We start from the raw sequence: 55,291 nt of genomic DNA on the forward strand, positions 1-55,291 counted from the left end.
CAAGTTGTGGCAAGGAAAGAAAGTGGCATCCGTTGATGCCGACGACTATTACGACTTCCAGTTCACCCGGCCGACGGTGCGACGCACCGCAGCCGGAACCCGCAAGGTGAAATGGCCTTCCACGCGCCTGTACAAGGCCAGCGTCCCGGACAGCAACGTCGATGTCGTGTTCGTACTCGGCACCGAACCTTCCTACCGCTGGAGGGCCTATACGGCCGAGCTTCTGGTCCACGCCGAAACGCTCAAGGTCGACTACGTTGTGCTGATCGGCGCCCTTCTGGCCGATGTCCCGCACAGCCGCCCGATCCCCGTCAGCACCACCTCGGACGACAGCGGATTGCGGCAGCGCTTGAACCTGGAGGCTTCGCAGTACGAGGGTCCGGTGGGCATTGTGGGCGTGCTGGCGGAATTCGCCCTGCTCGCGGGCTTGCCCACGGTGTCGCTGTGGGCGGCCGTGCCGCACTATGTCGCGCAGCCCCCCTCCCCCAAGGCACAACTGGCCATTTTGAACAGGATCGAGGATCTGCTCCAAGTGCCGCTGGACACCCATGCCCTCAACGAGGAATCGGAGGCGTGGGAGCGCGGTGTGGACGAACTGGCCACTGAAGACCCCGAAATCGCCGCCTACGTGCGGCAGCTCGAAGAGGCCAAGGACACAGCTGACCTGCCGGAGGCCAGTGGCGAATCCATCGCGCGCGAATTCGAGCGCTACCTCAAGCGCAGGGGCAAGGACAAGCCCTGACGGGCTGTCTCCGGGGGGTGCGGTGCGCATCTAAGCCAACGCGGGGTCACTTACGGCCCGTCCAAGGGGACATCATGGGCCGTAAGTGACCCCGCGTTGTTTAGATATTAGAGCTCGACGCCGAGCAATCCGTTGATCGCGTCGCTCACCAGCGCCGAATCCAGGGCGCCGGGCTCGGCGTCGGAAGCGTTGCTGAGGGCTGCAGCGGCCCAGGCGTCGACGGCGGCGACCGCGCCGGGAGCGTTGAGGTCGTTGGCGAGCTCGGCACGCATCCGCGTCAGTAGTTCCGCCGCTGTTCCCTCGGGAGCAATGTCCCGGGCGGCCCGCCACGTGTTGAGCCGTTCCTTGGCCTGGCCGAATCCTTCGTCGGTCCAGGACCAATCCGAACGGTAGTGGTTGGCCAGGATCGCCAGGCGGATGGCGGCAGGCTCTTCGCCCGCGGCACGGAGCTTGGACACAAGGACCAGGTTGCCCTTGGACTTGCTCATCTTTTCGCCATCCAGGCCCACCATTCCGGCGTGGGCATAGTGGCGGGCCAAGGGAACGCCGCTGAGCGAATACGCGTGTCCGGCACCCATTTCGTGGTGCGGGAAGGCGAGGTCCGATCCGCCGCCCTGCACAGTGAACGGAGCCGGAAGGTACTTCTGGGCGATGACGGTACATTCAATATGCCAGCCGGGACGTCCGTCACCCAGGCTTGCACCGGGCCAGCTCGGCTCGCCGTCGCGGGCAACGCGCCATAGCAATGGATCAAGGGGATTCCGTTTGCCGGACCGCCCGGGATCGCCGCCGCGTTCTGCGAAAAGCTCCAGCATTTCCACTTCGCCGAGCCCCGAGATGTCACCGAGGGTCCATGCGTCCGGGCTATCGGAGGCCTTGCCGGCTGCCTCGACGTCGTAATAGACGTCGCCGTCAGGTTCGCCGCCAGTGCCGTGCACGCGGTAGGCGAGCTCGTCCGCGATCAACTTCTCGATAGCCGGGACAATCATCGGGATCGCCTCGACAGCTCCGATGTAATAATTCGGAGCCAGCACATTCAGGGCGTCCATGTCGGTCTGGAAAAGCTCAATCTGGCTCGCGGCCAGCTCCCTCCAGTCAACGCCGGTGGCGGTGGCGCGCTCCAGGAGGGGATCGTCGACGTCGGTGACGTTCTGGACGTACGCAACCCGCTGGCCGCTGTCGCGCCATGCGCGGTTGAGCAGGTCGAAGGCGACGTAGCTGGCCGCGTGGCCCATGTGGGTGGCGTCGTAGGGCGTGATGCCGCAGACGTACATGGATTGCTCCGCGCGTGGCTCGACCTCCACGAGGGCCCTGAGGGCGGTATCGAACAGCCTCAACGGGGGCATGCTGCCGGGTAGTTCAGGCACAGGGCGGGAGATCCACGATTTCACAGCCTCAACCATAGTGCTAGGCGCTGATGACATTGAAACCGAGCAATACATAGAGGGCGAGTCCCAGGAGAATGCGGTACCACACAAAGACACGGTAGCTGTGGGTTGAAATGAATTTGAGGAACCAGCCAATGATGATGAAGCCCACAACGAAGGCAATGACCGTGGCCAGGGCCGTTTCCGGAAGACCGAAGGGTCCGGTGATTCCTTCCTTGGACACCACCTTGTACAGCTGGTAGAGGCCGCTGCCGAAGACAGCGGGTATGGCGAGCAGGAACGAATACCGTGCGGCAGCTTCACGCGTATACCCCATCAAGAGGCCGGCTGTGATGGTTCCGCCGGAGCGGGAGACGCCCGGGATGAGCGCCATGGCCTGGGCCAGACCGTAGAGGATGCCGTGCTTGAAAGTCAGTTGGCTCAGCTCGCGTTCCTGCTTGCCAAGGGCGTCGGCCACCGCGAGGATCATGCCGAAGACGATGAGCATCGTGGCGACGATCCAGAGGCTGCGCAGCACGGATTCGATCTGGTTCTGGAAGAGCAGGCCGAGCACGATGATGGGCAGGCTGCCGAGGATGACCAACCAACCCATCCGCGCGTCGGGATCGTCCCTGGCCACCTTGCCGCGCAGCGATCCGAACCAGGCGCGCACAATCCTGACGATGTCGCGCCAAAAGAAGACAATGACGGCCGTCTCGGTGCCCAGCTGGGTAATGGCCGTGAAAGCAGCTCCGGGATCCGCCGCATTAGGCAGGAACGAGCCGACAATTCGCAGGTGTGCGCTCGAAGAAATCGGAAGGAATTCTGTTAGGCCCTGCACGAGGCCAAGGAAGGTTGCTTCTATCCAGTTCACGTGAATAGACCCTACGTCATGATCTACCCGATCTCCCCGTAAGCTATCAGCTATGCAGCAGCGTTACGTCGGCAACAGTGGGTTTCGGGTGTCCACCCTTTCCCTGGGCACCATGTCCTGGGCGGAAGAAACGGACGAACAGGATGCACGGGAGCTGCTCCATACGTTCATCGCCGCAGGCGGCACCATGATCGATACCGCGGCCTCCTACGCAGGAGGACAAGCCGAGGCTCTCCTGGGCTCCATGCTGGGCGACGTCGTGGCGCGTTCGGAGATTGTCCTCTCCACGAAAGCGGGCGTCTCGACGTCGGACGGCCGGCGCAGTGTCGATGCCTCCCGCGGTTCGATGCTGTCCGCACTCGACGCCAGCCTTGCCCGCTTGGGAACAGACTACGTGGACATCTGGTTCGCGCACGCTTGGGACGGCAACGTTCCGCTGGACGAAACGCTTTCCGCGCTTGACCTTGCGCTGCGTTCGGGACGCGCACGGTACGTCGGCATCTCCAACTACAACGGTTGGCAGACCGCCAAGGCTGCGGCCGTCGCGGGATTCACAGTGGTGGCCAACCAATCCGAATACTCACTCCTGCACAGGAAGCCCGAAGACGAACTAGTGCCCGCCGTCGAGGATGCCGGCCTCGGCCTCATGGCGTGGGCACCCCTCGGCCGCGGGGTGCTCAGCGGCAAATACCGTGGCCAGATTCCCTCGGAATCACGTGCGGCGGAGGGCCGCCTCAGCGGCTACGTCGAAAAGTACCTCGACGCGCGGGGCGCACGGATCGTCGAAGCGGTGGCAATGGCCGCGCGCGGATTGGGACGCTCCGCCGTCGACGTGTCGCTGAGCTGGTTGCTCTCCCGCCCGGGCGTATCCACCGCCATAGTGGGCGCACGCAATGCGGTCCAGCTCAAGGAGTTGCTCGATGCGCAGCTGGCGCCTCTTCCCGCTGAAATTTCGCGGGCACTGGAAGACGTTTCAGCAATCTGACCCGGCTGTTACGCCGGCATTACTGGCCCGGCATTACTGACCGCGCGCTACCGGTCACTGCATTACTGGTCAAGGATCTCCAGCTCGTCTTCATCGAGGAGTTCATTGTTCTCCTCGTCGTCATCCTCTTCATCGTCGTCGAACACCTGAAGTGGTGTGACTTCCGAGTAGGCCTCGTATAGTGAGTCCTCATATACCTCAAAGGCATCTGCGACGGCGAAAAACGCTGCCTCCACAGCGGGATCTCCTTCGCCCCGGCGGGCGGAAGCGGCAATCAGGTGCTCTTCTAAGGCGGCTGTCAATGACTGAAGCGCGACACGCGGATCGATGCTCATGACTTCACGTTAGCCCGAAAAAGACGAAAATGGAGAGGGATGAGAGAACAATTTCTGAGCAGTTCAGTGGAGCGTCAGCGGGACTACGCAAGGCAGTACGAGTATCTCGTACTGACCGTTAGTCCTGACGATTCCTTGCCCGAGGCGCGGCGTCGGCTCGTGGAGCACTCCGAATATGGCAAGTGGGAACTGGAGCGGAGCATCCTCTATATCGGCGGCGGTCGCCGGTTCTGGCTGCGCCGCAGAGTACTCAACGTACAACGCACCGTGTAGCAGCACGGCCGTTTTTCGGGTTCCCCGCTCCAGCTTCCGAGCGTTTCAGCTTTCGAGCGGACCAAGCCACGCGTTGGCTACTGTGGTGTGCGCTGATTCGTCATTGGAGGGATGGAAGATCCCGGCCAGCACATCGCGGTACAGCCGTTCGAGTTCCGAGCCCCGGAAGTAGCTTGAGCCTCCGGAAACCCGGAGTGCCACATCCACCATGGTCCGGGCGTTCTCCGTGGCCCGCACCTTGAGCCCCACCAACTTGGGGAACCATTGCGCCCCGTGATCAACCAGCGCATCCACGTCACGGGCAACTGACGCCAACTGCGGCTGGATGGAATCCATTGACATGGCAGCGTCGGCGATCTTCCAGCGGATGTCCGGGTCCTGCGAGAAGCTCCGGCCGCCGTACTTGGCCGAGCTCCGGCGCTTGACGGCCTCGACTGCCAGTGTGAACGCCCGCTCCCCGATGCCTGTGTAGACGGCGGCAAGCAGCGTTTCGAAGCACGCGAAGATGGCGAAGATCAATGGATCCTGGTTTGGGCCCACCGGCAGCTTCCGGAAGATCCGTTCCGGCGGCACCATGGCGCCCTGCAGGAGCGTGGTGTTCGATTGGCTGGCCCGCATGCCCAGGGTGTCCCAGTCACTCAGTGTCTCGTGCCCCGGGGCGTCCCGGTGGATGAAGCCGAACACCAGCTCCCCGTTCCCCTCCCGTGCGCCGCTGTCCTTGCCGAAGATGCCGAGGCGGGTCCATGCCGGCGACAGGCTCGTGAAGATCTTCCGCCCGGTGAAGCTGTACCCGCCGTCCAGCTGCGGTTCCGCCGTGGTCCCTGAGTCGAAGAGCATGGAGTCATTTCCCGCCTCGGAAATCCCGAATGCAAAGACCTCGCCCCGTCCTGACTCCTTGAGGACATAGTCAAGGGAGTTGTCGCCGCGGGCCGCAAGGACGTGCGCGACGCCGGTCCAGACAAGGTGCATGTTGACGGCCAACGCGGTGGCCGGGGCAGCCGTGGCCAACCGGCGCTGAAGCGCCGCCGCGGCTTCGAGCCCGAGCCCCAGTCCGCCGTCGGATTCCGGGACGAAGAGCTTCAGGTAGCCAGCCGCTGCGAGCTCCTCAAGATCTTCGTGGAAGAAGGAGTTGTTCTGGTCGTAGCCCGCGGCGCGGCCCCGGATGCGGTGGAGCAGCTCGTCCGGCAGGATCTCCTCAGGGGTCAAGGCTTCTCCCTAGTAGGTGCTCAGCAGGGTGTTGAGCACCCTGGATCCGAACTTGAGCGAATCAGCCGGGACGCGCTCGTCAACCCCGTGGAACATCCCGGTGAAATCGAGTTCGTCCGGGAGCATCAGCGGGGCGAACCCGTAGCCTGTGATGCCGATCTTGCTGAGCGACTTGTTGTCGGTGCCGCCGGACAAGGTGTACGGCAACACCTTGGCGCCGGGGTCCTCCGTGTGCAACGCGTCGATCATGGCGTCCACCAGGTTGCCGGCAAACGGCACCTCCAGGGACACGTCCTTGTTGACGTAGCTGACGTCCACGCCGTCGCCGGCAAGTTTTTTGACGGTTTCGAAGACCAGTTCCTGCTGGCCCGGGAGCGTGCGGCAGTCCACGAGCGCTTCCGCCGATTCGGGGATGACATTGTGCTTGTAACCGGAACTCAGCAGCGTGGGGTTCGAGGTGTTTTGGAGGGTGGCCCCCACGAAGCGCGCGACGGTGCCGAGTTCCTTCAGGAGGGTCTCGGGGTTGTCCGGATCGAACTCGACGCCGGTCAGTTCCGTCACGCCGTCGAGGAATTGCCGCGTGGTGGGGGTCAGCTCGATCGGCCAGCGATATTCGCCGATTCTGGTGACTGCCCCGGCCAGGCGGGTGATCGCGTTGTCCGTGTTGATTTGCGAACCGTGTCCGGCACGGCCGTGGGCCACGAGGCGCAGCCAGGAAAGGCCCTTCTCCGCGGTCTGCAGCAAGTACGTGCGCTGGCCTCCGATGGTGGCCGAGAAGCCACCTACTTCGGAGATCGCTTCCGTGGCACCGTCGAAGAGTTCCCTGCGGTGCTCGACGGCGTAGCGCGCGCCGTGGTTGCCTCCGGCTTCCTCGTCAGCGAAGAACGCGAAGATGATGTCCCGCTTGGGCTTGCGTCCCGTGCGGGCGAAGTCACGCATGACCGAGAGAATCATGGCGTCCATGTCCTTCATGTCCACGGCGCCGCGTCCCCAGATGAGTCCATCCTTGAGTTCGCCGCTGAAGGGATCCACGGACCACTGATCCCTCAGCGCCGGAACGACGTCGAGGTGGCCGTGCACCACGAGGGCGCCGGCCGAGGGGTCCTCCCCCGCCATCCGGGTGACGACATTGGCCCGGCCGGGAGCCGACTCAAGGATTTCAGCGTCCAATCCCACTTCAGTAATAAGCGCCGCGGTGTATTCCGCTGCGACGCGTTCCCCGGGACCGGAATCGTCACCGAAGTTCGAGGTGTCTATGCGGATGAGTTCCTGGCAGATCCGGACTACTTCGTCCTCGGGTCGGATATCAGTCATGGAACTCTCCTTGCTGGCTGGGATGGACATACTCCGGCGGGTGGGCAGTTGGTGCGGACGCTCCCGCGCGCTTCCCTCAGCCTACCCACCGCACGCTCGTTTGGCCGCGTACTTTCCTGCGTTTTGGTGCGGATTGGCGGGGTCCAATTGCCGTTGCCGGCACCTTCTCGGGCTCCGGTTTTTTTATTTCCCAGAAACCGTGTTAGAGTTTTTCTCGCTGCTTCGGAGGAAAGAGAAGCGCCGAGAGGCGCAGAACGAAGGCTCCGAACACCACCTGCGCGGGTGGCGGAATGGCAGACGCGCTAGCTTGAGGTGCTAGTCCTCGAAAGGGGGTGGGGGTTCAAGTCCCCCTCCGCGCACAATTGCAAGGCCTGGAATTATGATAATTCCAGGCCTTGTTTGTTTAACGTGAATTTGCGTTTTCAGACACTAATGCGGCGTTCATCACATTTATTGAATTGCATTATGGGGAATTCGCCCACGGCAGTGAACCTGGCGCCGAACCTCGCTCCGCGAGGAAAGGCGACGGCGGCCGCCCACGTGGGCGACCGCCGTCGTCGTAACCGTTTGAACCTTGAACCTTGAACCCGAAACCGGCGCCCTACAGCGCCGTCACGGAGCCGCTGAAGTGCCTCCTGCCGCTCCGCGGGTTCCAGGCGACGTAGTCCGAACGCTCCCATGAGCCTGACGCAGAATGGACTGTGCCGATTTCCAGGGCCACCCGCGCCGGGAGGAACACCGGTGCCTCGAAATTCACGTCCCATCGGAACGATTCCGATTTCACCGAGCCAACGTCGGCCAAGGCCCGGGATGCAAGGTACATGCCGTGCGCGATCGACCGCGGCAGGCCGAGCGCTTTGGCCGAGAGGAGGCTCAAGTGGATCGGGTTGAAGTCTCCGGATACGGTGGCGTAAAGGCGTCCGGTATCCACGCCTAGCTGCCAGATGGCTGTTGGTGCGGGTGCCGTGAACTCATTTGGAGCGGCGGCCGTAGCGGCCTTGTCGACTCCAGGCAGGAAGACCCCCTTGGCCAAATACGTCGAGACGCCCCGCCAGAGCAAGGCCCGGTCGTTGCTCGATCGGACTTCGGCGACGACGTCCAGCTGGGTTCCGGCCCTGTGTCCGCGCATGTCCTCGGCCCAGGACCGGAGGTCGAGCGACTCCCTGAACTGGACTGCCCGCAATTGCTCCACGTGGTTCTTCAAATGGATCATCCCCAGCAGGGGAAGCGGGAAGTCGTCCCGGTTCAGCACGCTCATGGAAACCGGGAACGCGAGGGCATGGATGAAGCCGGCCGGCAGTGCGTCACTCGCAGTCTCGCCGATCAGGTGCTGGTAGGCGGTGAGGTTCGCGACGCCGGCCCGCACCCCGCGGACCTCGTGGCTCCCTTGGGGCAGCGCGGTGGCTGCCTGGAAACCCATCACCCTCCGCCGTGCCGCCGTCGCCGCCGCATTCACGTACAGCTTCGAGAGGGACGGCAGCTCCCCCAGGATGAGCGGTTGTTCCGTAGTCATGCACCCACCAGGTTCTGTCCGCAGACCCTGAGCACTTCTCCCGTGATTCCAGCGGCGGCATCCGATGCCAGGAACGCAATTGCCTCTGCCACGTCCCCGGGCAGTCCGCCCTGCTGCAGCGAGTTCAGCCTGCGGGCTACTTCCCGGGTGGCGAAGGGGATCCGGGCGGTCATGTCGGTTTCGATGAAGCCGGGCGCGACCGCGTTGATGGAGCCGCCGCGTTCCGCCAGCAAGGGCGCCGTGGCCCTGACCATGCCGATCACTCCCCCTTTGGAAGCAGCGTAGTTGGTCTGCCCGCGGTTGCCTGCGATGCCGCTGGTGGAGGCCACCGACACGATCCGTGGGGTTTTGTTGAGCTGGTCCGAGCCCAGGAGTGCCTCGTTGATTCTCAACTGCGAGGCGATGTTCACTCCGATGACGGAATTCCAGCGGCCCTCATCCATGTTGGCCAGGAGCTTGTCCCGGGTGATGCCGGCATTGTGGATGACGATATCGAGGCCGCCATGGCGTTCCACGGCGTGGTCGATGATCCGCCTCCCGGCGTCCTCGGCCGTGATGTCCAATTGCAGGGCAGTGCCATGGACCTCGTTGGCGACTTCGGCGAGGTGGTCGCCCGCAGAGGGAATATCCACCACCACGAGCCGGGCGCCGTCCCGGTGCAGGGTCCGTGCGATCGCCGCTCCGATGCCACGGGCAGCTCCCGTGACGACGGCGACCTTGCCGGCCAAGGGCTTGTCGGCGTCGGCGGGAAGCCGGCCGGTGCCTGAAGTGACAGTCAGGAACTGACCATCCACGAACGCGGACCGTCCGGACAGGAAGAAGCGCAGCGCGCCGAGCGCGCTTGGGCTCGTGGTGCCGGTACCGTCCCCGAGGAGAATGCCGTTGGCCGTGGCACCTGCCCGGAGTTCCTTGGCGAGGGAACGCAGCAGGCCGTCGACGCCTTGACGGACCGCGGCAACAGCCGGGCTGGCGGCAGACGCGGAGGTGCGGGAGATCGTGACGACCCTTGCACCGGCGGCCAGATCACGGAGCGACGGGGCCGCAGTGAGAACCGGTCCGGCAAGCTCTTCCGGATGCTCGACGGCGTCAAGCACCAGGATGATCGCCCCCAGCTTTTCCTTGGGCAAGGCCGAACGCCGAACGTCGAGGCCCCAGCCCACCAGGGCGGCAGCCAATTCGTCGGCGCCCGCAGTTTTCCCGTTGCCGCTCCCAAGCACAAGGACCGGACCCGGAACCAGCGGTTCTCCCGCTTTGTACCTCCGGAGCACGGCAGGTTGGGGCACGCCGAGCTTTTTTGCCAGGTCCTTGCCGATCCCGTGGCTGACAAACTGTGTGTATTTGTCCGTCATGCCGCCTACCGACCTTCCGGAGCAGAGTAGGCCTCAAGGATCGCGACGACGCCCTGCCCTCCGGCTGCGCAGACGGAGATGAGTCCACGGGCGGGCCGGCCGTCCACCGGGCCGTTGTCGTGGAGCATTTTCGCCAGCGAGGCGACGATCCGTCCGCCGGTGGCGGCAAAGGGATGGCCGGCGGCGAGGGACGAGCCGTTGACGTTGAGCTTGGCGCGGTCGATTTTGCCGAAGGCGCCATCCAGTCCCAGCCGGGTACGGCCGAATTCCTCGTCTTCCCACGCGGCGAGGGTACTCAGGACGGTGCCCGCAAAGGCTTCGTGGATTTCGAAGAAGTCGATGTCTTCGAAGGACAGGCCGTTGCGTGCGAGGAGTCTTGGTACTGCAAAGGCCGGGGCCATGAGGAGTCCGTCCTTGCCGTGGACGAAATCGACGGCGGCCGCCTCGCCGTCGACGACGACGGCCAGTTTGGGCAGGCCCCGGGCGTCCGCCCATTCCTCAGTGCCGAGGAGCACCGTGGAGGCACCGTCCGTGAGCGGAGTGGAGTTGCCGGCCGTCATCGTGGCCTCGGCCCCAAGGCTCTTTCCGAAGACAGGCTTGAGGGTGGCCAACTTCTCCATGGATGTATCGGGCCGGAGGTTCGAATCACGGCTCAGCCCACGGTACGGAGTCACGAGGTCATCGAAGAAGCCACGTTCGTAGGCCGCGGCGAGGTTGTGGTGGCTATTGAATGCGATCTCGTCCTGCGCTTCGCGGCTGATCTTCCATTGGGCCGTGGTCAGCGCCTGGTGCTCTCCCATGGAGAGGCCGGTCCGCGGTTCCCCGGTGTTCGGAGCATCCGGCGCGAGGTCCTTGGGACGCAGCCGAGAGAGGACCTTGAGCCGATCGGGCAGGGACTTGGCTCGATTGAGGTCAAGCAGGATTTCGCGGAGGCCCTCACTCACGGCAATAGGGGCATCCGAGGCAGAGTCGACGCCGCCGGCGATGGCCGAGTCGATCTGGCCCAGCTTGATCTTGTTGGCGAGGCCCAGGACGGTCTCAAGGCCGGTGGCGCACGCCTGCTGGAGATCGTAGGCAGGCGTCTCCGGGGAAAGGACCGAGCCCAGCACTGCTTCGCGCGTCAGGTTGAAGTCGCGGGAGTGCTTCAGGACGGCTCCTGCGGCGACCTCACCGATTCGCTCCTCTTGAAGGCCGAAGCGTGCGATCAGCCCGTCGAGTGCCGCCGTCAGCATGTCCTGGTTTGACGATTTGGTGTAGGCACCGCCGGTCCGGGCAAAGGGGATCCTGTTCCCGCCAACCACCACGGCCCTGCGGAGTGCGCCCTGGGTTGAGGGGGATTCGTGTGGTGCGCTCGCGGAATGTGCTGCTTCAGGCATGCGTTTCTCCTTATGATCACATCGGGTTACTGATACCCAGCGTACCTGATACGCTGAGTATCGTGAACATCCCCAGCCCCGGACTTCCTGCAGAACACGACGCCGGGACCCCGCCTCCCGCGGACAGCGAGGCTCCCGCCGTCGACGGCCGTGCCGCCCGCTGGCAGGTCCACCGCGAAGAGCGACGGCGCGATCTCATCAAGGCCGCCCGCAAGGCTGTACATTCGCTGGGCAGCGAGGCCTCCATGGAGGACATCGCGACGGCCGCCAGTACCTCGAAGTCGGTGTACTACCGCTATTTCGGGGACAAAGCCGGCCTGCAGCAGGCAATGGGCGAAGTAGTGCTGGGACAAATGCAACGGCGAATGAAGGAAGCAGCAGAAAGCGCGCAGACTCCACGCGAAGGCCTGTTCGCCATGGTCTCCGCGTACCTGCAGATGGCCGAGTCCAGCCCCGCCGTCTACGCGTTCATCACGCGGCTCTCGCAAGGCGAACCCTCTGCGCAAGACGCCATCGCCGCCTCGGGAGCCCTTGGTCACTTCTTCGACTCGATCAGTGCCATGATCGCCCGGCCCATGCGGGAACACCTGGGGGCGGAAAAGGAAGCATTGATCGACTACTGGCCCACCGCGGCCATCGGACTGGTCCGCAACGCCGGCGAGAGGTGGCTCGGTAGTCCCGCCTCCGCAGCAAAGCCCGACCAGGAAACCATGGCGGCCCAAATCACGGATTGGCTGTGCGTGGGAATCGCCCCGGAACTCAAGATCAACTCCCCTGAATATCAGCAATGACTCCACGTTGTTCGGAACCAAAGAAGGAATCACCATGACTGAAGTAGTGGACCGCACCTCCTCCAGCAACCGGGCGGCCGCGGGAACGGCTGCAACCACGCAGCCTGTTGCGCCCGCCCCTACGGTGGATGTAGCGGCTCTTGGCGAATTGCTGCTCGGCAAGTGGGCCCACATCCGGCACACGGCACGTGACCTCGCGGGCCGCCCCGAGGTACACAAGATCGAAGGCTTGACGCACACCGAGCACCGCAAGCGTGTATTCGGGCAGCTCAAGTACCTCGTGGACAACAACGCCGTGCACCGGGCTTTCCCCGCCAGCCTCGGCGGTTCAGACGATCACGGCGGCAACATCGCCGGCTTCGAGGAGCTCGTCACTGCCGATCCATCACTGCAGATCAAGGCCGGGGTCCAGTGGGGCCTCTTCGGTTCAGCGGTAATGCACCTGGGCACTGACGAGCACCAGAACAAATGGCTGCCCGGGATCATGAGCCTCGAGATCCCCGGCTGCTTCGCCATGACGGAAACCGGACACGGCTCCGATGTTGCGAGCATTGCCACCACGGCCACGTACGACGAGTCCACCCAGGAGTTCGTCATCAACACTCCGTTCCGTGCCGCGTGGAAGGACTACATCGGCAACGCAGCCGAGGACGGCCTCGCCGCCGTCGTGTTCGCCCAACTGGTGACCCGCAACGTGAACCACGGCGTCCACGCGTTCTATGTCGAGCTAAGGGACCGGGACACCAAAGAGTTCTTGCCCGGAATCGGCGGCGAGGACGACGGCATCAAGGGCGGGCTCAACGGCATCGACAACGGGCGCCTGCATTTCACCGATGTCCGTGTCCCCCGCACCAACCTGCTCAACCGCTACGGCAACGTCTCCCCCGAAGGCGAATACACCTCGCCCATCGCGAGCCCGGGTCGGCGATTCTTCACGATGCTCGGCACCTTGGTGCAGGGCCGCGTCTCCCTCGACGGCGCCGCCGTCGCCGCGAGCAAGTTGGCCTTGACGACCGCCATCCGGTACGCCGCCGAACGGCGCCAGTTCAACGCCTCATCCCCCACGGACGAGGAAGTCCTGCTGGACTACCAACGGCACCAGCGCCGCTTGTTCACCCGGCTTGCCACCACCTTTGCGGCGAGCTTCGCACACGAGCAGCTGCTCGAAAAGTTCGACGACGTCTTTTCCGGCCGGCACGACACCGACGCCGACCGCCAGGACCTCGAGACCCTCGCCGCGGCCCTCAAGCCCATGAGTACCTGGCACGCCCTCGACACGCTGCAAGAGTGCCGCGAGGGCTGCGGCGGCGCAGGATTCCTCATCGAGAACCGTTTCGCCTCGCTCCGCGCGGACCTGGACGTCTACGCCACTTTCGAGGGTGACAACACCGTGCTGCTACAGCTCGTCGCCAAGCGCCTCCTGGCCGACTACGCCAAAGAGTTCCGGAACGTGGACTTCGGCGTGCTTGCCCGCTTCGTGGCCGCCCAGGCCGCGGACGTCGCCATCAACCGCACCGGCCTGCGGCAAGTAGCCCAGTTCGTGGCGGACACGGGATCAGTCCAGAAAGCCGCGCTCGCCCTGCGGGACGAAGAAGGCCAACGGACACTGCTGACGGTCCGGGTTCAATCCATGGTGGCGGAGGTGGGCGCTGCACTCAAGGGTGCCAACAAGCTTCCGCAGCATCAGGGCGCCGCCTTGTTCAACCAGCATCAGGACGATTTGATTGAAGCCGCCCAGGCCCACGCCGAACTCCTGCAATGGGAAGCGTTCACGGAAGCCCTCGGCAAGGTCGGCGACCCGGGTACCTTGAAGGTGCTGACATGGCTCCGCGACCTGTTTGGCCTCTCGCTCATCGAAAAGCACCTGTCCTGGTACCTCATGAACGGCCGCCTTTCCATGCAGCGCGGACGCACCGTGGGGGCCTACATCAACAGGCTGCTCGTCAAGATCCGTCCCCATGCCCTGGACCTGGTTGATTCCTTCGGCTACGGTCCGGAGCACTTGCGCGCGGCCATCGCTTCGGGGGCCGAAAAGGAACGCCAGGACGAAGCCCGCGGCCACTTCCGGGCGCAGCGGGCAAGCGGCCAGGCCCCCGCCGAGGAGAAGAGCCTCCTCGCCTTGAAAGGGAGGAAATCCAGCTAGCATCGTGCCGTAACCAGCCGGTGAACAGTTGCTGAATCCTTTAACGACGACGGCGCCGCACTCCCGCTGGGGGGTGCGGCGCCGTCGTCGTTCTTTCCCAACTAGCTCGCAGTTGTTGTCGCTTTGGGCGTCCAAAACGACACTTACTGCTAGCTAGTTGGGCTCGCGGATTGGAGGGTCAGGGGGCGAGGACTGAACGATAGACCTCGAGGGTTGTTTCGGTGATCGACTCCCAGGAGAAGTGCTCCTCGGCCCGGACCCGGCCCGCGGCACCCATGACCTTGGCCCGCGCAGGATCGGACACGACCTCGTTGAGGGCAGCGGCAAAATCTGCGACGAACTTTTCGGGATCCAGCGGGGTTCCGGTACCGTCCGTGACCTGCTCGAGCTCCACCAGCAGTCCCGTTTCGCCGTGCTGGACCACTTCGGGGATGCCGCCAGTGGCACTTGCCACGACGGCCGCGCCACATGCCATGGCCTCGAGGTTGACGATCCCGAGGGGCTCGTAGATCGACGGGCAAGCGAAGGCCGTGGCATGGCTGAGGACCTGGATGAGCTCGTGCCTCGGAAGCATGCGTTCAATGACCAGGACACCTTCGCGTTTGCCCTGCAGGTCCTCGATGAGCCGGGCCGTTTCGGCTGCGAGCTCCGGCGTGTCCGCCGCGCCAAGGCACAGCACAAGCTGGACATCTTCCGGCAGGCTGGCCGCAGCCTTCAGGAGGTAGGGCACGCCCTTCTGGCGGGTGTTTCGCCCAACAAAGACCACACTGGGCTTGGCGGGATCGATGCCGAGGGCACGAATTGCGTCTTCGCCTTCGTCCGGCTGCCACATGTCGACGTCGATGCCGTTGTGGACCACCCGGACCTTGGCGGGATCCACGTTCGGATAGCTGCGCAGGATGTCCTTCCGCATGCCGTCCGAGACGGCGATGATAGCCGCGGCAGCCTCATAGGCGGTCTTCTCAACCCATGAGGACAACGCGTAGCCACCACCCAGCTGCTCCGCTTTCCACGGCCGCAACGGCTCCAGGCTATGGGCGCTGAGCACATGGGGTATCCCATGCAACAGGGACGCCAGGTGGCCGGCCATGTTGGCGTACCAGGTATGGGAATGGACCAGGTCCGCTCCGGCGATGTCCGGCACGATGCGCAAATCCACCCCGAGGGTCTGGACGGCGGCATTCGCCGCTCCCAGATCATCCGGAGTGGAATACGACGTCACCGTTGCACCGTGGAAGTCCGCATCACGGGGCGCGCCGAAGGCACGCACCTGCAGATCCACGTGCTTCGCCAAGACGCGGCTGAGCTCGGCAACATGCACACCGGCCCCGCCATAGATTTCGGGTGGAAACTCTTTAGTCACAATGTCTACGCGCACGCTACCTAACGTAGTCCTTCCGGAGTATGTGTTCTAGTGTGAAAGGGTCCGGCAACCCGGGCTTTTTTCGGGGGCTACAAAGACGTACAGGGAGAGCAAACACCATGGCGTTGAAGAAAGTATTGTCAATTGTGTTGGCTGGCGGCGAAGGAAACCGCCTTATGCCATTGACGGCAGACAGGGCAAAACCTGCGGTGCCGTTTGCGGGGGGGTATCGATTGATCGATTTCGCTCTCTCGAATCTGGTCAATTCCGGGTACCTCCAGATCGTGGTGTTGACCCAGTACAAGTCGCACAGTCTTGACCGCCACATTTCCGAGACCTGGCGGATGTCCACCCAGCTGGGCAGATATGTGGCCTCGGTTCCCGCCCAGCAGCGCGTGGGCAAGAGCTGGTTCCTCGGCAGCGCGAATGCCATCTACCAGTCCCTGAACCTGATTCACGACGCCAACCCCGACATTGTTGTCGTGGTCGGAGCGGACCACGTTTACCGCATGGACTTCCAGCAGATGGTCCAGCAGCACGTAGCCAGCGGAGCCAAGGCCACAGTTGCGGCCGTCCGCCAGCCGCTGAACATGGCCAACCAGTTCGGCGTGATCGAGGTCGACAAGAACGATCCGCAGAAGATCTCGGCGTTCGTGGAAAAGCCTGCCGAAACGGAAGGCCTCGCCGCCGATCCCTCACAGTTCCTTGCCTCCATGGGCAACTATGTCTTCGATGCCGACGCCCTGGTGGAAGCGCTTCGCATCGATGCGGAGCGCCTGGACACCAAGCACGACATGGGCGGTGACATCATCCCTTACTTCGTGTCCCAGGGTGAGGCCGGCGTCTACGACTTCACGCTCAACGATATTCCCGGTTCCACCGAACGCGACCGCACGTACTGGCGCGACGTCGGAACCATCGATTCCTTTTATGACGCCCACATGGACCTGATTTCACCCGTTCCGATATTCAACCTGTACAACTCGGAATGGCCCATCTACACGCGGCAGAGTATTTCACCGCCAGCCAAGTTCGTCCGGGGCGAGAACAGCACCGTGGGCACCGCGTTGGACTCAATCGTGGCCAGTGGATCGGTAATCTCCGGCGGAATCGTGGAAGGGTCCGTGCTGTCCAACGATGTTTACGTAGGACCGGCCACCAGGGTCCAGGACTCGGTGCTGATGGACAAGGTGCGCATCGGTGCAGGTGCCGTGGTCAAGCGAGCCATCATCGACAAAAACGTGAAAGTGCCCGCCGGGGCTGCCATTGGCTTGGATCCGGACCTCGACCGGGCCCGCGGCTTCAAGGTCACCGAATCCGGAATCACCGTACTCGCCAAGGACCAGGTTGTACCGGAACCTGACGCCTCCGAGCTCGCCCTGGCGGCCGAATACCGCCGCTCGGTGCCGGAGGCGATCAAGGCTGCCACAGAGAAGTTCCCCGACATCAGGGACTCCGCGGAGCAGGTCACGAAAATCCAGGCTTCCTCGGTAGAGGTCTGACCCGGAACCCCGGAACCCCGGAACCCCGGAACCAGGACAGCCCCGGCCTCCCGGGCGACAGCAGGCTTCCCGCCTCTGCCGCCCGGGAGGCTTTGCTGTGCCCGACCCTGTAAAATTGACCCAATGAGCCCCGCCGATTTGACGCCTGAAGAGATCCAGGCCTGCCTCAAGGTCTTGAACACCATCCACGCCTACGACGAGGAGCACCCGGACTACGTCGCCATCCGTCGTGCCACGGGAAAGATGTTCAAGGCCGTCAAGCGCCACCGCCGGGTCACCAAGCGGGATGAGATCGCGGAAGCCGATCGTGCCGTCATTGCGTTGACGGCCACCGCAGCCCCGGACAGGATCGACGACGAGACCCGCGGGAACAAGCTGGCTACCTCGGCCACGAGCGAAATCGCGGGCCACCTCATCCGGTCCAGGCCCTGCTACATCTGCAAGCAGCACTACACGCAAGTAGACGCGTTCTACCACCAGTTGTGCCCGGAATGTGCGGCCTTCAGCCACAGTAAGCGCGATGCCCGCACGGACCTCAGCGGACGCCGTGCCCTCCTGACAGGTGGGCGCGCCAAGATCGGCATGTACATCGCCCTCCGCTTGCTCCGCGACGGCGCGCACACCACCATCACCACCCGCTTCCCCAAGGACGCGGCACGACGTTTCGCCGCCATGGAAGACAGCGCGGACTGGTTGCACCGGCTCAGGATTGTGGGCATCGACCTCCGGGATCCGTCACAGGTGATGGCGCTCACGGACTCCCTCAACGAAGCCGGCCCGCTCGACATCATCATCAACAACGCCGCCCAGACAGTCCGGCGTTCGGGGAATGCGTACAAGCCCCTGGTGGATGCCGAGGATGAGCCACTGCCCGAGGCCCTTCAGGCAGCCAATGGCGGTCCGGAGCTGGTCACGTTCGGCCATGCCCACGACAAGCACCCGTTGGCCATCACCCAAAGCGTCACCGATCATCCCGTGCTTGCCGGTGATGCGATTACCTCGCTCGCGCTGTCCACGGGCTCCGCGTCGTTGGCACGTATCGCGACGGGCACCGCGATCGACGCCGGCGGCCTGGTTCCCGACCTTGCGGCCATCAACAGCTGGACCCAAGTGGTGGACGAAGTCGATCCGCTCGAGATGCTCGAAGTCCAACTCTGCAATGTCACGGCGCCATTCCTGTTGGTGAGCCGGCTCCGTGGGGCCATGAAGCGTTCCACCGCCCGCAGGAAGTACATCGTGAATGTCTCAGCCATGGAGGGGCAGTTCTCCCGCGCCTACAAAGGCCCCGGGCACCCGCATACCAACATGGCAAAGGCCGCGTTGAACATGATGACGCGGACCAGTGCACAAGAAATGCTGGACAGCGACCGGATCCTGATGACCGCCGTCGACACCGGATGGATCACGGACGAACGCCCGCATTACACCAAAGTCCGGCTCATGGAGGAAGGCTTCCACGCACCCCTCGACCTCGTGGACGGGGCGGCGCGTGTCTACGATCCCATCGTCATGGGCGAAAACGGCGAAGACCAGTACGGCGTCTTCCTGAAGGACTACAAGCCCTCCCCCTGGTAAATCCAGGCGGAGGGCCGCACGCCTGCTAGGTGAGCCGCGTGATCTCGACAGTCACGGTGAGGCCTGAGCCGCCGCCGCCGGACAGGATGCCTTTCAAGGGAGGAACATCCCGGTAGTCCCGGCCCCGCGCCACAGTGACGTGGAGATCTCCGGCAGGCTTGTGGTTAGTGGGATCCCAGCTGCGCCATTCGCCGTCCCACCATTCCAGCCAGGCATGGGATTGGCCTGCGACCGTTTCACCGATCTCGGCCGTGGGCCGCGGATGGATGTAACCGGACACGTACCGGGCCGGGATGCCGCAACTTCGGAGGGAGCCGATGGCCAAGTGCGCCAGGTCCTGGCAGACTCCCTGACGCTGGTTCCAGGCTTCCTCGGCGTTGGTGGTGACGCCCGTAGTGCCTTTCACATAGCTCATTTCGCCGCGCATCCATTCGAAAACGGCCATGGCAGTCTCGTGCGGGTTCTTCCCGGCCACGACGGCGGGAATGATGCCGAGGACTTCCTCCCCCGGACCGCTGAGCTGCGACTGCGGCAACCAGTCGCTGAACTGGTCCCGGATCCCGTCGGAAGCCATCACCTCCCAACCGACAATCTCTTCGTCCAGGGCCACCCGTTCCACCCGGTGGACCTCAACGGTGGTGGTGGCCAGCACTTCGAGGCGCTCGTGCGGCATCTGCATATCGAAGGCGGTGACGCGGGTGCCCCAATAGTCACGGTAGGTGCTCACGGCAGCCTGCGACGGCGTGATCTTCAGCGAGGATTCAAGCACCACCTGTTGCGGATCGGTCAAGGGCGTCATGCGTGCCTCGTTGTACGACAGGGTCACGCGGCGGTTGTATTTGTAGGCCGTCTTGTGGACGATGCTCAGCCGGGTCATGAAACTTCTCCCACCCAGGCCAGTTCATCCGCCTGATTGAAGTACTTACGGGAAATCGCGTCGGAGGCCTGAGTGACGGCCTTCTGCACCCGGTCCATGTGCTCGGGCAGCTCGGACATGAGATCGTCCGTGCGATGGAACTCAAGGAAGGTGCGGGCTTGGCCGACGATCCTGCGGGCGTCGTTGATGAAGCCCACCCGCTGCGCGGATGGATCCAGCTTGGCGAGGCACTCGTCAGCGTCGCGCAGGGCGAAGACGATGGAGCGCGGGAACAAACGGTCCAGCAGGAGGAACTCGGCAGCATGTTGGTCTCCGAAGGCCGCGCGGCGGGTCCTGAGGAATGACTCGTAAGCACCGGCGCAACGCAACATGTTTACCCAGGACATTCCCGCGGAGAGGACATCCCTGGTGGACAGCATCCGCGCGGTCATGTCGGCACGTTCGAGCGAGCGGCCGAGGACAAGGAAAAGCCAGCTTTCGTCGTGGCTCACCGTCGTGTCTGCGAGGCCCCTCACCATGGCGGTGCGTTCCAGTACCCAGTTGCAGAAACGGTACGTGCCCACCACGTCCTTACGGTGCTGGTTCAGCCCGTAGTACGTGGTGTTGAGGCTCTCCCACAATGACGAGGACACAGTCTCGCGTGCCCGCCGCGCATTCTCACGCGCAGCCCCCAGGGAACCGGCAATGGACGTGGCACTTGTCTTGTCGTAGGCGAGGGCGTGAAGCAACTCCGGCAAGCCGAATTCTTCACTCTGCGGCCGGGCTCCCATGACAGCCAGGAGTTCCCGCGCCACGCTGCGTTGCTCCTCGAGCGGCAGGTGGTTCAGGCGTTCGAGATGGACGTCCAGGATCCTGGCCGTTCCGTCGGCCCGCTCCACGTAACGGCCGATCCAGAAAAGGGATTCAGCAATACGGCTCAGCATGGGGCTGTGCCTCCTTCGGGTCCTGCGTTGTGACGATGAATGTATCCTGCTCCGGCATCATGACGTGACGGATCACTGCTGCTGGTCCGATTGGCGGTCCCGCCAGTTACTTTCGACGGGCCAGACCGAGACCTGTTCACGCACCGTGATGGAGGAACGCGGCAGTTCAACTGCGGGCAGTTGCGGGGAGTCCGACAGTACCCAGGTGTCCTTGGAACCCCCACCTTGGGAAGAGTTCACGATCAGCGAGCCTTCCTTCAGCGCAACCCGGGTCAGTCCGCCAGGCAGCACCCAGACGTCGTCGCCGTCGTTGACCGCGAACGGACGCAAATCCACGTGCCGGGGGCCAAAGCGGTCTCCCGAAAGCGTCGGAACGGTGGATAGCTGCAACACGGGCTGCGCGATCCAGCCGCGCGGATCCGCCAGCACCCGCTTCCGCAAAGCATCCAGCTCGTCGCGCGAAGCATCCGGACCGATCACCAGGCCCTTGCCTCCGGAACCGTCTACCGGCTTGACCACAAGTTCCTCGAGCCGGTCGAGGACCTGCTCGCGGGCTTCCTTCTCTTCCAGCCGGAAGGTCTCCACGTTGGCGATCACCGGCTCTTCGTGCAGGTAGTAACGAATCAGGTCCGGCACGTAGGAATAGACCAATTTGTCATCGGCCACCCCGTTACCCACCGCGTTCGCGATCGTCACCCCGCCCGCCCTGGCCGCATTCACCAGCCCCGGACACCCGAGCATGGAGTCGGAGCGGAACTGCAAGGGATCGAGGAACTCGTCATCGATCCGCTTGTAAATCACGTCCACGCGCTGTTCGCCGGCGGTGGTGCGCATGTAGACCCGGTTTCCGCGGCAGATCAGGTCCCTGCCCTCGACCAGTTCAACGCCCATCAACCCGGCCAACAGGGTGTGTTCGAAGTAGGCGCTGTTGAAGACCCCGGGGGTCAAAACCACCACCGTGGGGTCGTCCACCCCCGAGGGCGCTGTCTTGCGCAATGCCGAAAGCAAACGGCGCGGGTATTCCTCGACCGGACGGATGTGCTGCTGTCCGAACGCCTCCGGCAAACCCTTTGCCATCGCCCGCCGGTTCTCCAACACGTAGGACACTCCGGAAGGCACGCGGACGTTGTCCTCCAGCACCCGGAACGTGCCCGCGGCATCGCGGACAACGTCGATACCGGACACGTGCACGCGCACGCCGCCGGCCGGCTCAAAACCATGCACCGCGCGGTGGAAATGCGCACTCGTGGTCACCAATGCCCGAGGCACTACACCGTCGGCAACTACCGCCATCCGCCCGTAGACATCATCCAGGAAAGCCTCCAGCGCGCGCACGCGCTGCTTGACCCCACGCTCAAGCACATCCCACTCGTCAGCCGGAATCACCCTCGGCACGATATCCAACGGGAAGGGTCTCTCCTCCCCCGCATAATCGAAGGTCACGCCCCGGTCCAGGAAGGTCCGTGCCATCGACTCTGCACGGGCGCTCACATCGGCAAGCGAAAGCTCGCGAAGGGCGCCGTCCACCTGGCCATAGGATTTTCGGGCAAGGGTGCCTGGGGCGAACATTTCGTCGTAGGCGCCGGAACGGGCGGCGGCCTCGGAGTAATCCCGGAATAGCTCTGACATGGGACTCAGACAATCACCTTTTCGATTACGAACGCATTTCGCGTTCTGCATGTTGCGACACCGGGTGTGTACCGGTTCGCATTTCAGCTCCTGCATGCATCAAGGTTGACGAATGCAACCCGAGCGTTTTCCGGCCCCCGTTTCCCGATGGGGAGCCGGGATTGTCATGGCAGTGGCAGCCACTGGAGTTGCCTTCATTATCCATACCCTGCTTCCCCCCATCCCTGCCATGACAGCCGCTGTAGCGCTGGGTTTGTTAGCTGCAAATATACCGGGCACGGCGGCATGGGCTGCCGGACGCGCCCGCCCGGGCCTGGACTTCGCCGGTAAGCACCACATGCGGGCAGGCATTGTGCTGCTCGGCTTGAGGGTCAGCGTTGTCGATGTGCTCGACCTTGGCTGGTTTGCGCTCGTCCTGATTGCCGCCGTCGTGCTCCTGAGTTTCGCGGGCACGTATGGGCTGGCCCGGCTGGTGAAGCTCCCGCGCGAAGGCGCCCTGCTGATTGCCACCGGCTTCTCCATTTGCGGGGCCTCGGCGATCGGAGCGATGGCCGCGGTGCGCCGCATCAAACACCAGGACACCGTCCTGCCCGTTGCCTTGGTGACCCTTTGCGGCACGCTCGCCATAGGCGTCCTGCCCTTGCTCATGCACCCCTTGGGCCTGAGCCCTGAACAATTCGGCGCCTGGACTGGCGCTTCCGTGCACGACGTCGGCCAGGTAGTCGCGACGGCACAGACCGCCGGTCCCGTGGCGCTGGCACTCGCCGTCGTCGTGAAACTGACCAGGGTGGTCCTGCTGGCCCCCATCGTTGCCGGAGCCGGGCTCACGCAACGATGGTCGATGCGTCGGAACTCGCGCAACGGCACCGAAGCGAACGACGACGGCGGCAAGTTCCCGCCGATCGTCCCGCTCTTCGTACTCGGGTTCATCGCGATGGTGGCCGTGCGTTCCTCGGGCTGGTTGGGCCCGGGCGTGCTGGACGCCGCGGGAGCACTCCAGGACATCCTGCTCGCCTCGGCCCTGTTAGGGCTGGGTTCGGCGGTCCGCGTCCGCACGCTGTTGCACACAGGTGGCCGCGCTGCGCTCGTTGCGCTTGGCTCCTGGTTCCTGATCGCCCTGTTGGGCTTGGGCGCAGTCTTGCTCATGATTAGATAGCTGGGTGTCGAATCACAACTTGGCGCGCGCTGAAGCCGCCACCCGTTCAGCCCTGATCAGCACCCACAGCTACGATGTCTCCCTTGACGTCCGCCAAGCCCCCGATGCGGGCGTGCCAGGGTACACAAGCCGCAGCGTCATCAACTTTTCCGCACAGCCTGGTTCCTCCACCTTCCTGGATTTCATCCACGGTGGCGTACACAGCGTCTTCCTCAACGGAAAAGGGCTAGACGTCGCCGAGGTAGTGGACGGCGACAGGATCCACCTCGACAATCTCCAGACCGAAAACCAGGTGACGGTCACCGGAACCGCGCTTTACAGCCGGTCCGGAGAGGGCATGCACCGCTTCGTCGATCCCGCCGACGGTCAGTGCTACCTCTACACGCAATACGAACCGGCGGACGCCCGGCGCGTCTTCGCGAACTTCGAACAGCCGGACCTGAAGGCCGAATTCACCTTCCACATCATGGCGCCTTCCGCCTGGCAGGTGGCTTCCAACGGCGCCGAGCTCGACCGGACGCAACTGACGAGCGATCCGGCAACGAGCTGTTGGGACTTCGCCACCACCAAGCGGATGTCCACCTACATCACCACCGTCCTCGCCGGTCCCTATTTCCGCGCTACGGACCACTGGAGCAAGACGCTCGACGACGGGACCAGCCTTGAGGTTCCGCTGGCGCTCTATTGCCGCGCATCCATGCAAGAGTCCTTCGATGCTGCGGAGCTTTTCCGGCTGACGAAGAACGGCCTGGACTTCTTCAACGATCTCTTCGACTATCCGTACCCGTGGGGCAAGTACGATCAGGCGTTCGTGCCGGAGTACAACCTTGGTGCGATGGAAAATCCCGGCCTGGTCACCTTCACCGAGAAATACGTCTTCACCTCACGGGCCACCGATGCCCAGTACCAAGCCCGCGCCAACACCCTCATGCACGAGATGGCCCACATGTGGTTCGGAGACCTCGTGACCATGACCTGGTGGGACGATCTCTGGCTCAAGGAATCCTTCGCCGACTACATGGGCACCCTCGGCGTGGACAAGGCCACGGACTGGGACAGCGCCTGGGTGAATTTTGCGAACAAGCGCAAGTCCTGGGCCTACGTGCAGGACCAGTTGCCCACGACCCACCCCATCGTGGCGGACATTCCCGACCTGGAAGCCGCAAAGCAGAACTTCGACGGCATTACCTATGCAAAGGGCGCTTCCGTCCTCAAGCAATTGGTGGCCTACGTCGGCTTCGAGGCGTTCATTGCGGGCTCGCGACGCTACTTCAAGGATCACGAATACGGCAACACCTCACTGACCGACCTCCTCGAAGCCTTGGGCACGGCATCGGGCCGGGACCTTGGAACGTGGGCCCGGCAGTGGCTGCAGACCTCGGGGATCTCCACCATTGCGGCCGAAATCTCCGGGGGCGGCGATGCCATGGAGGCAGTTACCCTGCGCCAGGACTCAGTGGACCCCATCACGGGCACGCAGGAACACCGCCCGCACAGGCTCAGGATCGGTCTCTATAACTTTGACGACGGCGGCCAATTGCTCCGCACAGAGGGCATCGAGCTGGACGTCGAAGGCGCCGACACTACGGTGGAGGAACTCGCGGGCAAGCCGCGTCCGGCCCTGCTTCTCGTCAACGACGACGACCTCAGCTATGCCAAGGTGCGCCTGGATGCGGAGTCAGAGGCAACGGTACGTTCCTCCTTGGACCGGCTCAGCGATCCGATGGCCCGGGCGTTGTGCTGGACAGCCCTGTGGGATTCAGCGCGCGACGCCGTTACCCCCGCGGCGCTGTACGTCGCCGCCGTCGAACGCTTCGCCCCTGCCGAGTCAGGAATCGGCGTCCTCCTGAACGTTCTGGGCAACGCGGTGACCGCCGTCGAGCGCTACGTCCCGGCCCGGCAACGGGGTGGGGTCCGCGAGAGCCTGATGGCGGCCAGCGCGATGGAGTTGCGGACCTCAAAACCGGGTTCGGACCAGCAACTCGCGTGGGCCAGGACACTGGCGGAGTTGTCGCGCCATGACGGCGCGTATGTCGAGTTCTTCCGCGGTATTCTCTCCGGAAGCGTGATAGTGGATGGCCTGACGGTGGATGCGGATCTCCGGTGGAGCCTGTGGCAAGCACTGGCAGCCAACGGAGCGGCCACGCTATCGGAACTGGATGCCGAACTCGCCCTGGACCACACCGCGGCGGGACGCGAAGGCCATGCCCTGGCCGCAGCTGCGCGTCCGGATGCCGCCGTCAAGACGGCCGCATGGAATGCCGCGGTCAACGGCACCGGGCTCTCCAACGAGATTCTGAGCGCGACAATCGCAGGCTTCTCCCTTGCCCCGTCCGGGCTCCTGGACGGCTTCACCGAACCGTACTTCGACTGCCTGGAGGATGTCTGGCAATCCCGGAGCATCGAGATCGCGGGCCGGATTGTGCGGGGCCTGTTCCCCGCAGCCCAGGATCTGCAGGCCGGGATGGCTCCGGAAGATCATCCGGTGCTTCGGCGCACGGACGATTGGCTGAGCGCCCACACTGAAGCTCCGCGGGCCCTCCGGCGCATCGTCATTGAGCAGCGAAGCCACTTGTTCCGCGCCCTGACGGCCCAAGCCGCCGGTGCTTCGCAACAAGAAGCCGGAGCGCTGCAGCAGGGCTGACGCGGGAGCCGGCGATCCGGGGGTGGACGAGCTGGCCTTGAACCAAAGGGATCGCCGGCATCGTCTTTAGATGCAAGCCCTGCGCTCCGCATGGGCCTTTCTTGAGGACGGTCACCATGAAGTTTCCCCGCCCCGTGCTTGCCGCCGCAGCGCTGGGCACCACCCTTTTGCTCGGAGCCTGCTTCGGCGGACAGCCGGCCGCTCCGGTGCCCGCAACGCCTACAACCCCAACGGTGAGCACAACGCCCGCCCCAAGCACACAGTCACCTTCACTGAGCACCACCACCCCGACTCCCGCAACGCCGTCGACGAGCCCGACGGCGACCCCAACCGCGCCCCCGGCGGTTTCGTCCCCGTCCCCGTCAGCGACCGTTCCGCCCGCCGTCGTTCCGCCACCCCCAGCGCCGCCAGCTGTAGTCCCGCCTCCAGCACCGGCGCCACCCCGCATGGTTCCGCCGCCACCGCGGCACCCCAACGGCGGCGACCGCGACGGCGACGATAACGGCGGACCGGACGACGGCGATGGAAACCGGTAGCGCGCCGCCTCGCGACAGAATAAGGCGGTTCGCCGGGCTATCCCTTGGGATAGTTGCGATGATGACGGTGGCGGCTTGCAGTTCCGCTGTTCGAGGCCAGGACTCCCGTACGGTTGAGTCTGCCGAAGCGCCGTTCGCGTGGTTCAACGCAGCAGCGGCCCCGGCTGGATGGAAAACCATGGAACTTCCGGACGGCACGGGGGTCCTTTCGGTCCCAACCGATGCCAGCCCGGCGGAAAGCGACCCCGGCAGTGTGTCCGCGAACGTCTCGTCCTCAACGGGAGAACTGCGGATGTACTTCAACGCCACGCCCCGGCAGGGCAGCGAGGCGCTGGACAATTGGAACACCTTCAGGCTCGATCACCTGGCGGACGAGAACTCCTCGCCACCCAGCAAAATCGCTGAGCGAACCGGAATGGCTTTCCGCGGAGGCACGGGTTCCTGCGTGGAGGACAGCTACGTGACCCACGTCGGCAACAACCGCTACCGTGAGATAGCTTGCCTCGTAGCGGCCAGCAAGGGCAGCAGCGTCCTCATCGTGGCGGCTCCCGCCGATTCATGGCCGCTCTACGGTCCGGTCATGGAACAGGCAGTGGATGCGTACCGGACGGAGTAACTAGGGAACACCGGCAGTTAAGGCACACGGTGCAGCCATTCCTCGGTACCAAACTTTGACTGCACCCGTTCCCGGGCTGTTGCCAATTCGGCGTCGGTGATGCGGGACTCCGTGGCGCCGTAGCGCTCGGTGAAGACCTCCTGCATGGCTTTGATGATTTCTGTCCGCGCCAGGCCGGTTTGCCGACGGAGTGGATCCACACGCTTCTTTGCGCTGCGGGTTCCTTTGTCGGAAAGCTTTTCCTTGCCGATGCGCAGAACCTCGACCATCTTGTCGGCGTCGATGTCGTAGCTCATGGTGACGTGGTGCAGCATGCCGCCGTTGGCGAGTCGCTTTTGCGCTGCACCGCCGATCTTTCCGTGCTCGGTGGCGATGTCATTGAGCGGGACGTAGAACGCGGTAATGCCCAGTTTTTCCAGGGCAGCCATGACCCACGCATCCAGGAACGCGTAGGAGTCGGCAAAGCTGATGCCATCCACGAGGCTCTGTGGCACATAGAGCGAATAGGTGATGCAGTTTCCGGCCTCCATGAACATGGCTCCCCCGCCGCTGATGCGGCGGACCACCGTGATGCCGTGGCGCGCGACGCCGTCGGGGTCCACCTCGTTGCGGAAAGACTGGAAGCTGCCGATCACCACTGACGGCTCTTCCCAGTCCCAGAAGCGCAAGGTGGGGTTGCGAAGTCCGGCCCCGACCTGCTCCGTGAGGACCTCGTCCAGCGCTACGTTGAGGTGCGTGGGAAGGACCGACGGCGGGATGACCTCCCACTGGTGGTCCGCCCACCCGGTGGCTTTGGACAGTGCCCTGCGGACAGCTACGGCGACGGCGTCAGCGGAAAAGCCGAACAGGACCGAGTCGGCAGGCAATGCGGCGGTGACGGCAGCGGAAATCTCGGCCGGCGTCGAACTTTCCGGAAGGCCCGTGAGCGCGCGGTTAATGTCCATCAGGGCCTCGTCGGGTTCCAGGAAGAAGTCGCCACTGAGCGAGACGTTCGCGAACCGCCCGTCCACGAGGTCCAGGTCAACCACCACGAGTTTTCCGCCGGGGACCTTGTATTCGCCATGGAGTGGCGGGGAGTCAAATGCCATGCTGGGAGTCATGGTTTCCATCCTGCCGGAAAACGCAAAAGCCCGCAGCCGCCGGGATACGGCGGGTGCGGGCTTTCACAGAAGCTTGGAGGTGAAGTTGATTACTTCTTGCCGCCGAAGCCCTTGAAGCGAGCGTTGAAGCGCTCGACGCGGCCTGCAGAGTCCATGATGCGCTGCTTGCCCGTGTAGAACGGGTGGGACTCCGAGGAGATTTCGACGTCGATGACCGGGTAGGTGTTGCCGTCTTCCCACTCGATGGTCTTCGAAGAAGACACGGTGGACTTGGTCAGGAACTTGACGCCGGAAGCCAGGTCGTTGAATACAACAGCTTCGTACTTCGGGTGAATATCAGACTTCATAATGGGACCTTTTGTTCACGCAGCTGGATTTTGCCAGCTGCCAGGTATGAATGGATTCGGTCCGCGCACTGAAAACAGATACCCAGTGCCGGGCCAACAACCAATCATAGCGGAAACCGCGAAGTTCTCACGAACTCACGCAAAGTTCGGGTCAGGTTCGGCGCCGAAGTTCCCAGAAGGCCACGGCCGAGGCGGCTAAGGACATTGAGCGAGTCGACGCCGGTACGCATGGGATCTTCATCGCGAGGTCGACGGCGGCGAGCGTCTCCGGGCTCATGGCGGCGCCTTCGGTGCTAGATGGACGGGCCTCTCAGCGCAATGCGCCGTCAGGCTGGGCCGGCGGATTGCTCCAGCGAACGCCGAGGAGTTGCGAGAGGGCATATTGAGCCACGCCATTGAACGGACTTGACGATTGCGCGAATCGGACGATGGCGAGCCTGGCGCCTTTTGCGGGGTACATCTCGAGATCGTCCGCGACATCGGAGATGAATCTGGCGCCCAACGCAGGCGCTGAGCCGCCGAGAACTACTTCTCCGACATCGAATGCGGCGCAGATAAGACGGATCGCTCGCGCGAGTGCCTTGGCTCCGTCCGCGAGGCGCTCCTGCGCTCCTGCCGCTTCGGCTAGCAGGTGGACCTCTTCGAAACTCGATTCGTCGCGAAAGGCGGGCCCGAGCATCGCGGTCAGAGACGATGTGGACTCGAGGCATCCCGTCAATCCGCACCGGCAAACGTTGCGCGAACCTTCATAGACCACGCGCACATGCCCGATCTCACCCGCGCGGCCAGATGGACCGATCATCACCTCGCCGTCCCGGATGATCGCAGCCCCGATGCCTTCGCCCAGATGGATAAACAGACTGTTCTCAGCCGCTTCGCGTGAGGAGATGGACTCGCTGAGCGCCTCCGCGTCGGCATCGTTGATAATGACGCACGGAACACCGACTGCACCCGTTACGACCTCTGCAACCGGTTCGTCGTACCATGCCAGCTGCACGCTCTCCACAACTCGGCCATGAATTGTGGTGCCGGGAACCCGGAGGCCCACGCAGAGCACATTTCGTTCGGTGTCGCCGACGAACTCTTCCACAAACCGGGCGACGTCCTCCGGGGTCGCTCCGGATTCAAGGCGATCGCTTCGTTCAGAGACGACCTCTCCCGCGAGATTGAGGATCGCACCACGGACTATGAGGGGCCTGAGCGTGACGACAAGGATGCCGTGTCGATCGCGGTCGAGCTTCAGGGTCGTCGCTCGCTTGCCACCGGTGCTCACTGCTTGCTGGCCATCCTGGACGTAGCCATCTCGGATCAGTTCTGTGAGCAGCGAGGAGACTGTCGCCGATGTGAGCCCCGAGCGGCGGGCGATCTCGGCGCGGGTCATCCGCCCGTCGCCCTGTACGACCAGCTGAAGAGCGGCGCGCAAGTGCCCTCGACGCATCTCCAGCCGTCCGGAGTCGCCTGCGGCCGGCCCGTCGACTGTGCGCCCTCGTAGGAGCTCCACTGTTTCTCCCAACTTCCTGATACCCGTTCGGTCCTTGCCCACCCTACTCGGCGCTGCTGGCACAGGAGGTCTTGACTTAATTTAGTCACTCCCTATAGTTCTAAACAACCGCCAGCCCATCAGGCGGACGGCGTGCAAGGCCGGACGCGGAGACCCCGCCGCCCGGACGGACGATGATATTCCACCCAACCGCGGGCTTCGAGACCCGGCTTCGGCATCCTAGCTCGCTCGAAACAATGGTGATTTCATGCACACAGCACCCCATTCCCCGACGAAGACCCGAGTACGGTCGCTGCGCCACGTTCTCGTCGCAGCCTTTGCGACCCTTTTTGCAGCAACCGGATTGACCGCAATGGATGACCGACATGCTGCGAACGCGGCCGGGTCGACGTATCAGATCGACGATGCAACGACGTCCGGCGAGAACTCCTTCGCCTACACCGGCGCCTGGAACGCCGACAAAGGACTGCCGACGACCGGCTGGTATGCCGGAACCGAACACTGGTCGGCAGAGAAGGACGCTGCCGTGACGCTTTCCTTTTTCGGAACCGGCGCTGAAATCTATGGGCGCAAGCACCCCGCGCACGGTATCTATGCCCTCAGCGTCAACGGCGGCCCCGAGACCCGTTTCGATGCCTACGCGCCAACCGCCACCAGCTCGGTCCTGATCTTCGGAACCGGTAAGCTCCCGCAAGGAAACCACATCCTGAAGCTGCGCCTGACCGGAGACAAGAACCCCGCGGCAACCGGCATAGCGGGGCAGATGGACTACGCCGTCGTGACCACCGACGGTAGCGAGGCCGGTATTGCCTGGGCCGGTCTCCCGCAGCCGTCGCAGCTCACGCTGGACGGCGGAGCGCTCGAGCTCTCAGCCACGTCGCGGCTCTTTGTGCTCAGGCAGCAGCAGGGACTCCTCCAGGCGGAAGCTGAGCGATTTAGCGCCGAGCTCGCCGCCTCTGGCACACTCCCCGCGGCGCCGCAGATCGCTGTCGGCGACGAGAACCAGATCCGTCCCGGAGACATCGTGCTCCGGCAAGGCGATCTGGCCGGCACCGCTTCGCCCGAGGCGTTCGCTGTCGCGGTTTCCGACCGGGTGGACGTTACGGGCGAGGACGTCCAGGGGGTCTTCTACGCCACCCGGCAGCTCGTGCAGAACCTCAAGGCGAAGGGCCACATCCCGACCGGTCGCGTATCGAGCAGCCCCTCCGTCGCCGAACGTAGCCTTCACATCGACATCGGGCGGAAGTACTACACGAAGCAGTGGATCGCAGCACAGATCCGGGACATGGGCTACGTCGGGCTGAACACCCTGCAGCTTCACTTCTCCGAGAACGAGGGCTTCCGCATTGCCAGCGACGGCCATCCCGAAGTCGTCTCCGCGGAGCGCCTCACGAAGGACGAGGTCCGCGAACTCATCGCCCTTGCCACGGCGAATCACATTCAGGTCGTTCCGTCGCTCGACATGCCGGGCCACCTCATGCAGGCGTTGAGTGCGCATACGGAGCTCCGGCTGAAAGACGTCTGAGGCAGGGACGTACGCGGTGCACTCGACATCACCAAACCGGAGGCCATTGCGTTCGCGAAGGAACTGATCGACGAGTATGCCGAGCTGTTCGCCGGCTCGACGTATTGGAACCTCGGCGCTGACGAGTTCGTGGACTTCGACCGCATGTCTGACTACCCGATCCTCGACAACGCCGCCAAGCAACGGTTCGGTCCCACCGCCAACGGGTTCGATCTGCTCACCGCGTTCGCCAACGACATGGGCGACTACATCGAGTCCAAAGGGTTTACGGTGCGGGTCTGGAATGACGGTATGATGCGCGGCAACGTCGTGAACCTCGAAACCGACATGCAGATCACCTGGTGGACGAATTGGGACACCAACATGGCGCCACTGCAAAAGGCGCTCGACGGCGGGTACAAGCTCGTCAACTTCAATGACTCGGTCTTCTACTACGTGCTCGGCGAAGCCGCCGGCTACAAATATCCCACTGCAGCGAGGATTTGGGACAGGAACTGGCACCCTGGAGTCTTCCCGAACCTCAAAACAGGTCCGCAAACCCTCACCCAGCCGTACCCGGCGCAACTGCTCGGCGCGTCGTTCGCCATTTGGAGCGACCGTCCAGCCGAGCAGACCGAGGCCCAGGTTGCCGCAGGAGTCCGCGGTCCGCTCCGTGCGATGGCAGAACGGTCCTGGAACGCTGGCTCGAAACTCCGGCTTGCGCAGTTCGACACGGTGAACCAGATGATCGCACGGGCGCCCGGAATCGAGCAGTCTCTTGGCGCTAGTGGAAACGTCACGGTGTTACCGTCTGCGGGACTTTCGGTTCCGGTGAAGGTGGATGGTCGGTGCGTCGCGGGCAAGGTTTTGTTGGCTGTGTCGGCGGCCAATGGTGAGGGTGTGCCCGTGGCGGTGAAGTTCGCTTCCTCGTATGGGGCGAAGTCCTTTGCCGAGGTGGCTGCGGGGAAGAATGCATTCCATGCGTTTTCGACGCGCTTGGCGGGCATCCCGGCCGGTGAGGTGACGGTTTCCGTTTCGGCGGTGGTCGGTGGTGTGGCCGTCAGCACCCCGCAGGTGATCGCCTACCCGGCCCGTACCTGCTAACCGAACCCGGTGGGAGAGCCGACACCCCCAGCCCGCCGGCTCTCCCACTGGACTCAACGACCGCACTGTCCAATGCCCGGGAGACGGGCAATCCAGAAGAGGAGTACTCAACATGTCCAAGACCACGACCCGACTTCGCATCGTCACAGCCACAACCGGAGCCGTAATCCTTTCGTATGTCGGCAGCGCCGCCATCGCCGCCGACGTCCAGCACGGCGACGGCGAAGTCGACGTCACCGTGGAGATCGCCAAGATCGACCCACCCGGCGTCCTCGCGCTGAGCGTCGCAGGCACATCGGCCGCGCTCACGGAGAACGGCTCAAACGACCTCGTCCGCCAATTCACTGGCTCCCTCCCCACTGTGACGGTGACGGATACCCGAGCCGCCGATACCATTCCGGCCGGTGCGCACTGGTACGTGCTCGGCACCGCAACAGACTTCACGGGCGGCGCCGGCAAGAGCACCATCGGCGCGCGGTATCTCGGCTGGGCGCCGCGCCTGATCGACGGCGGAGCTTCCGGACTCGTCGCGCAGGGCGACCCGGTGACCTCGGCTGTCGACAACACCCCGGCGAATGTGGGCTTGGTCGACCGGGAACTCCTCGCCATGGCGGCGGACTCCGGAGCCGTGGCTACCGAGGGAAAGTGGACCGCCACCGCTGATCTCGCACTCAGGGTCCCGTCAACCGTTACTCCCGGCGCATACACCTCAAAACTGACGCTGTCCCTGTTCGAGTAACCGCATAGATCGATGCGCGTGCCGGCCTCGGCTCTTCGAGCGATGCCTGCCGAAGCCGGCACACGCAGTCCACGCCCACGATTCGACCCGGAACGGAAGAAAATGAGCGTCATCGACCGTCACAGGCGTCACCCACTAAAGAGATCGGCGAGCAGGAGTCACCTGCTCGACGCTCCCGTTTCGATCCTCGCCGCGGCGTTCCTCGCATTCGCTCCCTCATCCGGGACCGATGTCGGTGAACAAGACCCCGTCATCACGTGGGCAGTCAGCCCGGCCAACGCCTCCGAACCCGATGGCCGCTCATGGGTCGAGCGCACGATGAACCCGGGTGAACAAACGACCGAGCACCTCGCCCTGCGCAATCTCGGCGACCAGAACGCAACCTTCATGCTAACGGCTGCGGACGGCTACTTCACCACTGCGGGGCGGTTCAACATGCTCCCGGCCGACCGAACGTCCACCGACGCCGGGACATGGATCAGCGTCGCGACGAAAGTCAGCCTCGCAGCCCACACCACCGCTATTGTGCCGTTCACGATCACCGTGCCGAAAAACGCCACCCCCGGCGACCATGCCGCGGGAATTGCCGCCTCGGTGTTGAGCACCGGAACCGTGCAAGAGGGTTCGCGAGTGGGAGTGGAGAGCAGAGTAGGTTTCCGGGTTATGACGCGAGTCACCGGCGAACTGAAACCGGAGCTGAACGTGGTGGACGTCGAGGCAAGCTATGACATGTCATGGAATCCATTCGCGCCAGGCTCGGCCACCCTGAAGTATGGTGCCGTCAACAGGGGCAACACCCGGTTCGCGTTCACGGACAGCGTTGACGGGGCACCGGCCAGAACACGGGGCGATCTCCTCCCCGGCGAACGAAGAGTATCCACCAGCATCGTGCCGGTCTGGCCGTTCGGTCCCGTCACCATCGACCTCAGGGTCACGCCGACAGCGGACGCGGCCGCCGACGCGGTCCCGCCTCCGGTTCGTACGTCCGTCGTCGTGTGGGCCCTGCCCTGGTCGCAACTTCTTTGTATCCTGGGTGTGACACTGATCTTCACGGCCCTCGCCCTCGGGCGGCGCCGAAGCAAGGCACGGCTGACGAAGCTCATCGACGCGGCCCGGGCTGAGGGCCGAGCCGAGGGTTCGTCACCATGAGCGCCAATCATCCCCTGCCCGTACCTGCCCTGCCGACATCTGCCCCTCCGATCGCCGACGACGCAGGAATCTCGGTGACGGTCTGGATCGCTCCACGTCCGGTGCCACTCTTGGACGCCCTCTCCGGAACGGGCTTCGACATCGGCACCGTCGGGCTGTTCGCTGTGGTGGCATTGGTGACGGGCGTTATAGCGATCACCATCAGCTGCGTCCGAAAATGGCCAACGAGGAACTGCCCGGTTCGCTGAACTGATCGAGGAGGAACGGCCTGGTGGACCGCGATGGCGTTCCCGTCGTCAAAGCAGCCTATCCGTCTCCGGGGTCAGACCATCTCCCTCGGTGCCGAAGACCAGAGCCAGGTTTTCGTGGTCCTCTGCGACGAGCTCGTCCAGCGTGATCGCGCCCTCCACCAGCGTCATCCCCGCCACCACGCAGCCCGCTTCCTTCAGCACCTCGATATCGTCAGGCCACGATTCGATCCGCGTCCATGGCACCGGAAAGACTGTACCCATGCTGACCCTGATCGAGCGACGGTACAGCGGGTCAGCACATTGCGGCGACACCGGTACAGCATCGACGCCGATCGCCGCTGCTCTCCTGTGTCACCTGCCGCTGTAGACCGGGAACGCGCTGGCGTCGCCGTAGTCCACGTCTTGCAGATCGCGCAACGTGGCAACATCGTCGTCGGAGATGACGAAGTCGACCTCGGCGTTGGAGCGCATGTGCTCGGGGTTGGCGGTCTTGGGCAGCGACACCGTGCCCAGTTGTAGCGTGTACCGGATACACAGCTGCGGCACCGTCACCCCGTACTTACCTGCCATCGCCCGAACCTCGGCATTCTTCAGGATCTCCCCGTGGGCGATCGGCGAGTACGCCTCGACGATGATCCCCTTGCTCTCACAGTAGGCGAGCAACTCTGCCGGGGTGTTGCCCGCGTGGACCAGGAGCTGGTTGACCTGCGGGACCACCGTCGCGGTGGACAGGATGTTCTCCAGGTCGGATTCCAGGAAGTTGGACACCCCGATGGAACGGACCTTGCCGGCTTGGTAGGCGTCCTCCAGGGCCATCCACGCCTGACGGTTACCGTCTGCGTAGTCACCGCCGCGGAAGTCGTTCCAGGGCTGCGGGCTGTGGATGAGCATCAGGTCGATGTACTCGAGCCCGAGCTTTTCCATGGACCCGGCGATCGCGGTGGCCGCGCCGTCGTAGTTCTTGATCTCGGCGGCCAGCTTGGTTGAGACGAACAGCTCGTCTCGGGCGAGGCCGCTCGTGCGGATGCCTTCGCCGACGCCGCGCTCGTTGCCATAGGCCTGAGCGGTGTCGATGTTCCGGTAACCGATCTCCACCGCGGCACGGATCGCGGCAGCTGCCTTGTCGTCGTCGATGAACCAGGTGCCCAGGCCAAGCTTGGGAATCTCAACCCCGTTTGCCAGGATGTAGCTCTCGTTCAGGATGCTCATACGTTCTCTCCAATCTTCGGCAGCGCGCCGTAGACCTCGTCGGTGACGGACTCGAGCCATTCGTTGCTGACGTTCTCGCCGGGGGTGATGAAGGCGACGTGGGAGAACCACGAGTCGGCCTTCGCCCCGTGCCAATGCTTCGTGCCGGCAGGCACACGGATCACAGTTCCCGGCTCCAGGCTGACCGGGTCCTGGCCCTCGGCCTGGAACCAGCCGCTGCCCGCAGTGCACATCAGGATCTGGTCGCCGCCGCCGTCGGTGCCATGGTGGATGTGCCAGTTGTTGCGGCAGCTCGGCTCGAAAGAGACGTTGCTGACCGGAACGCTCCCCGAGGCGAGCGGGGCCAGGTAGCTCTGGCCGATGAAGTACTGCGCGAAGGCGTCGTTCTTCTCCCCGAGCGGGAAGATCTGGTCGAATTCGTTGTCAGTCATGTGTTTGTCCTTCTGCTGCGATCAGTGGTTGACGTAGGTCATGTGCTCGGCGTTGTAGCGGTCTCCGCGTACTCCGATGCGCCGGGCGAGGCTGTCAAGGTCGGAGCGCTCGTCCGCAGAGAGGGCGAGCTGGGTGGCCGCCGCGTTCTCCCGGATGCGCTCGGTGCGTCGGGTGCCGGGGATCGGCACGATCCACGGCTGCTGCGCCAGCAACCAGGCCAAGGCGATCTGGCCCGGCGTCGCGCCCTTCGCCTCGGCCAGGCCTTTGACGTGGTCAACGAGCGCCTGGTTCGCGGCGAGATTCTCCGCCTCGAACCGCGGAACACGGCGGCGGATATCGCCCTCGGTGAAAGCCGTCGCCGAGTTGACGGTGCCGGTAAGGAAGCCCTTGCCAAGCGGGCTGAACGGCACGAACCCGATGCCGAGCTCTGTCAGCGTCGGCAGCACCTCAGCCTCGGGATCCCGTGTCCAGAGCGAGTACTCGCTCTGGACAGCGGTGACCGGGTGCACGGCGTGAGCGCGGCGGATCGTGGCGGCGGAGGCCTCGGAGAGGCCGAAGTGCTTCACCTTGCCCTCGGCGATCAGCTCGCCGACAGCACCGGCCACATCCTCGATCGGCACATCGGGGTCGACGCGGTGCTGATAGAACAAGTCGATCGCCTCGGTGCGGAGCCGTTTCAGCGACGCCTCGGCGACGCGTCGGATCTGCTCGGGCCGGCTGTCCAAGCCGACCATCCTGCCGTCCCGGATGTCCCAGCCGAACTTGGTGGCGATCGCCACCCGGTCGCGGATCGGCTCGAACGCCTCCCCGACGAGCTCCTCGTTGACGTACGGCCCGTAGACTTCCGCCGTGTCGAAAAACGTCACGCCCTCGTCGACGGCCGAGCGCAGCACAGAGATCATCTCGTCGCGATCGCCGGGGTTGGGTCCGTAGCTCTGGGACATACCCATCGCACCGAGCCCGATCGCGGAGACCTCGAGGCCCTGGCCAAGTGTTCTGATGTGCATGATCAGTCCTTCGTAGTAGTGGTGTCATCGAGCACCGGGCGCGACAGCGACGCGGTCACAGTAGCGGCGAGGCTCGCCAGCAGCTGGAGCCGTTGCTCGCTGGGCGAACCGGACTCGGCGGTGTAAATGAGGAACGAAAGCCCCGGCTCGGCAGTCAGCTCCAAACCCTCATACGTAAGGGTGAGGTCGCCGACCTCGTGATGGTGAAAATCCTTTGTACCCGAGCCGTGGCGGCGGACGTTGTGCGCACCCCACCGCACACGGAACGCATCGCTGCAGGTGGAGAGTTCACCGACAAGGTCATGCAACTGCTTGTCATGAGGATCATGACCGGCCTCCGTGCGCAGGATCGCCACGGTGACGTCTGCGGCCGCCTCCCAGTCCGGGTAGAAGGACTTGGCGCGCTCGTCGAGGAAGCAATACCGGGCGAGGTTCCCCTGCCCGGGCCCGTCGAAGACTTCATCGTAGAACGCGCGGCCCAGGGCATTGGTCGCCAGGATGTCCATCCGCCCGTTGCGTACGAATGCCGGGCCGTTCACGATGACGTCCACCGCACGGGTCAGGCTATCCCGGGCCACCCACGTCTTCGGCTTGCGCCGCCGCACGGGCTGCGCGCCCCCGTTTGCGGTGCGGGCGAGATCAAAAAGGTGCTCGCGCTCGGCATCGTCGAGCTGCAGAGCCCGGGCGACCGACTCCAGCACAGAGTCTGAAACCCCCACGAGATTCCCCCGCTCGATCTTGGCGTAATACTCCGGACTCACGTCCGCGAGCATCGCGACCTCGCCCCGCCTCAAACCCGCCACGCGACGGTGCCCCGAGACCGCCAACCCAGCCTGCTCGGGGCTGACATTCGCCCGACGGGACATGAGGAACTCCCGCGCTTCGTCCCTGCTATCCATACAGACAACGATATTTCGGCCACCGCTTCGGAGGGAGTCCCCACTGGTACACCCTTCACTGGAGACTCCCTCCCCCGCCGCCGTGACGATGGAATGGACTCGTCCAATCAACGACGAGGAGTAAGACCATGAGCACCAAAGAGCAGAACACCGGCTGGAGCGGCGGGAAGAACGCCTTCGGCGACTTCGCGCCCGGAATGGTCCACTACACCGACAAGGTCCTCTTCGACGAGGTCTGGGAACGCACGGACCTGTCCAAGCGCGATCGCAGCCTGATCACCGTCGCCGCATTGACGTCAATGGGCAAGATGGACCAGCTGAAGTTCCACCTCGGCTTCGCCCGCCAGAACGGCGTCACCGAGGAGGAACTGAAGGAAGCGATCACCCAGCTCGCGTTCTACACGGGCTGGCCCAACGGGATGGGCGCGATGAGCGTATTGAAGGGCATCATCGAGGAAGAGGGTTAAAAGCTTACAGCTGCTTGGTACGACCAGACTGACCCCGCCGACATCGCTAACCGACAGCAAACCGGCGGGTGCCCATTCCGACTCGATCGGACGAGCGCCCGTCATACCGCAGAATTGATCCAAGGAGAGACAATGAACGATTCGCGCTCACCGGTCCGGCGAAGCCCTCGCGGGCAGGCCATGGCCCCGCCAACGATGCCGATTCGGGCCGAGGCCTTCGACGACCCACACGGCACCGTCCTGCACTGGCTCGGTATGGCGGGATTTCTGATCAACGCAAGAGGAACTTTGCTGGCCGTCGACCCGCTGCTCCAGGACTTCGACATGCCCGTGCTCATCGACTTCCCGCTCCAGGCGGCAGACGTCCCCCGACTCGATGGGATCCTCGTCACTCACGCGGACAATGACCACTTCAGCGTGCCGACATGTACGGCCCTGAAAGAAGTCACCCAGCGGTTCCACTCGACCCGCTACGTCGCCGATCTGATGCAGGAACTGGGCATGCCCGCCGCCGGCCACAGCATCGGCGATGCTTTCTCCGTCGGTGGGGTCCGGGTAACGGTCACACCGGCCGACCATGCCTGGCAAAATGCCGCGCCCCAGCCGGGGCAGCGTACCTTTCACGATGAGGACTCGTGCGGTTTCTGGATCGAGACCCTTGACGGCGTGATCTGGGCACCAGGGGATTCACGGCTGATCCGTGAACACCATCTGACCATGCCAGCCCCGGACGCGCTACTCTTCGACTTCTCGAACAGCGAATGGCACTTCACCTTCGACGGCGCAGTCGAGATGGCCAATGCCTACCCCGACGCGGACTTGCTCCTGCACCACTGGGGCAGCGTAGATTCCCCCGAATTCGCCCCGTTCAACGCCGACCCGGACACGCTCCGGGACGTCGTGGTCAACCCCAAGCGCATCCGTGTACTCGCACCGGGCGAGCCTTTCCGGCTGGGCGGCGCATCCGCGCGGGCGCGACACAATCAGCGGTTGACGTAGCCGAATGTGCAGAAGTTCGCGGCCGATCAAAATCTCATCGGCGCATCGAATACCTCACGCTAACGAAGGCCCCTGAGGAGGACGGACATTCCACGCTACCTCGTCGCATAGAACGCCACAGCCGACGACGCAGCAACATTCAGCGAATCCACGCCGTTCATCATCGGAATCGTCACCCGCGCGTCGAGCAATCGATCGGTCTCAGGCTTCAGCCCATCGCCTTCGGTTCCGAAAAGCAGCACGAGGTTTTGATGATCCTGGGCCACCAGCTCATCAAGAGTGATGGCTCCCTCCCCCAGAGACATGCCTGCCACGAAGTAGCCCGCCTCTTTCAACTGCTCAATACTGGCCGGCCACGGGTCGACCCTCGTCCACGGAACCTGGAAAACGGTGCCCATACTGACCCTGATCGAGCGCCGGTACAACGGATCTGCACATTGCGGGGTCACCAGCACAGCATCGACACCGATCGCCGCCGCTGACCTAAAAATGGCACCAACGTTCGTGTGGTCGGTCAAATCCTCCAAGATCGCGATCCTCGATCGATGCGGAGTTTTGGAACACCCCACATTCGAATGGTCGACCACGTCCTCCAACACTGCCACACGGTGTGCGCCAGCGAGAAGTTCCTCGAGGGGCACCGGTGCCGGGCGATGCATGGCAGCCATGGCACCGCGGTGCAAATGGAATCCGGTGATTTCCTCAAGCAGGGAAGCCTTGCCGATGTAGACCGGAACCTCGGGGAACTGTTGGAAAACGTCGTCGAGATCTTCCAGCCATTTCTCCGCCAGGAAGAAGGAGCGGGGCCGATGGCCGGCCGCGAGGGCGCGCCGCAGGACCCTGGACGATTCGGCGATGTACATGCCCTCCGCAGGCTCGCGGAGCTTGCGGAGGTGGACATCAGTCAGTTGCGTGTAGTCCGAAACGCGCGGGTCTGCGGCGGTTTCGAGGTGGTAGAAGGTCACGGGGTTCCTATTTCAGCAGGTTGGCGATCATGAAGCCGAGCGCCACGATGCCGAGCGCGAAGATCACGATGCGCAGCGCAAGGGGCTTCAGGCGCCGGCCCACTTTGGAGCCCACCAGTCCGCCGATCAATGAACTGACAGCGATGACTGCCACCACCGGCCATTCGATCCGGCCAAAGGCAAACAGGAGGTAGGAGCACGCTGCCACCACGTTGACGGCCAACACGAGGATGTTCTTCATGGCGTTGGCGTTCTGGATGGTGCCCGTCATGAAGACACCCAGAATGCCGACGAGCAGGATGCCCTGGGCAGCGACGAAATAGCCGCCATAGACCCCGGCGAGGTACACCAGCGCCACGAGGATCACGGTGTGCCGCTTGTCGTGGATGGCGTGCTCCGGGTTGCCGGCCCGGTCCTGGACCCACCGTTGGAGTTTGGGCTGGAAGAGCACCATGAGCAGCGCGACCACGATCAGGATGGGAGCGGCGTAGTAGAAGACCTTCTCCGGGAGGTGCAGCAGCAGCCAGGCACCCGTAATGCCGCCAAGCAGCGACGCCGGCAAGAGCCTGAGCAACTGCCGGCCCCTGCCCCGGAGTTCGTGACGATAGCCCCAGGCCCCAGTTACGTTGCCTGCCACAAGCCCCATGGCGTTGCTGATGGTCGCCGTGACAGGCGCGTAGCCCAGGGCGATGAGGACCGGGAACGTCACAAGTGTGCCCGAGCCGACCACGCTGTTGATGGTTCCGGCCCACAAGCCCGCGAAAAAGATCAGGATGCCGCTAAGGATCTCCACTGCTTCTCGCTGCCCCGGCCTAGCGGCGGGCGGTGGCCGTGTAGCGGCCGGAGTTTTCCGTCACGTCCAGGGGAAGGCCGAAAGTGTTGCTGAGGTGTTCTGCCGTGAGGACTTCCTCGATGGGTCCCGCGGCAACCACCCCGCCGTCGCGAAGCAGCATGGCGTGGGTGAACCCCGGAGGAACTTCTTCAAGGTGGTGCGTCACGAGAACCATGGCGGGAGCGTCCTCGTCGCGGGCGAGCTCACCGAGTTTGTGGACGAGCTCTTCCCGTCCGCCAAGGTCGAGGCCGGCAGCCGGCTCGTCGAGCAGGAGCAGCTCAGGATCGGTCATGAGCGCCCGGGCGATCTGCACGCGCTTGCGCTCTCCTTCGGAAAGCGAGGAGAAGGAGCGGTTCAGCAGTGGACCCATCCCCCATTCGTTAAGGAGGCCGAAGGCGCGACGTTCGTCGTCGCGCTCGTATCCCTCGCGCCAGCGGCCGGTCACGCCGTAGGCAGCGGTCACCACGACGTTGAGCACGTTTTCCTGCTCCGGTATCTGGGTGGCCAACGCCGCGGAGGAAAGGCCGATGCGCGGACGGAGCTCAAAGACGTCCACCCGGCCCAGCGTCTCGTCAAGGATCCCGGCTTTCCCGCTCGTGGGATGCATCCGGGCGGCGGCGATCTGGAGCAGAGTGGTCTTGCCGGCACCGTTGGGACCGAGGATGACCCAGCGTTCGCCTTCATTGACCTGCCAGTCAACCTTGTCCAGCAGGGTCTTGGTACCTCGGACAACGCTGACGGAAGCCAATTCAAGAACATCACTCATAGGAGTAGACACTAGGACAAAAATAGGGGCGATAGATAACCGGAACTTCGGTCACACTGTTTGCGGGACGCCATGAATGAAACACGAGTTCGGGCGGCGGTTCCGCGCTCGCTAAGATTGCAGCCATGAGTTCGAACTTGACCGCGGTCAGCTATGGCGTGAATTTGTCCCTTTCGGAGCTTGAACACCTGCGAAAGGTGCTGTCCGGCTCGGGGGCTTCCTTCACGTCGGAGTCGCGCTCGGGGGACGATCGCTTTGGGGTCTACACCATTCGCCTGGCCGTTGACGGGGCTACCGTCGCCGACTTGTCGGGCCTCCGGCGCAGGGTCGCCGATGCCGCGGCACCGGGCATGGACACCGCTATCGTCGCCGACGCGCTGCGTGACGCTTCACGGAAGCTGCTGATCATGGATGTGGACTCCACCCTGATCCAGCAGGAAGTCATCGAACTGCTGGCCGCGCACGCCGGCAAGCGCGAGGAAGTAACGGCCGTGACCGAGGCCGCGATGCGCGGCGAACTGGACTTCGCGCAAAGCCTCCACGCCCGGGTGGCGGTCCTCGCAGGCCTGCCGGCCGCCGTCGTCGACGCCGTCCGCGCCGAGGTGCGCCTGAGCGAGGGCGCGGCGGAACTTGTGGCTGCTTTCAAGGCCGCCGGCCATACGGTGGCAGTGGTGTCAGGCGGCTTCAACCAGATCCTGAGGCCCATCGCGGAGGAACTCGGCCTGGACTACTGGATTGCAAATGAACTTGAAATCGTCGACGGCTTCCTCACGGGCAAGGTCCTTGGCGACGTGATCGACCGGGCCGCCAAGGAGAAGTACCTTCGCGAGTGGGCAGCCGCCGAGGGAATCGACCTGGAGCACACCATCGCCGTGGGCGACGGCGCGAATGACCTCGACATGCTGGGCGCGGCGGGCATCGGTGTCGCGTTCAACGCCAAGCCTGCCGTCCGGGCGGTAGCTGATGCCGCCATCAACATGCCGTACCTCGACGCGGTCCGGCATATCGCCGGCGTCTAGCCCGAAGTCATGCGCCATGAAAAAGCGGCCCGGGACTGGGTAATTCAGACAGTCCCGGGCCGCTTATTCATACGCTAAAAACTATCAGGCGCTCTTGCCGAAGTAGTCGGCGCCGCCTACGTATTCGGTGTGGCCGCTCTCGACGTCGGCCGTGACCATCTTTGCCACCTCGGCGGCGAATTCCTCCACCGAGTACAGCTTGCCGGCCTCGGCCCGGCGGGCCTCGATGGCACCCGGGTTGGAGCGGTCCAGCAGGGTCGCCGTCACGGTGCCCTCAATCATGTCGCCGGAAACCACTACGAGCGAGATGCCCTTGTCGGCCAGGTTCGGGAGCAGTTCGCGCAATGCGACTTCGCCCGCGCGCTTGCTGCGGGCAACGGGCTCGTACTCAGGCATCGTCGGAACAGTCTCGACGAAGTGCGCCTGGTGGCTCGTGACGAAGACCACGCGGGAGCCTTCCGGCATCAGCGGAACAGCGGCGTTGAGCATGTTGATCTGGGCGTCACGGTTCAGCTTGAGGGCGTAGTCCTCCTCCATGCCGGATTCCATGCCCCCGGAAGCGTTGAGCACGAGGACGTTCAGCGAACCGAATTCCTCCATGGCCGCGCTGGCCAGCGTCTGGACGCCTTCCTGCGTCGTCAGGTCAGCGCCGACGGCTACGGCACGGCCGCCGGCTGCCTGGATCTCGCCCACTACTTTGTTGGCCCGGGGGGCTTTCTGGCGGTAGTTGACGACGACGGCGGCGCCCTCGCCAGCCAGGATCTTGGCTACTTCAGCGCCGATGCCGCGTGAAGAACCGGTGACGATTGCCGTCTTGTTGTCCAGCAGTCCCATTCGTGCTCCTTTATTCAAAACGTCCAACTTGTTCAAAACATCCAAATTCCATTGGTCCCGAGTCAATCATGCCAGCGGTAACCCTGATCTAGTGGCCCATGCCCAGGCCGCCGTCCACGGGGATGACGGCACCGGAAATGTATGCGGCTTCGTCGCTGGCAATCCAGCGGACCACGTTGGCGACCTCGGAAGCCTCGGCAAAGCGGCCCGCCGGAACACTCGCCAAATACGCCTTCTGGGTGTCTTCGGGAAGCTCAGCGGTCATGTCCGTGTTGATGAAGCCCGGTGCCACCACATTCGCTGTGATGCCCCGGCTGCCAAGTTCCCGGGTGAGGGAGCGGGCGATGCCCACCATGCCCGCCTTCGAGGCCGAGTAGTTGATCTGTCCCGGGGCGCCGTAGAGGCCCGACACGGAAGAGATCAGCACAACCCGGCCCTTGCGCATGCGGATCATGCCTCTCGAGGCCCGCTTGATGACCCGGAAGGCGCCGGTGAGGTTGGTGTCGATGACGGAAGTGAAGTCGTCCTCGCTCATGCGCAAAAGTAGCGTGTCCTTGGTGATGCCGGCGTTGGCTACCAAAACCTCCACCGGCCCGTGGGCAGCCTCGACTTCCTTGAACGCGGCGTCAAGCGAGGCCTCGTCCGTCACATCGGCCTTGACCCCAAGGATGCCCTCAGGGAGGGGTGTTTCGCTGCGGTACGTCACGGCGACCTTGTCGCCGTTGGCGAGGAATGACTCTGCGATCGCCAGGCCGATGCCCCGGTTTCCGCCCGTGATGAGGACACTGCGGGCGGTTGATACTGCTTCAGACATGCTGCTCTCCAGAGTTCCGCGACAGGACTGTGCCGCTTGAAAGTGGGTGATTTCCTGCATCGATCTTAGCCGCCGGGAGTCCCTGGCCGCGGGTAGCTGCGCCCGGCGCGGTTTGGGAGGCCCGTTCCGGGGTGAGAGAATTGAGGGGAGCCGTTGGAGCGTGATGAATCAGCCGTGACAAGAGATAGCAGTCCCCTGCAGGCGCCCGGGGACCCGGACGCCGTTTCAGGTGACCCCGTGGTGCACAGCATTACCGACGCCGCTGCCGCACACTCGGATGACATGCGCGAACGAATGATCAAGTACGCCGTGGCCATGGGTATCCGCTTGGTGTGCCTCTTACTCATTTTCGTGGTGGATGGCTGGTTCAAGATCATCGCCGTCGCCGGGGCCGTATTCCTGCCCTGGATTGCCGTAGTGATCGCCAACGGCAGCGACAAAGCCGAAGTCCACAGCGATGCCTTGCTGGACTACGTCCCGGCCGCGGAGCTGGAAGCGTCACCTGAAGAAGGGGAACCGGCCGCGGCTCCCGTCACCGTCTTGGAAGGCGAACTCATCGACGACGACGCCACCCACCAGGACGTTTCCGGCCCGGAACCAGCCGACAACACCAACGCTGGCAAGCGCCAATATCCGCTCGGCGGGGAAGAGCAGGCGGCTTCATGAATATCTTCACTATGGGCGGCCTTGGGCTGGAGAATGAGCAGCATGCCGGCCAGGGCGAGACGCCTCCGGCTGTCTGCTCACGCAAGGCATGCCGCGCCGAAGCTACGTGGCAGCTCCTGTGGAACAATCCGCGCATCCACACTCCCGAGCGCCGCAAGGTGTGGCTGTCCTGCGAGGAGCACCGGGAATGGTTGGAAGACTACCTGCAGACCCGCGACCTTTGGAAAGAGACCATACCGTTCGCGAAGACCATTAACCCAGGCGAGGCCCGCTGAATGTACCGCTTCCTTTTTTCCAGCAAGTGGCTGGGCTATTTCGTCCTGGCCCTGATCTTCGCCACCGGCTGCGTTTTACTGGGCCGCTGGCAAATGGACCGCAGGGCCGAAACGCTGGCCGAGATCAACCGCGTTGTCACCAACTACTCGGCCACTCCCCTTCCCTTCTCCGCCGCCAAGGCGGAGTTCCAGTCCCTGGACCCCGAACGGGAATGGGCACAAGTTGAGCTTCACGGCAGGTATGACGTTTCGGGCCAACGCGTCGTCCGTAACCGCCCCCTCAACGGCCAGCCGGGGTACGAAGTAGTGGTCCCGTTCCGATTGTCGAGCGGCGAAGCGGTAGTGATTGACCGCGGATGGTTGCCCATCGGAAACAAGACTCCCGGCCACCCCGACAGCATCCCGGCCCCGCCGGCCGGCGAGGTGACCGTCGTCGCCCGCCTGAAGGCCTCTGAACCGGATCTGGGCCGCGGCGCCGTGGACGGCCAGCTGGCATCCATCGATCTTCCTTCCTTTGCCACGGAGCTTGGCTATCCCATCATGACCGGCGCCTACGGGCAGCTCGCCACTGAGTCGCCCGCCGTCCAGGCGATGCCCGCGCCGTTCGCCAAGCCGGCAACGGACGAGGGCACGCATCTCTCCTACTCTTTGCAGTGGTTCGCCTTCGGCGTGCTGATGTTCGTCGGTTTCGGCTACGCGGCCAGGCAGCAGGCCCGCAATGCCCGGATTGATGCCGAGGACGAGGAAGAAGAAATCAGCGCGATGCCTCGTCGCAAGGCACCTGCGCCACGGAAACCAAAGCGGCCAACGGCCGAAGAAGAGGAAGACGCCATCCTGGATGCACAAGGCTACTGAAACGATCCCGGCCCCCGTGCTGAATGTTAAGTCAGCCCTGACCGCGGCCGGTGCGCAAGACACCGTGCGCACCTTCGACGACGATGTCCCCACCGCCGCTGCGGCAGCTTCCTTGCTGGGTTGCGATATTGCGGCCATCGCAAACAGCCTGGTCTTCGAACTTGACGGTGCTCCCCTGCTGATTCTCGCGAGCGGGGCCGCGAAGGTGGACACCGCCTTGGTAGCGGCCTCCTTGGGGACAGCCAGGATCCGCAGGGCCAGCCCGGACTTCGTCTTGGAACACACCGGTCAGGCCGTAGGTGGCGTAGCTCCCCTTGGACACCCGCAGCCCATAAGAACGATCCTCGACATTTCGCTCCAGGAGCATCCTCTGCTCTGGGCAGGCGCGGGTGACCATAACTCGATGTTCTCCATCAGTTACAGCGAACTCCAGCGGATTACGGCCGCCCAGGCCTTGAAGGTCCGCTGAGCCGGTAGTCCGGCAGGCCATTGATCCGCTACGGCCGAGGGCTAGGCTGTGAGCATGGCTGAATACACCTACGTCACGTACATCGAAGGAACCCCGGACCAGATTTGGACGGCGCTGACGGACGCAGCCCAAAGCGCTGAGTACTGGGGCCACGCGAATGTCTCGGACTGGAAGGCAGGCTCGCGCTGGGAACACCGGCGCACGGACGGCTCCGGAACCGCCGACGTCGTGGGAACCATCCTGGAAGCAACGCCGCCGGCGCGCCTCGTGAACACGTGGGAGGATCCCGCGGTTCCAGCGGTGGTGAAGCCCGACGTGGTCACCTTCACCATCGAGTCACATGACGGAATCGCCAGGCTGACGGTCCATCACAGGAACATCGCCGACGACGAGCAATTGGCGATTGCAGGCCGCGGCTGGTCGGCGGTCCTGTCCAATCTGAAAAGCTACATTGAACTAGGCCGACCACTTGCCTCTGTGCCGTGGGAAATGCCTTGACCCCCAGCCCTAAGCGAGGGTGATGAGGTCCAGGTAGTCTTCGTTCCAGTGGTCCTCGACGCCGTCCGGGAGCAGGACCACGCGTTCCGGGTTCAGCGCCTGCACGGCGCCTTCATCGTGGCTGACGAGCACGACGGCGCCGGAATAGTTTCGCAGTGCGCCGAGGATCTCAGCGCGGCTGGCGGGGTCGAGGTTGTTGGTGGGCTCGTCGAGGAGCAGCACGTTGGCGCTCGAGGCCACGATGGTGGCGAGGGCCAGTCGCGTCTTCTCACCACCGGAAAGCACACCTGCCGGCTTGTCGACGTCGTCACCCGAAAACAGGAAGGACCCCAGGATCCCGCGGACCTCTGCGTCCTTCATGTCCGGAGCGGATGAACGCATGTTCTCCAGGACGGTGCGGTCGTGGTCCAGGGTTTCGTGTTCCTGCGCGTAGTAGCCCACTTTGAGCCCGTGGCCCGGGACGATGTCGCCGGTGTCCGGCTTGTCCACCCCCGCAAGCATCCGCAGAAGGGTGGTCTTGCCTGCACCGTTGAGGCCCAGGATAACCACTTTGGAGCCACGGTCGATTGCCAGGTCCACGTCGGTGAAGATTTCCAGTGAGCCGTAGGACTTGCTCAAACCCTCCGCCGTGAGCGGAGTCTTGCCGCACGGAGCAGGATCCGGGAAACGCAAGGCTGCCACGCGGTCATTCTCGCGGACTGCCTCCAGGCCGCCGAGCAGCCGTTCGGCACGCTTCGCCATGTTCTGCGCAGCGACGGCCTTGGTGGCCTTGGCACGCATCTTGTTGGCCTGGTCCATGAGGACCTGGGCCTTCTTTTCGGCATTGGCGCGTTCGCGCTTGCGGGCGCGCTCATCGGTTTCACGCTGTTGCAGGTAGCGTTTCCAACCCATGTTGTAGAAGTCGATCTGCGCCCGGTTGGCGTCCAGGTGGTAAACCTTGTTCACCGTGGCTTCGAGGAGCTCCACGTCGTGGCTGATCACAATCAGCCCGCCCTGGTGGCCCTTGAGGAAGTCGCGGAGCCAGGTGATGGAGTCCGCATCGAGGTGGTTGGTCGGTTCGTCCAGGAGGAGGGTTTCGGCGTCCGAGTAGAGGATCCGGGCCAGCTCCACACGGCGGCGCTGGCCACCGGAGAGCGTCTTGAGCGGTTGGTTCAGGAGCCGCTCGGGAAGGGCCAGGTTGGAGGAAATAGCTGCGGCTTCGGCCTCGGCCGCATAGCCGCCTCCTGCGAGGAACTCGGCTTCCAGGCGGTCGTAGCGGTTCATGGCTTTGCGCTGGACTGTGGCGTCTTCGCTGGACATGTCTGTTTGGGCCTGCTTCAGCTTGCCCACCACCACGTCGAGGCCGCGGGCGGAAAGGATGCGGTCGCGTGCCAGCTGTTCCATGTCCGGGGTCCGCGGATCCTGCGGCAAGTAGCCAATCTCACCACTGCGGGCAACTTTGCCGGCCGCGGGCAGTCCCTCGCCGGCAAGGACGCGGGTGAGGGTCGTCTTGCCTGCACCGTTCCGGCCCACCAGACCGATTTTGTCCCCCTTGTCCACGCGGAAGCTCACCTGGTCCATGAGCAGGCGGGCGCCGGCGCGCAGTTCGAGTTCCTGGACGGTAATCAATTCGGGGGATGCCTTTCAATGGGGAACACCCGCAGCACCGGAAGTCAAGGCGCGGCTGAAGTGGAGGGGCCGAACAAACGGCCTTTACGATTCTACCGCCCAGCACGTCCCACAGTCGCCAGCGCCAAAGGGTGCCGCGGATGACCGCTGAATAGTAAGTACCCTTGCTACTATTTTCGCCGCGTGGTTAGGTGAAGGTAGGACGATTGCAAGGGAGACTCTCGGTGAGCAGTGCAACAGGATCCGATGGCAAACACGTACGGGCTGACGGTGGCCAGGATGAAATCCCGTACGCCGCCGAACCACGGCGGGACCGGGTGGACGATGTACATGGAAATGGCCCCGGCTATGCTGACGACACCTACGTCGACAACACGAGCAGCTATCCCGTGGTTTCCCCCGCTTCCGACCCAAACGCCGCCACCCGTGAGACCGTCGTCGCGCGCGAAAGGGAGCAGTTCGGCGGAATCAAGATCGGCTCGGCCTTCTTCGGCTGGCTGACCGCAACAGGGATGGCCGTGCTGCTGGTCGCCCTCGTGGCGGCGGCGGGGATCGCTGTCGGACTCGCGAACAACGCGAATGTCACTGACGCAGCGAACCTGGCATCATCGCAGCCCGTCAGCGTTGCGGGGATCATCGCGCTCTTGGTGATCCTGTTCCTCTCCTACTATTGCGGCGGCTACGTTGCCGGACGCATGGCCCGGTTCAACGGCATCAGGCAGGGGTTCATGGTCTGGTTTTGGGCAATTATCGTCGCCGTGCTGGTGGCGTTGCTGGGCTTGTTCGCCGGACCGCGGTTCAATATCCTCGCCACCGTGAACAGTTTCCCGAGGATTCCGGTGAATGAGGGACAGCTGAGCACCATCGGCATCATCGCCGCCCTCGTAGTGGCAGCAGTGACCCTCATCGCCGCAGCACTCGGCGGACTGGCCGGCATGCATTACCACCGCAGGGTGGACCGCGCGGGCTTCACTCCAACAGCAGAGGACGTCGAGGCCTAGCCAAGGCTGCTCCGCCCGCCAATAGCGTCACCCTTTGTACCTTGGCCCCAAGGCCTTGCTGTGCTGCTCGTGGACACCCTACAAAATGCCGTGCCAGGCCGCTCTGTAGTGTCGGTTTCAGGGGATTCAATCCACCCCAGGCACAGACAGGACACACCATGAGCAGCACCGAAACCGCTTCCACGCGACGACCCTCCCCCCGCACCCGCTGGACGTCCACGGACATCGGCCTCATCGCGGTATTCGCGGCCCTCGTGGCCGCATCAACGCTGATTCCAGGCATTCCTGTCGGCGCCCTGGGCGTGCCGATCACCCTGCAGACCCTCACCGTCATCCTGACCGGCCTCGTGCTCGGCGGCGGGCGGGCCTTTGCCGCCGTCGGGCTTTACACCCTGCTCGGTTTCGCCGGACTGCCGATCTTCAGCGGGGGCCGCAGCGGTCTCGGCATCCTGGCCACACCGTCGGCCGGCTACATCATCGCTTTTCCCTTGGCGGCGGCCGCCACCGGCTGGCTGGCAGCGATCGTGATCCGCAAGACCGTCAAGCACCGGGCCGTTTTCCTGTTCGCCGCCGCCATGATCAGCACCATCGTCCTCATCCACGGCCTCGGAGTGCTTGGCTTCATGATCAATGGCAAGTTCGACTTCGCCAAGGCATTCCTGGCTGACCTGCCCTACTACCCCGGCGACACCATCAAGAACGTCTTGGCGGCAATCATCGCCGTCGCGCTCCACAAAGCCTTCCCGGACATCCTGGTCCGCCGCGTCAAATAAAGCAGGAACAATCAGTACATGAACACCATCATTCTCAGCGACGTCTCAGTGCGCGTAGCCGTCGATGGCAGCCCGGCGCCCAAGACTTTGCTGCAGGACGTCTCGCTGGAACTCACTGAGCAACGCATTGCGGTCATCGGGGCCAACGGCTCTGGAAAGTCCACCCTGCTGCGCTTGCTCAACGGCTTGGTGGCTCCCAGCGAAGGTACCGTCAGCGTCAACGGCGCCCACAGCTTGCGGGACGTTCGCCAGGTCCGCAGCCAGGTGGGCTTCGTCTTCACCGATCCCCTGTCGCAACTGGTCATGCCGACGGGGCGGGAAGACGTTGAACTCTCCCTGCGCCGTTCCATCAAGAATTCCAAAGAGCGTGCCGCCCGGGCAGAAGCTGTCCTGCAACGGTTCGGGATCCTGGACCTCGCGGATCAGAGTATTTACGAGCTTTCCGGCGGTGAACGCCAATTGCTCGCCCTCTCGGCCGTCCTCGCGGTAGATCCCGCCGTGCTGGTCCTCGACGAGCCTTCAACGTTGCTGGACCTGCGCAACCGGGAGCTGCTGAGGCTCACGCTTGCGGGCCTCGAGCAGCAGATCATCATGTCCACCCACGATCTCGATCTCGCCCTCGAAGCGGACCGCGCCTTGGTGGTGGACGGCGGCCGGATAGTGTTCGACGGCGGAGCAGCCGTCGCCGTCGAACGCTACCGCGCGCTTTGCGCCGCTGAATCCACTCAAAGCAAGGTGCAGGCGACGTGAGGGGCCAGGGAGTCCTGATCCCCAACTATGTGCGGGGCGACTCGATCGTGCACCGCACGCCCCTGTGGCTCAAATTTCTCTTGGTTGCCGGCTGCGGCCTGGCATCGTTCCTGATTGTCGATTGGCTTGTCTCGGCCGCGGTCCTTGCCGTGATGTGCGGACTTTTCCTGCTGAGCGGCGCGGGACTCAAACGCCTCGCGCGTTCCGTGTGGCTCGTGACGCCCATCCTCGTTGCGATCGGCGCCTTCCAATGGTGGCAGCTGGGCGGCCCCGTTGCCGCGCGGATCGTGCTCAATGTGCTGGTCTGCGTCGTCGCGGCGTCGGTACTGACGGTCACGACTCCGGTGCAGGCACTGCTGGACGGGGTGGTTGCCCTGTCCAAGCCCTTCCAGCGTTTCGGGGCGGACCCTGAGCGCTTCGCGCTTACCATCGCCATCATGCTGCGCAGCCTTCCATTCATTGCCGGCGCATTCTCGGATGTCCGTGACTCGGCCCGGGCGCGTGGCCTTGAACGCAATCCCCGCGCCTTGGTCTTGCCGGTTTTCATCACCACGGTTGCCTATGCGCGGCAGACCGGCGACGCCCTGGCCGCGCGCGGCCTTGGCGATGCCGAGGACTAATCGCCCTGCAGCTGCGAGTACCGGAACATTGCCGCCGTGCCCATTCCACCTGCAATGCTGATCATCGCCAGCGCCAGGCTCTCCCGACCCGGCTGCTCTTCGGCCATCCTGCGGGCCTGGGCCAGCAGCCGCGTCACCAGGACAGCCCCCGACGCGCCGTAAGCGTGTCCCAGGGCCAGCGCTCCGCCGTCGAGGTTCGCCCGTTCCGGTTCCACACCCAACGCGTCAAGGCAAGCGAGGGTCTGCGAAGCGAATGCCTCATTGAATTCCACGAGGTCCAGCTCCCCGGGCTCGCGATCAAGCTCGGCTAGCAACCGTTTCGCCGCCACTGAAGCTCCGATGCCCAGCAGTTCCGGGTCCACGCCTGCTGTGTCGCAGCCCAGGACGAGCAATCCGTCGGCGGCACCAAGTTCCCGTGCCCGCTCCAGCGAGGTGATCACGACGGCGGAGGCCGCGTCAGCGTCGAAGCACGAGTTTCCGGCTGTCACGGTTCCGCCCGGTACGAATGCGGGCGGGAAGCGGGCCATGAGTCCGGCCTTCAGGGATGCCCGGGGTCCGTCATCCGCCTGCAGCACGGCGCCCCCGGCTTCCAGGGGAACAATTTCCGGGGCGAACGCGCCCGCGGCAGTGGCTGCAACCGCCCGCTGGTGACTGCGCAGGGCGAACTCGTCCTGCTGTTCGCGGCTGATGCCGCACTCGAGTGCCACGTTCTCGGCGGCCACCCCCATGTCCGGGTCCCCGAACTCGGGCGGCACAAAGGTGGCCCGGGTGTAGAAGTCCGGCTCGCCGTCGGGGTCTGGATTTCGCCTGGCACGCAGCGGGGCAGTACTGATACTCTCCACTCCTCCGGCCAGGTAGATGCCATTGCCGCCCGCGGCCACGAGCCGGGACGCCAGGGCAATGGCATCGAGTCCGGAACCGCACTGCCGGTCCACGGTCAGTCCGGGGACCCCTACGGGCAGTCCCGCGTGCAGTGCGGCATACCGGGCCAGGTTTCCGCCTCCGCCCACCGCGTTGCCGATCACGACGTCGCTGACGTCCGAACCGGCAACACCCGTGGCTGTCAGGAGTGAACGGAGGACAGGAGAGAGGAGTTCCTCCGCGCGAAGCGACTTCAATTGTCCGTTGGCCCGGCAAATAGGTGTACGCAGGGCGGCAATGATCACTGGTTGGCGCGAAGGGTCCAACCCGGTGCACGGCTCACGGCTAGGCAAGGGGTTTCGCTCGCGGATCGTTGTTCTCAATCCAGTCGAGCAACATCCGGCGGCTGACCTTCCCGCGGTCGGTCACGGGCAATTCGGACAGCGTGAAATACCGCTGGGGTCGCTTGTCCCTGGCGAGCAAACCGTCCAGGCCGGTCTTCACTTGGGTTGCCGTCACCGAACCGTAGGCGGGCACGATTCCTGCGACGACTTTCTGGCCGCGGACTTCGTCGAGCATTCCGGCCGCAAGGGCAGCCGAGACCCCGGGGACCGATGCCAAGGCGAGCTCCACTTCGTGAGGATAGACGTTCCTCCCGGAAGTGATGATCATGTCGGACCGACGTCCGAGGATATGCAGGACACCGGAGTCCACATAGCCCTGGTCCCCCACCGTGTACCAACCGTCAAAGCACCGCAGCGCCTGGCCGTCGTCGCCCCACAAATACCCGTTGCTGACCATGCCGGAGCGGACACAGATGTTCCCGTCGGCCCCTTCGGGCCGCTCCGCGCCGTCGTCGTCCAGTATCTTGAGTTCGACGCCGGGAAACGGTCCGCCGATTCCCGTGCCGCCGACGTCGAGCGGTTCACCGGCGGCAAGGCGCGTTCCGGAAACGAAACTGAGCTCGGACGCACCGTAATACTCGAAAATCGCCGCATTGGGCGCCCAACGCCTGGCGGCCTCAAGGGTGCGGGCGTCCAGCTTCGAGCCTGCGCAGATGATGCTCCGCACGCCGGATGCGTCCACGCCTCCCGCCAGTCCGCGCTCGCTCAACAGGCGCAGCATGGTGGGCACGAGGACCAGGCGGGTGACGCCGTCGTAACTGATGGCTGCGTGGACATCGCCGACGTCGAAGGTCTCCATGGTGTGGAAGGCCGCCCCGGCGTACAGGCATTCGGACAGGGCGTACAGGTTCAAGCTCGCGGCCAGCGGCCCGGGCGCGAGGGTCCTGTCCTCCGGTGTGAGCCCGAAGAATTCGATGGAGGCATCAAACGAAATCTGCCACGAACGCCGTGAACGGGTGAAGGCCTTGGGAACGGACGTGGTTCCGGACGTCAGGCCGATCAGGAACGTGGTGTCGGGACGGCCGTCGGCCAGCTCGTCGCCTATGCCGGACAGGAGGCCGGTGGCCGGCCCGGCTTCTCCGATCCTCTGGGTGACCTCATCGATCATGGCTTGCGGCCACAACGGGTCGAGCACGGCGCAGCGCCGCTCGCCGGCCACGGCGGCCGTGTACGCCACCACGAAGTCCAGGGAATTGGGCTCGGCGAGTACCGTCGTCGCGGCCGTCTCCCCCTGGCGCAAGGTTGCGGCGTCCCGAAGGTCAGCCCAGTTGAGCCGCTTGCCGTCAACGACGACGGCCGTGTCGTCGGGGCGTTCATCGGCCCAGAGCTGAAGTTTATCCAGGAAAGGCATCATCGAATTTTAGCCTGCACCGCACGCCCAGAGCCTTCTGTGACGCCTATCGCTCCGATAGCGCACTTTCGGGGCGTCAAGTGGCGATAACTTAGAGTACGTCGACGGCCGGCCACCTTCGCTGGAAGGTGAC

53 protein-coding genes, 1 tRNA gene and 3 pseudogenes (1 of these 57 only partly in view) are annotated in these 55,291 nt (G+C 64.2%); 28 read left to right on the forward strand and 29 right to left on the reverse strand.

The genetic code is table 11. The features are described from left to right. A protein-coding gene (locus AB4074_RS11055) for a PAC2 family protein (RefSeq protein WP_284755619.1) crosses the window boundary here: on the forward strand, nucleotides 1–742 show its 3' portion. The gene continues 164 nt to the left of window position 1, outside the view; only the last 742 of its 906 coding nucleotides appear in the window; its start codon lies beyond the left edge, outside the window; the stop codon is at nucleotides 740–742. A gap of 107 nt (nucleotides 743–849) precedes the next feature. On the opposite strand, the gene mshC is transcribed toward AB4074_RS11055, so the two are convergent. Together mshC and AB4074_RS11065 are read right to left on the reverse strand one after the other, a co-directional pair. Beyond that, the gene (gene mshC, locus AB4074_RS11060) at nucleotides 850–2,133 is read right to left on the reverse strand and encodes a cysteine--1-D-myo-inosityl 2-amino-2-deoxy-alpha-D-glucopyranoside ligase (protein ID WP_441413415.1); all 1,284 of its coding nucleotides are present in this window, start codon (nucleotides 2,131–2,133) and stop codon (nucleotides 850–852) included. A gap of 16 nt (nucleotides 2,134–2,149) precedes the next feature. After that, the gene (locus AB4074_RS11065; protein ID WP_441413416.1) at nucleotides 2,150–2,983 is read right to left on the reverse strand and encodes an undecaprenyl-diphosphate phosphatase; all 834 of its coding nucleotides are present in this window, start codon (nucleotides 2,981–2,983) and stop codon (nucleotides 2,150–2,152) included. A 52-nt stretch (nucleotides 2,984–3,035) separates the two neighbouring features. Between AB4074_RS11065 and AB4074_RS11070 the strand changes: the two genes are divergently transcribed. Further along, nucleotides 3,036–3,968, forward strand: a complete 933-nt coding sequence (locus AB4074_RS11070) for an aldo/keto reductase (RefSeq protein WP_441413417.1) — start codon at nucleotides 3,036–3,038, stop codon at nucleotides 3,966–3,968. A 62-nt stretch (nucleotides 3,969–4,030) separates the two neighbouring features. On the opposite strand, the gene AB4074_RS11075 is transcribed toward AB4074_RS11070, so the two are convergent. After that, nucleotides 4,031–4,303 (reverse strand): hypothetical protein, encoded by a 273-nt coding sequence (locus tag AB4074_RS11075; RefSeq protein ID WP_236811050.1) that lies wholly within the window; start codon nucleotides 4,301–4,303, stop codon nucleotides 4,031–4,033. 39 nt (nucleotides 4,304–4,342) lie between these two features. Between AB4074_RS11075 and AB4074_RS11080 the strand changes: the two genes are divergently transcribed. Beyond that, entirely contained in the window at nucleotides 4,343–4,576 is a 234-nt protein-coding gene (locus tag AB4074_RS11080; protein WP_059389241.1) for a DUF5703 family protein, read from the forward strand. A gap of 45 nt (nucleotides 4,577–4,621) precedes the next feature. On the opposite strand, the gene AB4074_RS11085 is transcribed toward AB4074_RS11080, so the two are convergent. Continuing rightward, the gene (locus AB4074_RS11085) at nucleotides 4,622–5,782 is read right to left on the reverse strand and encodes an acyl-CoA dehydrogenase family protein (RefSeq protein ID WP_441413418.1); all 1,161 of its coding nucleotides are present in this window, start codon (nucleotides 5,780–5,782) and stop codon (nucleotides 4,622–4,624) included. 9 nt (nucleotides 5,783–5,791) lie between these two features. Beyond that, the gene (locus AB4074_RS11090; protein WP_441413419.1) at nucleotides 5,792–7,096 is read right to left on the reverse strand and encodes a M20/M25/M40 family metallo-hydrolase; all 1,305 of its coding nucleotides are present in this window, start codon (nucleotides 7,094–7,096) and stop codon (nucleotides 5,792–5,794) included. A 276-nt stretch (nucleotides 7,097–7,372) separates the two neighbouring features. Between AB4074_RS11090 and AB4074_RS11095 the strand changes: the two genes are divergently transcribed. Then, nucleotides 7,373–7,455 (forward strand) — tRNA-Leu (locus tag AB4074_RS11095). A 242-nt stretch (nucleotides 7,456–7,697) separates the two neighbouring features. Here the strand turns inward: AB4074_RS11095 and AB4074_RS11100 are convergent. Genes AB4074_RS11100 through AB4074_RS11110 form a run of 3 tightly spaced genes read right to left on the reverse strand, consistent with a single transcriptional unit; the run spans nucleotide 7,698 to nucleotide 11,334 of the window. After that, on the reverse strand, nucleotides 7,698–8,609 hold the full coding sequence (locus AB4074_RS11100) for a MaoC family dehydratase (RefSeq protein ID WP_441413420.1): 912 nt from the start codon (nucleotides 8,607–8,609) through the stop codon (nucleotides 7,698–7,700). Next, complete coding sequence (locus tag AB4074_RS11105; protein ID WP_441413421.1) at nucleotides 8,606–9,958, reverse strand: 3-oxoacyl-ACP reductase; 1,353 nt, start codon at nucleotides 9,956–9,958, stop codon at nucleotides 8,606–8,608. Before AB4074_RS11105 ends, AB4074_RS11100 begins: the two co-directional genes overlap by 4 nt. Before the next feature lie 5 nt (nucleotides 9,959–9,963). After that, nucleotides 9,964–11,334 (reverse strand): acetyl-CoA C-acetyltransferase, encoded by a 1,371-nt coding sequence (locus tag AB4074_RS11110; RefSeq protein WP_441413422.1) that lies wholly within the window; start codon nucleotides 11,332–11,334, stop codon nucleotides 9,964–9,966. 62 nt (nucleotides 11,335–11,396) lie between these two features. Between AB4074_RS11110 and AB4074_RS11115 the strand changes: the two genes are divergently transcribed. Beyond that, on the forward strand, nucleotides 11,397–12,125 hold the full coding sequence (locus AB4074_RS11115; protein ID WP_441413423.1) for a TetR family transcriptional regulator: 729 nt from the start codon (nucleotides 11,397–11,399) through the stop codon (nucleotides 12,123–12,125). 34 nt (nucleotides 12,126–12,159) lie between these two features. Then, the gene (locus AB4074_RS11120) at nucleotides 12,160–14,268 is read left to right on the forward strand and encodes an acyl-CoA dehydrogenase family protein (protein WP_441413424.1); all 2,109 of its coding nucleotides are present in this window, start codon (nucleotides 12,160–12,162) and stop codon (nucleotides 14,266–14,268) included. A 178-nt stretch (nucleotides 14,269–14,446) separates the two neighbouring features. On the opposite strand, the gene glgA is transcribed toward AB4074_RS11120, so the two are convergent. Further along, nucleotides 14,447–15,646, reverse strand: a complete 1,200-nt coding sequence (glgA, locus tag AB4074_RS11125) for a glycogen synthase (RefSeq protein WP_345451810.1) — start codon at nucleotides 15,644–15,646, stop codon at nucleotides 14,447–14,449. A 104-nt stretch (nucleotides 15,647–15,750) separates the two neighbouring features. Here glgA and glgC point away from each other — a divergent pair, with 104 nt between their 5' ends. Next, nucleotides 15,751–17,133: a glucose-1-phosphate adenylyltransferase gene (glgC, locus tag AB4074_RS11130; protein WP_441413425.1), complete on the forward strand. Its 1,383-nt coding sequence runs from the start codon at nucleotides 15,751–15,753 to the stop codon at nucleotides 17,131–17,133. A gap of 123 nt (nucleotides 17,134–17,256) precedes the next feature. Next, nucleotides 17,257–18,708 carry an SDR family NAD(P)-dependent oxidoreductase gene (locus tag AB4074_RS11135; protein WP_441413426.1) on the forward strand — a complete coding sequence of 484 codons (1,452 nt, stop codon included), beginning with the start codon at nucleotides 17,257–17,259 and terminating at the stop codon, nucleotides 18,706–18,708. A gap of 25 nt (nucleotides 18,709–18,733) precedes the next feature. On the opposite strand, the gene AB4074_RS11140 is transcribed toward AB4074_RS11135, so the two are convergent. From AB4074_RS11140 to AB4074_RS11150, 3 genes are all read right to left on the reverse strand, one after another. Next, nucleotides 18,734–19,585 (reverse strand): transglutaminase family protein, encoded by an 852-nt coding sequence (locus AB4074_RS11140; RefSeq protein ID WP_441413427.1) that lies wholly within the window; start codon nucleotides 19,583–19,585, stop codon nucleotides 18,734–18,736. Further along, nucleotides 19,582–20,508, reverse strand: coding sequence for an alpha-E domain-containing protein (locus AB4074_RS11145; protein WP_078108851.1), 927 nt, complete (start codon nucleotides 20,506–20,508; stop codon nucleotides 19,582–19,584). Before AB4074_RS11145 ends, AB4074_RS11140 begins: the two co-directional genes overlap by 4 nt. Before the next feature lie 72 nt (nucleotides 20,509–20,580). Next, nucleotides 20,581–22,137 carry a circularly permuted type 2 ATP-grasp protein gene (locus AB4074_RS11150; RefSeq protein ID WP_441413428.1) on the reverse strand — a complete coding sequence of 519 codons (1,557 nt, stop codon included), beginning with the start codon at nucleotides 22,135–22,137 and terminating at the stop codon, nucleotides 20,581–20,583. Nucleotides 22,138–22,249: 112 nt separating this feature from the next. Between AB4074_RS11150 and AB4074_RS11155 the strand changes: the two genes are divergently transcribed. The 4 genes from AB4074_RS11155 to AB4074_RS11170 all read left to right on the forward strand — a co-directional run bounded on the left by AB4074_RS11155 (nucleotide 22,250) and on the right by AB4074_RS11170 (nucleotide 27,089). Continuing rightward, a complete protein-coding gene (locus AB4074_RS11155) occupies nucleotides 22,250–23,293 on the forward strand; it encodes a YeiH family protein (RefSeq protein WP_441413429.1) in 1,044 nt (347 codons plus the stop codon). 4 nt (nucleotides 23,294–23,297) lie between these two features. Further along, nucleotides 23,298–25,937 (forward strand): aminopeptidase N, encoded by a 2,640-nt coding sequence (gene pepN / locus AB4074_RS11160; protein ID WP_441413430.1) that lies wholly within the window; start codon nucleotides 23,298–23,300, stop codon nucleotides 25,935–25,937. Nucleotides 25,938–26,007: 70 nt separating this feature from the next. After that, the gene (locus AB4074_RS11165) at nucleotides 26,008–26,439 is read left to right on the forward strand and encodes a hypothetical protein (protein WP_441413431.1); all 432 of its coding nucleotides are present in this window, start codon (nucleotides 26,008–26,010) and stop codon (nucleotides 26,437–26,439) included. 212 nt (nucleotides 26,440–26,651) lie between these two features. After that, nucleotides 26,652–27,089 (forward strand): hypothetical protein, encoded by a 438-nt coding sequence (locus tag AB4074_RS11170; protein WP_441413432.1) that lies wholly within the window; start codon nucleotides 26,652–26,654, stop codon nucleotides 27,087–27,089. Nucleotides 27,090–27,106: 17 nt separating this feature from the next. Here AB4074_RS11170 and AB4074_RS11175 read toward each other — a convergent pair whose 3' ends face one another. The 4 genes and pseudogenes from AB4074_RS11175 to AB4074_RS11190 form a co-directional block, all read right to left on the reverse strand. Further along, a complete protein-coding gene (locus tag AB4074_RS11175) occupies nucleotides 27,107–28,189 on the reverse strand; it encodes a lipoate--protein ligase family protein (protein ID WP_441413433.1) in 1,083 nt (360 codons plus the stop codon). A gap of 89 nt (nucleotides 28,190–28,278) precedes the next feature. Continuing rightward, complete coding sequence (locus AB4074_RS11180; RefSeq protein ID WP_009358283.1) at nucleotides 28,279–28,536, reverse strand: type B 50S ribosomal protein L31; 258 nt, start codon at nucleotides 28,534–28,536, stop codon at nucleotides 28,279–28,281. 151 nt (nucleotides 28,537–28,687) lie between these two features. Further along, nucleotides 28,688–28,828: pseudogene (locus AB4074_RS11185) on the reverse strand (TrmH family RNA methyltransferase); the annotation flags it as partial. Between the two features lie 18 nt (nucleotides 28,829–28,846). Beyond that, complete coding sequence (locus AB4074_RS11190) at nucleotides 28,847–30,037, reverse strand: ROK family transcriptional regulator (protein WP_441413434.1); 1,191 nt, start codon at nucleotides 30,035–30,037, stop codon at nucleotides 28,847–28,849. A gap of 763 nt (nucleotides 30,038–30,800) precedes the next feature. On the opposite strand from AB4074_RS11190, the pseudogene AB4074_RS11195 reads away from it, so the two are divergent. The 4 genes and pseudogenes from AB4074_RS11195 to AB4074_RS11210 all read left to right on the forward strand — a co-directional run bounded on the left by AB4074_RS11195 (nucleotide 30,801) and on the right by AB4074_RS11210 (nucleotide 34,781). Then, nucleotides 30,801–32,645, forward strand: a pseudogene (locus AB4074_RS11195) (beta-N-acetylhexosaminidase). 112 nt (nucleotides 32,646–32,757) lie between these two features. Then, nucleotides 32,758–33,384 carry a hypothetical protein gene (locus tag AB4074_RS11200; protein ID WP_441413435.1) on the forward strand — a complete coding sequence of 209 codons (627 nt, stop codon included), beginning with the start codon at nucleotides 32,758–32,760 and terminating at the stop codon, nucleotides 33,382–33,384. Between the two features lie 102 nt (nucleotides 33,385–33,486). Next, entirely contained in the window at nucleotides 33,487–34,533 is a 1,047-nt protein-coding gene (locus AB4074_RS11205; protein ID WP_441413436.1) for a WxL protein peptidoglycan domain-containing protein, read from the forward strand. Continuing rightward, nucleotides 34,530–34,781, forward strand: a complete 252-nt coding sequence (locus AB4074_RS11210; RefSeq protein WP_441413437.1) for a hypothetical protein — start codon at nucleotides 34,530–34,532, stop codon at nucleotides 34,779–34,781. The genes AB4074_RS11205 and AB4074_RS11210 overlap by 4 nt, the downstream gene beginning before the upstream one ends. Nucleotides 34,782–34,832: 51 nt before the next feature. On the opposite strand, the pseudogene AB4074_RS11215 reads toward AB4074_RS11210, so the two are convergent. The 5 genes and pseudogenes from AB4074_RS11215 to AB4074_RS11235 form a co-directional block, all read right to left on the reverse strand. Further along, nucleotides 34,833–35,132: pseudogene (locus AB4074_RS11215) on the reverse strand (TrmH family RNA methyltransferase); the annotation flags it as partial. Nucleotides 35,133–35,135: 3 nt separating this feature from the next. Then, the gene (locus AB4074_RS11220; protein WP_441413438.1) at nucleotides 35,136–35,993 is read right to left on the reverse strand and encodes an aldo/keto reductase; all 858 of its coding nucleotides are present in this window, start codon (nucleotides 35,991–35,993) and stop codon (nucleotides 35,136–35,138) included. Then, complete coding sequence (locus AB4074_RS11225; protein ID WP_441413439.1) at nucleotides 35,990–36,424, reverse strand: cupin domain-containing protein; 435 nt, start codon at nucleotides 36,422–36,424, stop codon at nucleotides 35,990–35,992. Before AB4074_RS11225 ends, AB4074_RS11220 begins: the two co-directional genes overlap by 4 nt. Nucleotides 36,425–36,445: 21 nt before the next feature. Next, nucleotides 36,446–37,432, reverse strand: coding sequence for an aldo/keto reductase (locus tag AB4074_RS11230; RefSeq protein ID WP_441413440.1), 987 nt, complete (start codon nucleotides 37,430–37,432; stop codon nucleotides 36,446–36,448). A 2-nt stretch (nucleotides 37,433–37,434) separates the two neighbouring features. Beyond that, complete coding sequence (locus AB4074_RS11235) at nucleotides 37,435–38,331, reverse strand: helix-turn-helix transcriptional regulator (RefSeq protein ID WP_441413441.1); 897 nt, start codon at nucleotides 38,329–38,331, stop codon at nucleotides 37,435–37,437. A 128-nt stretch (nucleotides 38,332–38,459) separates the two neighbouring features. Between AB4074_RS11235 and AB4074_RS11240 the strand changes: the two genes are divergently transcribed. Together AB4074_RS11240 and AB4074_RS11245 are read left to right on the forward strand one after the other, a co-directional pair. Further along, nucleotides 38,460–38,798, forward strand: coding sequence for a carboxymuconolactone decarboxylase family protein (locus tag AB4074_RS11240; RefSeq protein WP_441413442.1), 339 nt, complete (start codon nucleotides 38,460–38,462; stop codon nucleotides 38,796–38,798). Between the two features lie 132 nt (nucleotides 38,799–38,930). Next, a complete protein-coding gene (locus tag AB4074_RS11245; protein WP_441413443.1) occupies nucleotides 38,931–39,797 on the forward strand; it encodes an MBL fold metallo-hydrolase in 867 nt (288 codons plus the stop codon). Nucleotides 39,798–39,892: 95 nt separating this feature from the next. On the opposite strand, the gene AB4074_RS11250 is transcribed toward AB4074_RS11245, so the two are convergent. Genes AB4074_RS11250 through AB4074_RS11260 form a run of 3 tightly spaced genes read right to left on the reverse strand, consistent with a single transcriptional unit; the run spans nucleotide 39,893 to nucleotide 42,360 of the window. After that, the gene (locus AB4074_RS11250) at nucleotides 39,893–40,762 is read right to left on the reverse strand and encodes a TrmH family RNA methyltransferase (protein WP_441413444.1); all 870 of its coding nucleotides are present in this window, start codon (nucleotides 40,760–40,762) and stop codon (nucleotides 39,893–39,895) included. 7 nt (nucleotides 40,763–40,769) lie between these two features. Further along, a complete protein-coding gene (locus tag AB4074_RS11255) occupies nucleotides 40,770–41,555 on the reverse strand; it encodes a sulfite exporter TauE/SafE family protein (RefSeq protein WP_441413445.1) in 786 nt (261 codons plus the stop codon). A 19-nt stretch (nucleotides 41,556–41,574) separates the two neighbouring features. Continuing rightward, a complete protein-coding gene (locus tag AB4074_RS11260; protein WP_059389255.1) occupies nucleotides 41,575–42,360 on the reverse strand; it encodes an ABC transporter ATP-binding protein in 786 nt (261 codons plus the stop codon). Between the two features lie 125 nt (nucleotides 42,361–42,485). Here AB4074_RS11260 and serB point away from each other — a divergent pair, with 125 nt between their 5' ends. Continuing rightward, entirely contained in the window at nucleotides 42,486–43,379 is an 894-nt protein-coding gene (gene serB, locus AB4074_RS11265; RefSeq protein ID WP_441413446.1) for a phosphoserine phosphatase SerB, read from the forward strand. A gap of 84 nt (nucleotides 43,380–43,463) precedes the next feature. Here serB and AB4074_RS11270 read toward each other — a convergent pair whose 3' ends face one another. Together AB4074_RS11270 and AB4074_RS11275 are read right to left on the reverse strand one after the other, a co-directional pair. Further along, the gene (locus AB4074_RS11270; RefSeq protein ID WP_441413447.1) at nucleotides 43,464–44,213 is read right to left on the reverse strand and encodes an SDR family oxidoreductase; all 750 of its coding nucleotides are present in this window, start codon (nucleotides 44,211–44,213) and stop codon (nucleotides 43,464–43,466) included. Nucleotides 44,214–44,301: 88 nt separating this feature from the next. Next, nucleotides 44,302–45,027, reverse strand: coding sequence for a beta-ketoacyl-ACP reductase (locus AB4074_RS11275; protein ID WP_441413448.1), 726 nt, complete (start codon nucleotides 45,025–45,027; stop codon nucleotides 44,302–44,304). Between the two features lie 153 nt (nucleotides 45,028–45,180). On the opposite strand from AB4074_RS11275, the gene AB4074_RS11280 reads away from it, so the two are divergent. From AB4074_RS11280 to AB4074_RS11300, 5 genes are read left to right on the forward strand one after another with little or no spacing between them, the layout of a single operon-like run. Next, nucleotides 45,181–45,693: a DUF3099 domain-containing protein gene (locus AB4074_RS11280; RefSeq protein ID WP_441413449.1), complete on the forward strand. Its 513-nt coding sequence runs from the start codon at nucleotides 45,181–45,183 to the stop codon at nucleotides 45,691–45,693. After that, nucleotides 45,690–45,968 carry a hypothetical protein gene (locus AB4074_RS11285; protein ID WP_441413450.1) on the forward strand — a complete coding sequence of 93 codons (279 nt, stop codon included), beginning with the start codon at nucleotides 45,690–45,692 and terminating at the stop codon, nucleotides 45,966–45,968. The genes AB4074_RS11280 and AB4074_RS11285 overlap by 4 nt, the downstream gene beginning before the upstream one ends. Continuing rightward, complete coding sequence (locus AB4074_RS11290) at nucleotides 45,969–46,823, forward strand: SURF1 family cytochrome oxidase biogenesis protein (protein WP_441413451.1); 855 nt, start codon at nucleotides 45,969–45,971, stop codon at nucleotides 46,821–46,823. Continuing rightward, nucleotides 46,807–47,292, forward strand: a complete 486-nt coding sequence (locus AB4074_RS11295) for a YbaK/EbsC family protein (RefSeq protein ID WP_441413452.1) — start codon at nucleotides 46,807–46,809, stop codon at nucleotides 47,290–47,292. The genes AB4074_RS11290 and AB4074_RS11295 overlap by 17 nt, the downstream gene beginning before the upstream one ends. Before the next feature lie 54 nt (nucleotides 47,293–47,346). After that, the gene (locus AB4074_RS11300; protein WP_236811099.1) at nucleotides 47,347–47,790 is read left to right on the forward strand and encodes an SRPBCC domain-containing protein; all 444 of its coding nucleotides are present in this window, start codon (nucleotides 47,347–47,349) and stop codon (nucleotides 47,788–47,790) included. Nucleotides 47,791–47,799: 9 nt separating this feature from the next. Here AB4074_RS11300 and AB4074_RS11305 read toward each other — a convergent pair whose 3' ends face one another. Then, the gene (locus AB4074_RS11305) at nucleotides 47,800–49,398 is read right to left on the reverse strand and encodes an ABC-F family ATP-binding cassette domain-containing protein (protein ID WP_306959633.1); all 1,599 of its coding nucleotides are present in this window, start codon (nucleotides 49,396–49,398) and stop codon (nucleotides 47,800–47,802) included. A gap of 224 nt (nucleotides 49,399–49,622) precedes the next feature. On the opposite strand from AB4074_RS11305, the gene AB4074_RS11310 reads away from it, so the two are divergent. The 4 genes from AB4074_RS11310 (at nucleotide 49,623) to AB4074_RS11325 (ending at nucleotide 52,542) form a co-directional block, all read left to right on the forward strand. Continuing rightward, nucleotides 49,623–50,399, forward strand: a complete 777-nt coding sequence (locus AB4074_RS11310) for a YrzE family protein (RefSeq protein WP_441413453.1) — start codon at nucleotides 49,623–49,625, stop codon at nucleotides 50,397–50,399. A 158-nt stretch (nucleotides 50,400–50,557) separates the two neighbouring features. Further along, nucleotides 50,558–51,172: a biotin transporter BioY gene (locus AB4074_RS11315; protein WP_441413454.1), complete on the forward strand. Its 615-nt coding sequence runs from the start codon at nucleotides 50,558–50,560 to the stop codon at nucleotides 51,170–51,172. Nucleotides 51,173–51,190: 18 nt separating this feature from the next. Next, entirely contained in the window at nucleotides 51,191–51,922 is a 732-nt protein-coding gene (locus AB4074_RS11320; protein ID WP_441413455.1) for an energy-coupling factor ABC transporter ATP-binding protein, read from the forward strand. After that, on the forward strand, nucleotides 51,919–52,542 hold the full coding sequence (locus tag AB4074_RS11325) for an energy-coupling factor transporter transmembrane component T family protein (protein ID WP_441413456.1): 624 nt from the start codon (nucleotides 51,919–51,921) through the stop codon (nucleotides 52,540–52,542). Before AB4074_RS11320 ends, AB4074_RS11325 begins: the two co-directional genes overlap by 4 nt. On the opposite strand, the gene AB4074_RS11330 is transcribed toward AB4074_RS11325, so the two are convergent. Both AB4074_RS11330 and AB4074_RS11335 read right to left on the reverse strand, forming a co-directional pair. Next, nucleotides 52,539–53,756, reverse strand: coding sequence for a thiolase family protein (locus AB4074_RS11330; protein ID WP_441413457.1), 1,218 nt, complete (start codon nucleotides 53,754–53,756; stop codon nucleotides 52,539–52,541). The two genes, AB4074_RS11325 and AB4074_RS11330, sit on opposite strands and share 4 nt — an antisense overlap. Beyond that, nucleotides 53,749–55,158 carry a class I adenylate-forming enzyme family protein gene (locus AB4074_RS11335; RefSeq protein WP_441413458.1) on the reverse strand — a complete coding sequence of 470 codons (1,410 nt, stop codon included), beginning with the start codon at nucleotides 55,156–55,158 and terminating at the stop codon, nucleotides 53,749–53,751. The genes AB4074_RS11330 and AB4074_RS11335 overlap by 8 nt, the downstream gene beginning before the upstream one ends. Between the last annotated feature and the right edge of the window lie 133 nt (nucleotides 55,159–55,291).

Origin of the sequence: Arthrobacter sp. 2MCAF14, from assembly GCF_052115645.1 — a bacterium.
Taxonomy (GTDB): domain Bacteria; phylum Actinomycetota; class Actinomycetes; order Actinomycetales; family Micrococcaceae; genus Arthrobacter.

Excerpts from the sequence above, each read along its gene's own strand:
- AB4074_RS11070 (WP_441413417.1), top strand. The coding sequence starts at position 3,036 with ATGCAGCAGCGTTACGTCGGCAACAGTGGGTTTCGGGTGTCCACCCTT.
- AB4074_RS11075 (WP_236811050.1), bottom strand. The coding sequence starts at position 4,303 with ATGAGCATCGATCCGCGTGTCGCGCTTCAGTCATTGACAGCCGCCTTA.
- AB4074_RS11080 (WP_059389241.1), top strand. The coding sequence starts at position 4,343 with ATGAGAGAACAATTTCTGAGCAGTTCAGTGGAGCGTCAGCGGGACTAC.
- AB4074_RS11090 (WP_441413419.1), bottom strand. The coding sequence starts at position 7,096 with ATGACTGATATCCGACCCGAGGACGAAGTAGTCCGGATCTGCCAGGAA.
- AB4074_RS11100 (WP_441413420.1), bottom strand. The coding sequence starts at position 8,609 with ATGACTACGGAACAACCGCTCATCCTGGGGGAGCTGCCGTCCCTCTCG.
- AB4074_RS11105 (WP_441413421.1), bottom strand. The coding sequence starts at position 9,958 with ATGACGGACAAATACACACAGTTTGTCAGCCACGGGATCGGCAAGGAC.
- AB4074_RS11110 (WP_441413422.1), bottom strand. The coding sequence starts at position 11,334 with ATGCCTGAAGCAGCACATTCCGCGAGCGCACCACACGAATCCCCCTCA.
- AB4074_RS11120 (WP_441413424.1), top strand. The coding sequence starts at position 12,160 with ATGACTGAAGTAGTGGACCGCACCTCCTCCAGCAACCGGGCGGCCGCG.
- glgC (WP_441413425.1), top strand. The coding sequence starts at position 15,751 with ATGGCGTTGAAGAAAGTATTGTCAATTGTGTTGGCTGGCGGCGAAGGA.
- AB4074_RS11135 (WP_441413426.1), top strand. The coding sequence starts at position 17,257 with ATGAGCCCCGCCGATTTGACGCCTGAAGAGATCCAGGCCTGCCTCAAG.
- AB4074_RS11140 (WP_441413427.1), bottom strand. The coding sequence starts at position 19,585 with ATGACCCGGCTGAGCATCGTCCACAAGACGGCCTACAAATACAACCGC.
- AB4074_RS11145 (WP_078108851.1), bottom strand. The coding sequence starts at position 20,508 with ATGCTGAGCCGTATTGCTGAATCCCTTTTCTGGATCGGCCGTTACGTG.
- AB4074_RS11150 (WP_441413428.1), bottom strand. The coding sequence starts at position 22,137 with ATGTCAGAGCTATTCCGGGATTACTCCGAGGCCGCCGCCCGTTCCGGC.
- AB4074_RS11155 (WP_441413429.1), top strand. The coding sequence starts at position 22,250 with ATGCAACCCGAGCGTTTTCCGGCCCCCGTTTCCCGATGGGGAGCCGGG.
- AB4074_RS11165 (WP_441413431.1), top strand. The coding sequence starts at position 26,008 with ATGCAAGCCCTGCGCTCCGCATGGGCCTTTCTTGAGGACGGTCACCAT.
- AB4074_RS11170 (WP_441413432.1), top strand. The coding sequence starts at position 26,652 with ATGGAACTTCCGGACGGCACGGGGGTCCTTTCGGTCCCAACCGATGCC.
- AB4074_RS11175 (WP_441413433.1), bottom strand. The coding sequence starts at position 28,189 with ATGACTCCCAGCATGGCATTTGACTCCCCGCCACTCCATGGCGAATAC.
- AB4074_RS11180 (WP_009358283.1), bottom strand. The coding sequence starts at position 28,536 with ATGAAGTCTGATATTCACCCGAAGTACGAAGCTGTTGTATTCAACGAC.
- AB4074_RS11200 (WP_441413435.1), top strand. The coding sequence starts at position 32,758 with ATGTCCAAGACCACGACCCGACTTCGCATCGTCACAGCCACAACCGGA.
- AB4074_RS11205 (WP_441413436.1), top strand. The coding sequence starts at position 33,487 with ATGAGCGTCATCGACCGTCACAGGCGTCACCCACTAAAGAGATCGGCG.
- AB4074_RS11210 (WP_441413437.1), top strand. The coding sequence starts at position 34,530 with ATGAGCGCCAATCATCCCCTGCCCGTACCTGCCCTGCCGACATCTGCC.
- AB4074_RS11220 (WP_441413438.1), bottom strand. The coding sequence starts at position 35,993 with ATGAGCATCCTGAACGAGAGCTACATCCTGGCAAACGGGGTTGAGATT.
- AB4074_RS11225 (WP_441413439.1), bottom strand. The coding sequence starts at position 36,424 with ATGACTGACAACGAATTCGACCAGATCTTCCCGCTCGGGGAGAAGAAC.
- AB4074_RS11230 (WP_441413440.1), bottom strand. The coding sequence starts at position 37,432 with ATGCACATCAGAACACTTGGCCAGGGCCTCGAGGTCTCCGCGATCGGG.
- AB4074_RS11235 (WP_441413441.1), bottom strand. The coding sequence starts at position 38,331 with ATGGATAGCAGGGACGAAGCGCGGGAGTTCCTCATGTCCCGTCGGGCG.
- AB4074_RS11240 (WP_441413442.1), top strand. The coding sequence starts at position 38,460 with ATGAGCACCAAAGAGCAGAACACCGGCTGGAGCGGCGGGAAGAACGCC.
- AB4074_RS11245 (WP_441413443.1), top strand. The coding sequence starts at position 38,931 with ATGAACGATTCGCGCTCACCGGTCCGGCGAAGCCCTCGCGGGCAGGCC.
- AB4074_RS11260 (WP_059389255.1), bottom strand. The coding sequence starts at position 42,360 with ATGAGTGATGTTCTTGAATTGGCTTCCGTCAGCGTTGTCCGAGGTACC.
- serB (WP_441413446.1), top strand. The coding sequence starts at position 42,486 with ATGAGTTCGAACTTGACCGCGGTCAGCTATGGCGTGAATTTGTCCCTT.
- AB4074_RS11270 (WP_441413447.1), bottom strand. The coding sequence starts at position 44,213 with ATGGGACTGCTGGACAACAAGACGGCAATCGTCACCGGTTCTTCACGC.
- AB4074_RS11275 (WP_441413448.1), bottom strand. The coding sequence starts at position 45,027 with ATGTCTGAAGCAGTATCAACCGCCCGCAGTGTCCTCATCACGGGCGGA.
- AB4074_RS11285 (WP_441413450.1), top strand. The coding sequence starts at position 45,690 with ATGAATATCTTCACTATGGGCGGCCTTGGGCTGGAGAATGAGCAGCAT.
- AB4074_RS11290 (WP_441413451.1), top strand. The coding sequence starts at position 45,969 with ATGTACCGCTTCCTTTTTTCCAGCAAGTGGCTGGGCTATTTCGTCCTG.
- AB4074_RS11295 (WP_441413452.1), top strand. The coding sequence starts at position 46,807 with ATGCACAAGGCTACTGAAACGATCCCGGCCCCCGTGCTGAATGTTAAG.
- AB4074_RS11300 (WP_236811099.1), top strand. The coding sequence starts at position 47,347 with ATGGCTGAATACACCTACGTCACGTACATCGAAGGAACCCCGGACCAG.
- AB4074_RS11315 (WP_441413454.1), top strand. The coding sequence starts at position 50,558 with ATGAGCAGCACCGAAACCGCTTCCACGCGACGACCCTCCCCCCGCACC.
- AB4074_RS11320 (WP_441413455.1), top strand. The coding sequence starts at position 51,191 with ATGAACACCATCATTCTCAGCGACGTCTCAGTGCGCGTAGCCGTCGAT.
- AB4074_RS11335 (WP_441413458.1), bottom strand. The coding sequence starts at position 55,158 with ATGCCTTTCCTGGATAAACTTCAGCTCTGGGCCGATGAACGCCCCGAC.